Genomic DNA, 57,671 nt, shown 5'->3' on the forward strand with positions numbered 1-57,671 from the left:
TTTTTTCACCCAAATTTGTATGCAAATAGCATAACATTTCTTTCTTAATGGGTGACCAAAATTACTCTACCACTACAACAACCATTCTAAATTTTATGAAAACACTAATAGATTGAAGCAAAATAGGAACTCAGCTATGGTTTGTTTATTAATAAAAACAAATAAAAACGAGTTAATCAGCTGGCTCGTTAGGTAATTCAATGAATACTGCCATCGATGAAGTCACAAATAATTACCAAGACTGGAGCTTAGACAAATTATCGTATGTTGATGGGTTACTAACACTGAACCTTAAAACTTATATAAAAGACGATGATCCCGTAAGGTTTATGGTTGTGTTTACAAATACCGTTTTATTTGAAACTTATGATGAAAGTACCCATTTTCATGACTATCATCAAAACCGTGATTCGGGCGTAATCGGCGTGTATTCTGATTCAAGCTTATTGGAGTATGCGCAAACTAAAACGAATACTTTCAGTTTAAACAACAGTAAGCTGTTTCATTATTCAGTAATGACTACAAATGAAATCATTCATGTTTTAACAAATATTGAGCCTCAGGTGATAAACGTTACCTAACAAAACGCGCTGAGGTGGGCGACTAGTAAAATTTGGCTATTAATTGTGGGAAGCTGAAAATAGTAAGTAAGATTTTAAAAACTTTATAACAAGGAACGTATATGAATTTATCTGAAGGCAAAACTGTAATTGAGTTTGAAATATCAGAAACAGGCCACCAAATTGTTGAAGCTAAAATTAACGGTAAATTATTACGTTTTATTTTAGATACTGGCGCTGGAACATCTGTTTTAAACAGAGGATGCCTAAGTGAGCTAGGCATTGAAGAGACACTAAACATTGAGAATGCAGCAGGCTTGGGCACTTCGGATCACGCTATGGGAGATATAGAAGTTGATTCAATTGAGTTTGGTAGTGCCTTGCTTGAAAGTCCAGGCTTTGTGTCACTTAATCTTGACCATGTTCAGGTAGCGGGTGGTGAAAAGGGAGTACATGGCTTGTTAGGCTCTCCTTTTTTTACTCAATACCAAGCAGTTATCGATTTTTCAAAAAATAGGTTAGAGCTTTTTAATAAAAAAAATTAAATAACTAACCTAAACTTGTTCTTTAGCCGGTTTTAGCTATCGCACCATATTTATGGGCTTAATTATGGCATGGTGCGACAGCTGTTATTGTTTACAATTTGTATTTCAAAGCTACTTTTCTAGTTCTTTTCTAATAATTCTTTTCTTATAATTTCAGCCCCAGCGCTCAAGGCATTTAGTTTACCTCTGGCTATATGGTGAGGTAGTGGAGCCATGCCGCAGTTTGTACACGGGTAGAGTTTGTCGGCATCTACGAATTGCAGTGCTTTACGCAGCGTATTAGCTACTTCTTCTGGTGTTTCGATAGTATGATTTGCTACATCAATTGCGCCTACCATTACTTTTTTACCGCGAATGAGTTCTAGTAAATCCATTGGTACATGCGAGTTATGGCACTCTAGTGAGATAATATCGATATTAGATTGCTGAAGCTTAGGGAATGCTTCTTCGTACTGTCGCCATTCGCTTCCTAGTGTTTTTTTCCAATCTGTATTTGCTTTAATGCCGTAGCCATAGCAAATATGCACTGCGGTTTCGCATTTAAGCCCTTCAATTGCTCGCTCTAAACAGGCAATTCCCCAGTCGTTCACTTCATCAAAAAATACGTTAAACGCGGGCTCATCAAATTGAATAATATCAACGCCTGCGGCTTCTAATTCTTTTGCTTCTTGATTAAGAATGATGGCAAATTCCCACGCTAGTTTTTCGCGGCTTTTATAATGGTCATCGTAAAGCGTGTCAATCATTGTCATTGGGCCTGGCAATGCCCATTTAATAGGTTGTTTGGTTTGCTTGCGTAAAAATTTAGCGTCTTCAACAAACACAGACTTTTGACGGCTAACAGGGCCCACAACGGTGGGTACGCTTGCGTCGTATCGGTCACGAATTTTTACTGTTTTACGTTTTTCAAAGTCAACGCCATTTAGGTGCTCTATAAATGTAGTTACAAAATGCTGCCTTGTTTGCTCACCATCGCTAACAATATCAATACCTGCTTGTTGTTGGTCGAATAATGACAAGCGTAGGGCGTCGTGTTTGCCCTGGGTTAATTCATCACCTTGTAATTTCCAAGGTGACCAAAGTGTTTCTGGCTCTGCAAGCCATAAAGGCTTAGGTAAACTGCCAGCGGTAGATGTAGGTAGTAATTTTTTCATAATAAATAATGCCGTATATTTTAGTTAATTATTAAACGTATCGTTAAGCGCGTTATTACTGGATGTTACTATTAGTTGTTATGACAGATAGCGAGTAGAGAATTGCTCAAGAACCGTTTGATACGGCTTGATAAAATGCTCTTGTGCAAACTTGCCTTGCTCATTTGCTAACTTGCCGCGCTCTTCTCGGTCATACACAATTTGCGTTAGTGAATGATCCAAGTTTTTTAAGTTTGGTTTATATGATTTACCCGCTGTTGCGTTGGCATTATAAATCTCTGGTCTGTAGATTTTTTGAAACGTTTCCATCGTACTAATGGTGCTTATAAGCTCAAGATTGCTGTAATCATTAAGTAAATCACCAAAGAAGAACAATGCTAAAGGCGCGGCGCTATTTTGTGGCATAAAATAACGTACCTGTAAGCCCATTTTTTTGAAGTATTGCTCTGTTAAAGATGATTCATTTGGTTCGTATTCTACGCCAAGTACCGGGTGTTGGTTTTCGGTGCGGTTGTAGGTTTTGTTATCTGACACACTTAGGCATATAACCGGTGGTTTTTTAAAGTGTTGTTTGTATGTATCCGAATTTACGAATGACTGAAATAGCTTGCCATGTAAAACCCCAAAGTCATCTGGAATGCTAAATTGAGACTTACCTTTATTATACTCTTGTAGAAGTACGCTAAAGTCGTAGTCGCGCACATACGATGAAAAGTTGTTTCCTACAATACCTTCAATGCGTTTATTTGTTTTATGATCAACAATATTTGTTTTTAATATTTCGATTGATGGGAAGCTTTCGCCGCCATCTTCAATACCTATCTCAACAGAGATAATTTCAAGCTCAACAGCATAACGCTCACCTTTGGTGTTATCCCAATGGGCTAGGGCATTAAAACGGTTGTTAATCATGTTTAAGGCGTTACGTAAGTTTGCTTTGCGGTATTCACCTCTGGCTAAATTAGCAAAGTTGGTTGTGATACGCGTGTTAGTTGATGGATGATAATTTTCGTCGAGTGAAACGCTCTTAATATTAAATGTAAAATCTTTTTTCATCGTGTTTATATCCAATTTTATAATTTAAACCTGATTGATGCTCTGCGCTCTATTAGCCTTGCAACTTACTTAGCTGGCTTAGCTGGTTTAGGTATTCAGCGGCTTTAAGTTGTTAAATAGTGTTTAGCGCTAAGGAATGAGTAATTTATACGTTGATTGGTATATGAAGAAAAACGGTTTAATTTCACATAAAACATGAGTCATATTCATTACACATTATTGTTAGATGCGATTACGTAGTAATTGGCGAAAAAAAGGCATAAATCGATAAAAATAAAGGATGGATGTTTAGCCGTTTAGACTTCCTTGTCGTTGATGTGTACTTTATTCATGTTGAACATGAGGAATATTCAAATAGTTTTTTTTGTAGCTATATCAGTATATTAGTTAAGTTTTTAGTATGTTGCGTCGCTGTTTATAATAAATGTCGTCACGGGTAAGTTCCATCTAGCTATATAAGTAGATACCTTAGCTAATCTAATCTCAAAAGATAAACCGACTTTTCTGAGTACGTATATAAATGCCTGTAAATTAATAAAAGGCTATAAATCATATTAATGGCAATGCCAGTGCGTTAACTAAGTTATACTCGTTTTTCATCACCTCACCTATTGAGTATTCGTGGATATCAAAGGCACTTGTATTGCATCAACTATTGATGAGCATGGCCCAGTTTATGTATATCAAACAAAAAAGAATCTTATTCTCAGCTTTGACGGAAAAATTTATCAAAGCTGTATTAAATTAAATAATATTAACGGGTTAAGCTTAGCTTATACGCAAGCTATGATGGCTGCGCTTTTTTTTATTCCGCACTTAAAAACCGCGATGATAATGGGACTTGGGGCGGGCTCTATAGCAAAAAGTCTTTATCATGCGTTTCCTGCACTGACTATACATACCGTTGAATACCGCAAAGCCGTTGCTGATATGGCTATAAAATATTTTGAAGTCCCTGTGTCAGAACGTTTGTTTATTCATATTGATGATGCGGCAAACTACATGAAAAAAACGCAGATAAAAACGGACGTTATTTTTTCTGATTTATATAGCTCAGAAGGGATGGAATCAGATCAGGTGCAATCATCCTACTTACGCGATTGTAAAAATGCGCTTACTTTTGATGGTGTTTTAGTACTTAATATTTGCCATACCAAAATTGGGCAGAGGGAAGCGTTCGATCAACTACTTGAGAAAGAATTTGCAGGAAAGATTCTTAGTTTTATTATTGAAGGCGGTAATAAAATTGTTTTTGCTTTTAACAATACAATACCTGCACTTAGTGAAGACGAATTACTTGCTAAGGCTCACGCGTTACAAAAATTAATAAACGTACCAATGACGCGCTATGCCGGGCTTTTATTTAATTAAAATGGTTAGTTTGATTTACTGGTAAATGACGCGTTTGAATCCATCCATCTATCTGTTGTTCATTTAAACTTGGTTAAACTAATCATACTCTGAATAAAAATAATAAAGTACGTACCCGTACGGAAACACTCATACATGGATTACTGTAAAAATATAATCGCTAAATTTATAAGCGCGATGCAAAAGCGACCTGGATTGTTGGCTGTGTTGGCATTTTTGTCGGGCGTTGCTAGCTTTGCACTTGTAGATAGAAAAGAGTCTTTTTCGCAAGTTATTGCGATATTTTTGCTTATTAGTTGGTTGTGGCTAATTATTGATAATTGGTTACGTGACAAAGTAGAAGAAAAGTTTGGTGTGGCTGTATCTCCTAATGTAATGCGTTTTGCTCTGCAAATGGTGCAACAAGAAAGTCTATTTTTTGCTTTGCCGTTTTTTTTAGCGGTTACGCAGTGGGATCATCCTCAAGCATTTTTTACCTCCCTCATTGTGTTATGTGCGGTTATATCGGTTATAGACCCCTTTTATTACAAAAAACTTGCTAGAAACCGTACGTTATTTAGTGTGTTTCATAACTTTGCTTTATTCGTTGTTTTACTCGTTACATTACCTATTTTGTTAAACCTTACAACAAGCCAAAGTTTAGCCGCAGCCCTTGTAACGGCTGTAGTGGTTACTCTACCGAGTTTAAACAATTTAATGCCTAATGCACGCTGGTGGCGTTTTCCTATTCTTGTATTGATTTTATGTGCTTTGAGCACTGCTGTGTGGCAATTAAGGAGCTATGTGCCTCCTGCTGCGCTGCGATTAACCGATATTACGTTAGCTCATGAAGTTGATTTACAGCATAAAAAGCCAGTAGGGAGTATTAAACAGTTAGACTCTTATACACTGCACCATCAAGGTTTATATAGTTGGACTGCTGTTAAAGCACCAAGAGGCTTAAATGAAAAAATATTTCATGTGTGGCTTCATAATAAAAAAGAAGTTGATCGGATCACGTTAAATATAAACGGCGGGAGAGAGCTAGGTTATAGAGCGTGGACACACAAAGTAAACTTTCCTAAAGACTCTGTTGGTAAGTGGCAAGTAAAAGTAGTCACCGAATCAGGTCAGTTAATAGGTTTAACGAAATTTACTGTTACACCTTAATTAACTTAGTCGGCTGTATTTTAAACACATAGCTGATATAGTTTTTGCATTCCAAACTAATGGACATAGTTTATGAGTATTGCTTTTGAGATTTTTATTTGGCTAATTGTTGAAACTGGTTTGAGTTTTTTATTTTACTCGACCGGTTGGCTGCTATTAAAAGTGGTAACGTTGGGGCAGTATAAAAGCGAGTTTAAGGATTTTGCATCTTATAAAGCGAGTAAAGCTAGAAGAGTCGACTTAATCTTCTTACTCGGTTTTTGTTTTTATGTTGCACTCATTGCCGTTATGGCTTATTTAAATCACTAAACTGGCCAACAAATTAGGTTAATAATTTTAAGAATAATAAGCAGCTTAATGAGTTATTGCTGCTTATAGTTTTCCCCTTTACCGCACTTTTTTACACTTCCTACTTATACTTTTCCTGTTTTTGCAATAGGGAACACCTCACCGTGAGTACTATAACTATCATCTGAACTATTAAATTAAGTACCTGCTAGAGCATTGCTCGGTGCGTATATAGCTTTGGTTTGTTGGTTGAAATCCGAGCTAATTGCAACTTGTAGTTTATGGGTAATACTTAGTAAATACTTCAAATCTAATAAATAAAACAATAAATGTGCATCCATTTATTGCGCTAATACGTTTTATAACAATACTATGCGCCACTTTTTACCATTTATGATGGTTTTGGACTTAATAAATGACTCACTATTTAAAATATGTATTTGTTATTACGACTCTAGCGGGAGTAAATACAGCTTACGCACAAGCAAAAACACAAGAGCACTATCAAGAGCTTGAAGTGGGCGTAGGCGGAAATATTAAGCATACCAATACTGACGTAAATTATAAAAATAAAGAGTTTGATTTACATATTCACCCATTATGGGAAAGCCGATATGTAACCGAAGGTCGAGATAACCTTGCTGGTAATGGTATTGCATCAATTGCTACTGAGTTTAATTATAAAAACTTTGCGGTGATCCCTTGGGCGGCAAAAGGTATTAGTAGTGATTATTCAGAGCTTAATTTAAATGCTATTTATACCGCTCACTTATCTGAGCGGATAGAGATGTATGTAGGTTATAACTATATTAAAGCTCGTGAAGAAGGCATTGATGCTCACGATAATGAGCTAAGCCTCGACTTTGCGTATTTTTATGCAGACGATATTCAATTATTAAGTAGTGTTTATCATTCATTTGATGCCAGCGGTACATTTTTGGAGATGGCAGTAAAAAAAGATTTTTATATTAACGATTTACTATCAGTAGATATTCAATCGGGCGTGGGGTTTAATGCGGGGTATGTTAATGATGGGCACAACGGAATTAACAACGTAAAGTTTACTGCAAACTTGTCGTATCAGCTTTTTAATCAGTTAGCCTTATACACATATACAAGCTATAGCATTGCAGTTAATAAAGATGAAAAACGCTTTGTAGGTGACGAGACACTTCGAAATATATTTTGGGGTGGTGTAGGGCTAAGTTATCAATACTAGGGCGTGTTTGCTTTTCGAGGGTGAGTTTACAGCTTTTAAATTATTCGTATGTTTTGAATCAATAAACCATGCGTATGTGTAATACACAATAACTAAAAAATGTTAGTGTTTAGCTATCGTTTAAACACAGTTGAGAATTACATATGAAGTTTTTAGTATTTTTAGGCACAGTACGCGATAGTACACCACCAAAGCCAGCTCGCTTAGGTTTAAGGGTTTCTAGGGCTTGTATAGAATGCTTAACAGAGCATTTTGGCGATCATGAGTTTGAGCTAATTGATGCGTTGGATTTTCCTAGCGAAAACGTATTTAAACCACATTTTGCATACGCTAATAGTAATGCACCTACAGAGCTCACTCTATTAGCTGATAAAATTAAAGCCGCAGATGGTTATATAATGATTAGCCCTGAGTACAATCACAGCATGAGTCCAGCCCTCGCTGACTTACTTAATCATTTTGGTAGCTCACTATTTTCGTATAAACCAAGTGCAATAGTAACTTACTCAGCAGGACAGTGGGGGGGCGTAAGAGCGGCCATTAGCATGCGTACTTTTTTATCTGAACTTGGCTGTTTGCCGGTATCGGCTATGATCCACGTGCCAAAAGCGCAAGATGTGTTTAGTGAGGATGGCAAACCTGTTGCAGGAGAGAGTCAATCATCGTGGTTTAATTATTTCTCACGTACGTTTGGCCAACTAATATGGTGGGCGCAGGCTGCTAAAGAACATACCGAGGTGGTTGACCCACAAAGTTTGCTAAAAAGCTTTAAAACAGATCCTTCTCAGCGCAATGCACCTTAATACCCGCTAACTAATTGTTTGGATTGATTATAGAAACATGGCTGCATATAGTGGTATCATTAACGCTACATATTTTTAATAATGCATAATACCAATTCGCAATAATAGTTAATCAATTTAAGGGATTAAATCGCTAACTGCATTAAAAATTTTTGATATAGAACAACTCAATAACGAAATTTTGCTTTGTTATCGACACGATTTTCTTGTCTCAAAATAGATTACTTAATTATGCGAATTGGTGTAAGAAACAAGGAAATTGTGTCTTGAAATATCTAGCCTTACTAAGTGTGCTAACGCTTAGTGCATGTAGTTCTGTTCCCCATAAAATTGAAATGAGCCAAAGTACGGCTGCAAATATGAACCTTATCGCTTTAACTGAGCAAAGTGCACCAAAGGGGGTTGCTGGCACTTACCAGTTTCATATTAAAGCGGCGGGAGTTCAGGGGAGTTGGTTGTATTTAAATACAGAAACTGATTATCGTGACAGGCGTTCAATTACGGTATCAATACAGCCTAATGTGGTAGCAGAGCTTCAAAGTAAATACGGGCAACCAGCAGACACCTTTTTTATTGATAAAACAATAGAAGTAACAGGCGAAGCTAAACGAGTAACTATCGATTTTATGAGCCGTGGTAGAGCTACTAATAAATATTATTATCAAACGCACATAGCTGTGTCATCACTTAAGCAGCTTCGTGTTATTGAAAGTTAGCAAAAAGCAATGCACTGTATTTATATACAGTGCATTGTAAAAGCTTACTTTGAGCTTTAACGTTTACACTTAAATTTACTGCTATGGCGCTACTTTAGCGCTGTTTTATTCCACGATTTCAAAACTCTTATTTAACCTATTGTAATCTCATTACATAAAACTAATAATTGGTTAGTTTTATAAGTTTGAGTACCTGTATTGAAAGCCAAAGAAATCCGCAATTTTTATATCAACGAAGAGCAATCTGTTTATTTGCTTTCGCACCGCGATGCTAAAAAACACCGCCAGTGGCTTAATATTTGTATTAAGCAGTTAACACTGCTGGGCTACAAAAACGTTGAAATGATTGGTTCAGGAGCTTTTGGTTTTGTATTTGCAGGTGATGACGATAACGGCTTACCTTGGGTATTTAAGTTTTCGCGTATTACGCTTGCCCAAAGTGTACGTGACCGCCTAGAAGACGAAGCGTATATGCTTTCGCAAATTAATAACCCGTTAGTGCCTACCTTTTATGCGTTTGAGCGAATTAAAAAACAAGGGATTTTAATGATGGCTCGCGCCATTGGAGAGGATCTGGAAAAAGTATCGCTTAAAACAGGGCGCTTTAGTGCCGCGCAAATAATGGCGCTAGCTGTTAGGTTACGTAATGTATTAATTGATTTACGCAGCCACAAAAATGGCGTTAGCCCACAACCTATAGTGCATGGCGATATAAAACCTTCAAACCTTGTTTGGGATGCAAACACTGACGCGCTTTCGTTAGTGGATTGGGGCAGCTCTGTGTATGCACAGCTCGATAGTGATGGTAACCCTGTTGCGAGTAACTTTATGGATTTAATGTCGGGCGATTTAAGCACAACGAATGCGCGTATGGGCGATGTGTACTTTATTGGTGAAGCGCAAATGTCGGGGGAGCAATCATCCCCACGATTTGACGAGCAAGGTGTAGCCGCTACGTTGTATGCGCTAGCGTCGGCGCAGTCGTGTCGCTTTGGTGCACAAGCTATACCTGCAAGCAGCTTAGGGCTTCCAAAAGAGCTGGCTAAAGTAATTGATGGTATGCTCTCTAAAAGTAAGGCACAACGTGATGGTGCTGGTGATTACTTTATGCGTAACATTACAACTATGGCGAAAGCGTATTTACCTGAGTTTGCTAAAAAACAAAAAAAAGAAGATATCCCTTTTTGGTATGGTAGCGATGAGCAGCCAGATACGGTTGTGTATAGCTCACGAAAACAATTTTTACGCCAGGCTGATCATAATCAACAATTACTAGATATAAACGACGCGCAACTTGACCGTTATTATAAAGAGTTTTTGTTTGATACAGGCGATAACGAAAAAGCATTTTTAGCATCTATAAGCCGATTAGCAAAGTATCCTGTAGTAGGCGGGCTTAGTTTTCATTGGAGAGATGAGTCGTTATTTGTTGAATCGTCTTTAATTATGCATGACGAATCATTGGGTGATGCGTTTAGTGATGCGATTAATAATACGGTTATGCTTGCGCAAGCGATTAATCAAAAAGGGCTATTTAAGTGCTGTTTGTTTGATGCCCGTAAAACTATTCAACTAGAGCGAGATGGCACGGGGGCATTTAAGTTTGATAGCCTACCAGAGCTTGAATACGAAGTAGTAAGTATGAAAGCAAATGACATAACCCGCCCGCATTCATACTTTGAAGACGGTAAAGACCCTGACGAGCAACTACAGCTACCTAAAAAAGTTATTAAGTGCGTATTTGAGCTTAACCAAATTCATCATACGGGGTGTATTATTTTTGAAGCACTGCCTGATAGAATGAAAATTCACCATTACTACCGATTACTCGATTCGACCAAAGAAGTTGAGTTTAAACGCCTTCTTAATAAACTCATGCAATACGCGGTAAATATTACTGACGTTGGTGTTGCGGGCTTTATGAAACTCCCTTATAAAAACACCCGTGAGTTTAGTTTATGTGAGCAGCAAGAAGAGCATTACTTTCCTAAAAATCCTAAGCTTGTATCTTTATAGAAAAAGCACTTAACTAAAGAGTATTAAATAAGAAGACAAAGATAAAAAAGAGCACAAATTGGTTTAACTTGTACTCTTTGCCACTTAATTATTTAGGTAAGTATTACTAATTATTAAACACCTTACTAAAGGGCGATGTTGGTGATAGCTCAAATTGATGAGTTAGCTTTTGCGTTTTATTAGTCGCTGTTATTTGATAATGCTGCTTGTGCTCATTGTTAATAAATAGCTTAACGTTAAAGTTAACTTTGGTTAATTTACTGGGCAAAGAGTAGCGCCCAGTAATGGTTACTTGGTCTATATTGTCGCTTTTATGTGTATGCGACGCTTCTGGGTTTAGTAAAAGTCCGTCAATAGTAAATTTATACTGATGATCTGCTAAATAAACGTTCTTTTTAACTCGCTTACTTATTTGTTTTTTGTGAGCATTAAACTCAACTATTGATACTTTGCCATCCTTATCTTCATCAACCCCTTTAAAAGCCGACATAGGGATTGAAAGCACAATAAACACGTTATTATCAACAAAATTCAGCGTACCGTGATCTGCAACCATTAAATGCGCGTTTGCTAAATTTGGCATAATCAACAAACCCAAAGTAGTCATACTCAGTAGACCTCTTTTTATATAAGGCATAGCTTACTCCTAACTAAACTTCGCCTTTAACACAGCGTTGAAAAAACGGGTAAGTGTCTGTTGCGTAGTAGTGGTATATCCCATCAGGAAACTCAGGCGTTACACCAACGCGGCCATTACATTCATCTAAATCACCAGAGCCTGCTACGTATTCCCAATCTTGTGCAAATGTACCTAATGGGTATATATCGGTAGAAGGGCGGTTTGCGCTTACGGTTGTTATGTGTTGGTAGCTACCGGTCATTGCGGTTAGGGCTGAAGTTGCATCACTTGAGTCTGAATAGCCGTAACGTGCATATATAGGAAAGCCATCTGCTGCCCAGCCTATTAGAGTCATAGTGGTGCTATTGCCACCTCGCATTGCTACAAAGCCTTCTGGCATACCATGATAGTGATATGTGCCATCGGGTTGTACATGTGCATTGTTGTCGTCTGTTCCAAAACTAAACGTGTCTTGGCTTAAGGCTTCTATATTCCAGTTGCCGCTGTTGTCGCCTAAATCGCAATCGGTGCCAGAATCATCACAACTTCCGCCTGTGCCTGCGTCTATTTTAATGCCATTAAGTACAACGCCTATCATTCCACGAGGACCACCAAGCATAGTTGCTTGTGTTGTTTCTATAGGCTCAAGTGTGTAGCTTTCATTTACTGATTGTTCAGAAATAGTATTTGGGTTATCAGCATTAGGGAATGTACCTACTTCGTGATCGGGTATGCCATTAGCTGCTAAGTCGCGTGTAGTTCCTGTGCATGACCAATCTGCAGCGCTGGTGGCTTGTACTGACTCTGACTCGTTATATTCACTGTAGCTATATTCACAAAGTACACTTTGGGTTGAACTGCTGGTACCTGTGCCATTATCTGTGGTGGTTTGTGATGAGCTTTCTGTAGTTTCTGAGCTATCAGCTATGCCTTCTCCACCTCCACATGCAACTAACGATGAAACAATTAAAGCAAGAGAAGTGAGCTTTAAAGCATTTATCCTATTTCGATTTTTATTATTAAGTGCGTATTGTTTCATTGCTGCCTACCTGATCAATTAAGTTACTCAAACAATAATCAGCAATTGTGCAAATAGTGTGTAAACAATGATGACAAATTAGCAATTATGTAAATAGGCGGAGTATTAAAGCTAAGTTGAGATTTAACTTTATGAGATTGTGTTTTATTTTAAAATTTCAAAAAGTTAAACTAATGCCAAAATAGCTAACATAAAAGGCTACCTTAATGGCTAAAACAAAACCTGTAGTGACGTTACAAAGTCACGGTATTTACTCTAAGTGGGATAGTGAAAGTAAAGCGTTGCCACAAATAGAGCAATTTACAACAAATGTAATAGCTGAGGTAGATATTGAGTTTGGCTTAATCGTAAATATCAAAAAAGGTAAAGGCGAAAAGCTTCATTATTGTATTTACCATCCTGATATTCCAGGTAGTAACGGTGATGTGATGGATCCTTTTGAAGGCGATGTATACGTTAAAAACAGTGATTGGAACTTTTATTTAGGCGATACGCTTTGGCTGCCAATAGAAAATAAATTGGGTGATTGGCGAATGACGATTGAATTAAATGGAAAAATCATTGCTGATAAAACTTTTAATGTGGCATTAGAGGCAGAGCGCACCGAAACAGATTTTTGGAAAAACCGAGGGTACTAATTGTTATTTATTGGCTATGTAAGGCGGATATAATTGAAGTTAATGAGAAAATAGTCGAAGAGCTATTTATAAACAGCTCTTCAACCTTAAATTAGTAAGTTTTTAGTTACCCCAAGGGTTACTAGAATTAGAACGCTGCTTACGATCGCGAGCACGTTGCTTAGATTCTTTTTTCTCTACAATACGTTTAGCATCAACAAAACTAAGTTCACACGGCTCACCCGGTTTATGATCAGCTGGGATCACACGATCTCGTGGTGGTAGTTCGTATTGAACATCATCAGGCTTAGGTAAGTTTTTAAGGCGGTAAAGGTAAAAGTTATCTACTTTTTCTTGTGCCCATTGTGTTTTACGTAAAAATTTAACCGCAGACTTAACATCAGGATTATTTTTAAAGCAGTTAAGTTGTAAATAAGCGTGCAGGAGTTCCCACCCGTATTGTTCAACCAGCTCTTCAACCACTTGTTCTAATTTTACGCCTTGCAGTGGGTTATTACTGAAAAGTTCTTGGTTGCTCATAGGTGTTGCCTCATTATTAAAATACAAATTGCATTATAAGTTTTATCTATAAGTTTTGATACTCTAAAATCTACACATACAATGAATTGAAAGATAAAATTTACACGTGTTTAAATAATCGGTAATATTAAAAAGCTTTATAAAATACGGCAAGATGCCAATTTATAGTATTAAAGATTAAGGAATATTACGAAATGGGACTTTTTAATAAGATCAAAACTCAAGCAAGCACTATTGGCTCAAATATTAGTGACTCTACATCAAAACTAAGTAGTGATATTGCTACTTCAGCAAAAGAAAACGCAAAACTTTCAGCGATTCGTTCAGAAATCACTTCAATCGAAGGTCAGCTTAATATTGGTTACAAAGATATTGGTAAAAAATATGTTGAGAACCTTTTAGCTAACCAAGGTGAAAATGTTGAAGTTGCTTTACAAGAGCCTTTATCAAGAATAGAACCTCTTTTAGAGAAAAAGATTGAGCTTGAAGATGAAGCCATTGAAATCGAAAAGAAAATAAAAGATCAAATTATAATTCAAGAAAAAGCAATTTTTCAAAAAGAATATGATCAAGAAAAAGAGAAGTTAGAAAAAGCAGTAAAACTTGATGTTTTATCTAAAGAAGAAATGGAAGAAAAGTTAGCTAAAGCACGTTTAAAACTAGATAACTTTGACAACATTCGCAAGCTTAAAAAGCAAGAAGAAATGGGTTTGATTACTAAAACAGAATTAGCTGAAAAATTAGCTGCATTCGGTGCCTAGTTAAACGTTTAAGCCACATATTACTATGTGGCTTATTATTTAATTAACTTTGGCAATTAACTACAACACGACCACGAATTTTACCTTCCATAAGTTGCTCTGCGTTATCGATTACGTGTTCGAGTGATATTTCTGTCGAAATTTTATCTAAATAATCAGCGCTTACTAATTTAGCTAAACGATCCCATGCTTCAATTCTGTCGGCTTTAGGGCGCATTACGCTATCAATTCCTATAAGAGATACACCACGTAATATAAAGGGTGCCACCGATGCTGGTAAATCCATACCTTGTGCAAGTCCGCAGGCGGTTACTACGCCACCATATTTTAATGATGCACAAATATTGGCAAGTGTATGGCTACCTACTGAATCTATTGCCGCTGCAAATCGCTCTTTTTGCAAAGGCTTACCCGGGTTTGAAAGCTCATTTCGGTCAATTATTTGTGAAGCGCCTAACTCTTTTAAATACTCACTTTGATCTAATCGACCCGTTGCCGCTGTTACGTTAAACCCAAGTTGATTTAGTAAATAAATAGCAAAGCTGCCTACGCCACCATTAGCACCAGTTACCAGTATTTCGCCAGATTCAGGCGTAATACCTTGTTTTTGAAGTGCTATAACACTTAGCATAGCGGTATAACCCGCAGTGCCTATTTGCATTGCTTGTTTTGGTGAAATACCTGAAGGCAAGGGGATTAACCAATCGCTATTAAGTGCCGCTTTTTGAGCAAGCCCGCCCCAATGTTTTTCACCTACACCAAAGCCATTTAATATTACGTTATCACCGCTTTTAAATTCATCGCTGGTGGAATTTGTAACCGTACCCACTAAATCAATACCTGGCACCATAGGAAAACTACGTACAACGGGGCCTTTGCCAGTAATTGCTAAACCATCTTTATAGTTAAGTGTGCTGTATAGCACGTCGATAGATACGTTTTCGTTTGGTAAATCACTATTTTCGATAGTTGATAATGAAGCGCTATAGTTATTATCTTCTTTATTAATAACAATGGCTTTAATTGGGTTACTCATGGGATATCCTTTTAGACCGATCGTCTTTTAATTGGTAAATAAAAACGCATTAGGTTAATAATGCGCGTAAAAACATTTCTGTATACAAAGTAAGTGGAGTATTTGATTTTGTGAGCTTGGCGCGCATAACAGCACCTTCCCAACCAATCCAAAAGTACTCACTCATCAATTTTGTATTTACATGGCTTGCAATAGTGCCTTGTTGCTTAGCTTGGTTTAAGCAAACCTCTACATAGTTTTGCCAAGCTGTGTAGCTTTGCATTAATCTGGTTTTAAACTCTTCACTTAAATGGTTAAGCTCTTGATTTAAGTTACCGACTAAACAGCCACGTTTGTAATCGTATTTTTTCATCCCTTTAATTGCGCTTTGAGTAAAATTAACGATTCGCTCAAGTGGGGGGACATCTTCTTGCTGTAGGTAATGGGTAAGCTTGGCAATAAAATAACTGTCGTATGCATCAACTAACGCAATACCGTAGGCTTCTTTACTTTTAAAGTAATGATAAAAAGAGCCTTTAGGTACAGCCGCTTTTTTTAAAATAGTATCGAGCCCCGTGGCGCTAAAACCAAATTCAGTTAGGGTTTCTAGGCCCGTGCGAATAAGTAACGCTTTTGTATCGGCGTTTTCTCTGGCTATTTTAGGTGGGCGACCACGGCGTATTGGTGTTGATGTATTTTTGTTCATGAACCTATATTAGACCGATCGACTTTAAATAATCAAGTATAAATTTAAATTGTTTAAAAATAGTTCAAATTTAGGGGCGGGCTACTAATTTAAGATTAATGAAATAAAAGTGTCACGATTACATTTTTGTTTGGAACTTAGTCAATATTATTCGGTCACAATTAAAGCACACAAGTGCTTTTTAGCGATTATTAAATCGCCAATTTGTTATTACGAACCGGTCAAATTAAATGTTGTATGACCACTTACTTTTTTAAATGTTAATTCATTTTTGCATCAGCAGCTTAGTTAAAGTCAAACAATTTAATTGCTTTTACAATTTGAATTTTACATTTTTATTAACTATTCATTAAATGTAGATTTCACTAATGCTACACAATATATAAATAAAAAGGTGAGGATATTACCGATGAAGAGACAGAAAAGAGATCGTTTAGAAAGAGCTCATTCTCAAGGTTTTAAAGCAGGTTTAGCAGGTCGCTCAAAAGAGCTATGCCCTTATCAACAAGTAGATCCAAAATCAGAGTGGTTAGGAGGTTGGCGTGAAGCGATTGAAAACCGCAACATGTACAAAACCTAAAATCAATAATCGAATTTAAGCAAAAAGGCCTCCACGTTGGAGGCCTTTTTGTACGCATTTAAAAATTAAAACGCGCTAGTGTCTTGGAACAAGCCCACTTTTAAATCTTTTGCTTCGTAGATTACCCGGCCATCTACTTCTACAGTACCATCGGCAACGCCCATAAACAATTTACGTTTAATTACGCGTTTCATTACAAGACGGTAAGTTACTTTTTTATTAGTTGGTAAAATTTGGCCAGTAAATTTAACTTCACCCACACCTAGCGCACGACCAAGACCAGGGCCACCAGACCAACCTAAGTAAAAGCCAACTAGTTGCCACATAGCATCTAATCCTAAACAACCTGGCATTACTGGGTCGCCTTTAAAATGGCAATCGAAAAACCACAGGCTAGGGTCAATATCAAGCTCAGCAACAATTTCGCCTTTACCATGAATTCCGCCATCAGCAGTAATAGAGGTAATGCGGTCCATCATTAACATGTTGTCACTTGGTAAACGGCAGTTGCCTTCACCAAACATTTCACCTTGACCACACAGGATCAAATCTTCTTTTGTATAGCTATTTTTAGGTTCCATAACACTTATCTTCGCTTAGAAATTGCCAAGTACTTTAGCGTACACTTGTACGCTAAACAACTCGGAGCAGTTAAAAAATCAAAATATTGCACATAAAATCACCAATCAATCAGTGCGATTGGTTTTTGCACTATAAAACCGCGCAATTACAATCAGAAATCATTATAATTAGCGCTGTCTTATAACCAGTCTAAAGGAAGTTTATGATCCTTTTTGTTAACTCACTAACTGTGATTGATTTTTCTTACTTATGTAACAAACGCGGCGCCGTTGGCGAGAGCTGGATTGTTGATTTAACTTTGCACGGTAAACTTAACGAAGAGTCTATGGTTTTAGACTTTGGTTTAGTTAAAAAGCAAATTAAAGGCATTATAGATGAGTGTATTGATCACCGTTTAGCAATTCCTACAGGGCTTAATGGCACTGTATCTGAATTTGACGAGCATAAAACACTCGATTGCACATTTGGTGAAAATAACCACTTAGCTATGAGTGCTCCTCATCAAGCTTATTGCATGATTAACGCAGACGAAGTAACGGTTGAATCGGTTACTGAATTTTTAATTGCGACTATTTTACCGAAGCTACCAGATAACATTGAAAAAATTGAGCTGTCACTTAAGCCTGAGCACAGCCAAAGCTTTTACTATCATTACAGCCATGGCCTTAAAAAGCATGACGGTAATTGCCAACGTATTATTCATGGGCATCGTTCTCAAATTGGTATTAGCCTAGATGGCATCTCTATGCCGCGCTTGCAAAAAGAATGGTCTCAAAAGTGGGAAGATATTTACTTAGCCACCAGCGAAGATCAAATTAACGCACCTGATTTAAAACACATAACAGCCAAAGCGGGTGATGTATGTTTTGCTTACACGTCGGCACAAGGCTATTTTGAAATGGCGATTAGCGAATCCCGTTGCGACATTTTACCAGTAGACACCACTGTTGAATGTATTGCTGAACATGTAGCTGGCCAAATTAAAGCCCAATATCCAGAAAAAGCAGTGAAAGTGACTGCTTATGAAGGTGTTGGAAAAGGATCGATTAGCTATGTTTAAAACACTTTTAGCAACAGCGCTTGTTGCCTCTGCTAGCTTTAGTGCTATGGCGCTTGAGTTAAAAGGGCATTTAACACAAGGCGGTTTAGTTACTGGAAAGCTAGAAAACGCTAAATCAGTAAGCTTAGATGGTAAAAGCTTAAAACTTTCGCCAAATGGTGACTTTGTATTTGGTTTTGGGCGTGACGCTGAAACGACTCATACTTTAAAATGGGTAGATAACACGGGTAAATCGCATTCACAGCCGCTAGCCATAACTAAGCGTGAATATGAAATTGATAAAATTACCGGCGTGGCTAAGAAGTATGTTTCACCGGCAAAAGAAGTCAGTGCACGTATAAGCCGCGAAGCAGTTGCTGTTCGTAAAGCGAGAGAAGTTGACTCTGATTTACTGTACTTTTTAGACCCTGTGTTAAAGCCTGCAGAAGGGCGTATATCGGGTGTTTATGGTAGTCAGCGCTATTTTAATGGTGAGCCTCGTCGTCCGCACTTTGGCTTAGACATTGCTAATAAAACAGGTTCTCCTGTTTACGCGCCAATTAGTGGTACCGTGGTATTTTCTGAACCTGATTTATACTACTCAGGTGGTACATTAATTATTGATCATGGCCATGGTATTACCTCAACTTACATTCATTTAAGTAAGCTTGATGTAAAAGTGGGTGACAAAATTAAGCAAGGTAACAAAGTGGCTGAAATTGGTGCAACAGGGCGTGTAACGGGTCCTCACCTAGATTGGCGTTTTAACTGGAAAGGCGAACGCCTTGATCCTGCATTACTAATGCAAGATACATTAGCAAACAAAAAGTAGAGATTATGACTGAAGTAAATCGCGATGCAATAATTGCTCAGCGTATTGAAGACTCAACCACATCGGTAACTAAAACTGTGTTTCCAGGGCGCACCAATCATCACAATACTTTATTTGGTGGTGATGCACTGGCGTGGATGGATGAAGTGGCATTTATAGCTGCTACTCGTTTTTGTCGTAAACCTTTGGTTACCATATCTTCCGATAGAGTTGATTTTAAAGAAGCGATACCAGCAGGTACTTTTGCAGAGTTAATTGCTAAAGTAGTCCATGTAGGTAACACCAGCTTAAAAGTTGATGTAGATATACTATTAGAAACTATGCACAGAGATGATAAGCACTCTGCCATTAGTGGTAGCTTTACGTTTGTTGCAGTCGATGATAACCACAGACCAACACCGGTAGTATGCGATAAAATGATTTATGGTTTTGAGTAATTTAGAGCTTTAAAGACATTAGGGCGTGTTGAACTTTGGTGGGTGAATTTGCAGCAGTATGTTTGGTTTTTAGGCAAAGCAGAGCTTATGTAGTGTGGTTATTCCCCATAAATAGGCGATAACGCAGCATAAAGACCAAACATGCACTGCCCTTTGGGTTCTTTCTAGGGACGATTAACTCTTTGTTGCTCAGTTTTTACTTAGCCCACTAGGTTACAAACCTCGCGCCGCGATTAAATCCCCCCTAGATTGAACAAATTTCAATCCACAAAGATCAACACGCCCTAGAGTAAAGCTATATAAGCACCTTAATTGGTGCTTATATAAAACACAATAAAGAACACATCATACTAATATTTATTAAATGTAATCTCAACAGCTCAGTTAATATTTACTAATAAAGTAATCAAAATAGAGGAGCAATTGATAGGGATAAGAGTTGTTAGAAGCAAAAAAAGGCATGTTTTAAACATACCTTTTTAGTTACATTTAGCTTTTAATTAAATTTACGAATACTTACATACATACTACTTAAAGCACCATCGCTGCAATCCAGCCAAATATCAGCAGCGGAATGTTAAAGTGAATAAATGTTGGGATAACAGAGTCTCTAATATGGTCGTGCTGACCATCGGCATTTAAACCTGAGGTTGGGCCAAGCGTTGAGTCTGAAGCAGGGGAGCCTGCATCACCTAAAGCGCCCGCAGTACCAACAAGTGCAGCGGTAGCCATAACAGAAAAGCCAAGGTCTAAACATAGAGGTACAAACAAAGTTGCAATAATAGGCACTGTTGAAAACGAACTACCAATTCCCATTGTAATTAATAACCCGACTAACAAAATAACACCGGCGGCCAAAGGTTTATTACCATCAAAAAGTGCGGCTGAGCTGTGTACTAAGCTCGCTACGTCGCCAGTAGCCTGCATAACCGATGCAAAGCCTTGTGCCGATATCATAATAAAACCAATCATGGCCATCATCGCAACGCCTTTACTAAATACGTCGCCGTTTTCTTCCCACTTAACTACACCAAATACACTAAATATCATTACACCTACTAAACCGCCTAAAATCATTGAGCCACTTAGGTTTTGTGCAACAAGTGAGGCAAGTACCGCACATAGCCCTACGATCATTACTTTTTTAGGGTTTTCTACCTCAGCCGATTTACTCTGAGTTGTTAATGGGAGCTCTGTGTATTCGCGGCGTTTTTTGTAGGTAATAAATACCGCAATAAGTAATCCAATAAACATACCTAATGCAGGAATTATCATCGCCATAGGGACTTGTGTATTTACAATGTCTAGGCCGTTATCAACTAGATTTTTATGTAAAATAGAATACAAGTAAATACCACCAAAACCATAAGGCAACACCATATAAGAGGTTGCTAATCCAAATGTTAAAATACACGCTATAGCACGCCTGTCTAGTCTTAACTGATTAAAAACAACGAGTAACGGTGGGATTAAAATAGGAATAAACGCTATGTGTACAGGGACTAAGTTTTGCGAAGAAATCGCACAACCTAAAATAATTAATAAAATGAAATAACTTAAAAATGTTTCATTCCCGCTGCCTTTAGCATTTACTTTAGCAAGTAACTTATCAGCGAGAATGCGTGTTAAACCCGACTTAGAAATAGCAACGGCAAATGCACCGAGCATGGCATAACTTAGTGCAATTTCAGCTCCGGCAGAAAGGCCAGAATTAAATGCATCAACACTTTCTTTTATACCCAAGCCTGCTGTTAAACCAGCAACTAAAGCACTTATGATCATGGCAACAATGACGTTAACGCGAGCCAGAGATAGCCCGAGCATTAAAATAACGCCTATAACAACAGCATTCATAGTATTCTCTATTTGGAAATTTTAATTAATTTTATCAGATCTTTAGCCTGAGTTTTACGCTCTTTCGTAAAAGGTTTTTTACTATAGCGTACTTGGTTAAATAACTGACTAAATGTGTTTATAGATTGTGCAGAACGAGGAAGTTGATCAGCAAAAAAATGTAACTGCTGACTTGGTGTTAAATTATCGGGTGTATTTATTTTTTGTTTTTTCGCCCATGCTTTTACTTCATAAAATTCTTTAACCATAGGCGCTAATTTAGTCGGGCGTTTTGGTAAGTTTAAATAAACAAAATAACCTACAAAACAAAAACCAGCTGTTAGTAAAACCATTAATGGTACAAGCCAAATGTTTTTACTACCAAAAATTGATTTTAAAAAATCATTTTGTTTTTCTTCGTCAAAACCAAGTACCCAGCTAGACCATTGATAATCGAGATTTTCAAGTTCCAACCTTAACCAATTAATAGCGGGGAAATTACTTAAACTCACTAAACCAAAATCAAGATTACTTTTAAATTCGTCATTCAGCTCTTCGTTTTGCGAAAGCGAGCCATTTAAACGCTCCGGTGCGACAACAGCGGTTGCATCAAAAATAACCCAACCTTCGTTTTGTAAATATACTTCTACCCACGCATGCGCATCGTACTGGCGAACTGTTAGCGTATTATTATCTTGGTTTAATTCACCGCCTAAATAACCACTTACTAATCGAGCGGGTATACCTGCGGTTCTAAAAATGTACGCAGCAGCGCTTGCATAATGACCACAAAAACCTCGTTTATTATCAAATAAAAATTGGTCAATTGTATTATCGCCGCTCATAGGTGTAGGAGTTAGCGTGTAAGTAAATCCCGTACCTGCAAAGTATTGTAATAAGCTATTGTAAAAATCGCGGTCAGAGTGTGTTTTTTGCTTTAATTTTTTAGCAAGTGATGATGTTTTTATATTCTTTTTATGGGTTAGGTATTTGTAGCGTTTTTCTTCAAATTCGCCAAGCGGTAAAGTTGCAAAGTTAAAGCTATTTACATCGTATTGTAAGTTTTTAGCTTGTCGGTTTTTTTTTCGCAATAAACCTAGCGAATTACCTTCAACATTTTGTGAGTTACTACTGGAATAGGCTAAACCATAAAGCCACTTTTGTGTAGCAGGCTCTGTAATAACTGAGTAGCTTGCAATAAGTTGCTCATCATTTTTGCTCTGCGTATTTGCTTTTAAATTATTATATTTTAAAAAGTCAGACGTAAGCCACGCATTGCCATTAAATTCATCATGGACGATTGCTCGCCAATAATAAGGCGCTACAGGTTTTTCTTCGTTAAATTTAGCTCTAAACACAAGTTCATCTGAGTTTGAAAGCTTTGCAATATCGAAAGGATCGACTTGTTCAGAAAGCCCTGTTTTTGCAAGCTTAGGCCCGGGAAGCTGCCAAAAGGCGGGCATTTTTGGTAAAAAAAGCAGTAAAAAGACAGCTAAAGGAAGCGCTAAAAGTAGTAATTTACCACTTTGCTTAGAGGCTATTTTTAAATTATGTTTGGATTCGAGTAAGCCAAGTACTGCAAAGTTTAATATGTATAAACCACTTACAGTTAAAGTCGTTAAAATGCTTTGGTTAAATAAATACACCGATGAGAGTGAAAAAAACGTAAGCGTTGTAATTACATGATAGTGTTTTTTGGTTTTAGCCTGCAGCAGCTTAAATAAACTAGCAAGTAGCAGCATGGCCACAAATAAAATAACCGTATCCGACATACCTACGGTGTAGAGCATTAAACCAAGTGAAACACCTGCGAGTATGTTTGCCAGCCAAGCATTTGGCTTTGGTTTATTACTCAGCGTTATGTAAAAGTTCCATGCACAAATGAGTGTAAGTACACCAACAAAAACAAGCGGTAAATGTGGTACAAAAAATACAATTAAACATGAATATATAAAAGACAGTGAATAATTTATTACTTTTTCGTTTTTAATTATATCCATTACTCACCACCATTAAATGAGCACAATAACGCTAAACACTGCTGCTTATGTTGCTGTCCGGTATTTGTATTTATTGTTTTACTCGGTAGTTTTAACATAAAAGGGGTATTTTTTTCGGTTGCTTCACACACTAAAAAGCATAACTGGCTTAAACGTTGTTCTGTATCCCCATTCATTAACGTAAAATCGAAGAGCGCATTCGCTGTTTTAAAGTCTACAAACTCTTTTACTAACAACTGCTGTGTTTTTGCGTAATGCTTCCACGACACTCTTTGCAAGCCCATCTCTGGTAAATGTGGGATTAACGACTCAAACTCTTCGCTACCAGATTGTGTAGAAATACCTTTATCGGCTTGCTCATCAAGCATAGAAACATGCGCATCACTGCGTACTTGTTCAAGCGACGGGTATACAAAAACAACTGTTTGTAATTGAATGTAGCTCCAAACAGTTATTAAGCCAAAGGGGTAGTTACTCGCTATTTTAATACGTTGCACTGAGTACTTACCGCGTGAGCTGTAGGGTAAGTTGAGTGTAAGTAACTGAGGTTTACTATCAACTTCGTCGGTATGTTTGTGAGTTTGCTCACTACCTTGATATGTTAAATTAATAGATTGGGTAACAGAAGGGCTTTGTAATTCAAATACAATACTCGGTTTTTGGGGTGCGTAGCTGTTAAATGCATCTTTAAATTTAACCGTTAAGCCTTTAGCGTTACTGTAGCCCATTAATACAGCAATAATCATCACCACAAACATAAGATAAGACATTATTAAAATTAAGTTATTTTGATAATTAATGCCCATTACAAAGTTTAAAATAGCCACAATTACAAAGTACCAACCTAGGGACGATGGCAATACATAAATTGTTCTGTGTTCAAGTGTAATTGAGTTTTTTAAATGCTTATTTTTTAATAACTTATTAAATACACTTCGCTTAAATGACTTAAATAAAGAAGGGCGCTTAGCTGTTTTTTTTGGCATAAAAGTTTATACCGGAACTAAAACGTTTTTTAAAATATCGTTTACTTGCGCTTCACCTGACTCATTATGCAAACCTAAACGATGCTGACACACACTTGCAAATACGGCTTGAACATCCTCTGGCATTACAAAATCACGACCATCAATAAAGGCCCACGACCTAGCCGCTTTAGCAAGAGCCATACTGGCACGCGGTGATAACGAAGATGCAAAAGCGTTGCTTGTGCGTGTGTAATTAACAAGCTCTATAATGTAATCAATAACCGGGCTACTTAAAGTAATTTGGCTTATCTGGGTTTGAATTGCCGCTAACTCTTGTTGGTTAATACGCTTAGGTAACTGACTGTAATCTCGTTTTTGCATATTCAAAATTAAGCGTTTTTCGGCTTCTTTAGGTGGAAAACCTAAGCTAATACGCATTAAAAAACGGTCTAATTGCGACTCAGGTAACGGGTAAGTACCTGATTGGTAGAGCGGGTTTTGTGTTGCAATCACAAAAAATGGATTTGGCAGCGTATATTTTTTTCCATCAACTGTTACTTGTTGCTCTTCCATTGCTTCAAGCAACGCACTTTGTGTTTTAGGCCCTGCGCGGTTTATTTCATCAGCTAAAACAACTTGGCTAAAAATAGGGCCTTTATGAAACGTAAAACTGTGCTCGGTAGAGTTAAATACATTAGTACCCAGAATATCAGCAGGCAGAAGATCACTGGTAAATTGAATACGCTGATACGATAAACCTAACACAGCTGACAATGCATGAGAAAGAGTGGTTTTTCCCATACCAGGCAAATCTTCAATGAGTAAATGCCCTTCGCTAAATAAGCATGTAAGTGCCAGTTTTATTTGCTGTTGTTTACCAAATATAACAGTCGAAAGATCTTCTATAATCGCAGTAACAGTACTATGCATGCTAACCTTATTATTATTCTATTATTTCAAGACGCTTCATTACAGTGTCGACTTTTTTTGTGTTAAAGGGTTTTGCAATAAAGCCTTTAGCACCCATTTCCCACGTGTTTTGTACGTTTTCGAGACTATTGTGGCCCGAACACATAACAACATGAGTGTGTGGGTAAGCACTATTAATGTATTCCAATATCTCTTCACCGTTAGAGTCAGGTAAATCGACATCTACAAATATTACGCCCGGCGGTTTATTGTCCATAATAGGTTTAGCAGAGCTAAAATCAGCGCTTTCTAATATATCTTCAAACCCTAAGTCAGTTAAAATTTGGTTTAGATAATCACGAATTTCCTTAACGTCATCAATAATGAGGATGGGCTCTAGCGGGCGAACAAATTCCATATGTAGGTTACTTCTATTTTGAATACATCTAAGTGCTTTAATACTAAGCTAACCCCATCATAAGCTCAAGAACGTTACTTAAAAAACACTAATAAATAAACTGTTTATAGGTTTTCCCAACAGCCTATTTTAAAGGATTACCTGCTTTCATATCTTCTACTAACTTATATATACATTAGTTGTATTGAACAATAATGACGCATCTACAATAAATCCCTTAATCCAACACCTTATTTCCTCAAAGTTTGATGTAACAAATTTGCTACTTAACTTATTGATTCAAAAATATTTACATATAAATTCGATTTTTTGTAAACGTTTTGTAATAAAAAATCGTTGACCTTCCAAATTCATTCTGTGATTATGCTCAGTAGATGGGCTTATGCTCACAAGTGTAATTTCATTAACTATTTAATGTTTTGCTCAGATAGCCTCATCTATACACACTGAATTAATACCAATTTCATTAAATGAATATGTAATTTAATAAAGTTGGCATCACACACCACACTAAATAAAGAGCTTATTATGTTGAATAATAAAAAGACTAAATTTGCAATTTCTCTCATAGCGGCAGCTATGGCTACATCGGCTCCAGCACAGGCTGATATTTCTGAATATTTAGATCGCGTTGACGTAGACTTTTTACTAATGCAAAACTTTCAGTCAATTCAAGCTAAAGACGGCGCATTTCGCCCAGAAGATGAAGAACAAGAATCAGGATTTGGCCGTATTAGAGCTAATCTAATGCTTAAATTTCATATTAACGAGTTCATCACTGCCGATATAGATATTGCAGAAGAGCCTAATGACTTTGGTGGCGAAGATCGTGACTTTTCATTTCACAACGATTTTGCAGGTGTTGAATTTGACTTACTAGGTCTATATGGCACACCAAAAGAAAACGCAAATTTAACACTGCGTTTGGGTAATATTGGTGGCTCATCATTTCAATTTAAAGGTTTTCAAGACGGCGCAGATAACCAAAATAATGCACTTATTGGTAATGGTATTACCGATTACGCAACCGCCGAAAACGGCGCACAGCTAAGTTACAGCGAAACTTTCGATAGTGGTGTAGTACGTGCTTATAATGTTACAGGTCACATTACGACTTCTAGTTTCGGTGAAGCCTTTCAAGAAGACAGAGGTTATAACTACCGACTTCAAGGTACTCTAGAATTTGAAGGTGGCTTTAAAGCAGGCTTAAACTTATTAAAAGCGAATCAAGGCGACCAGTTACGTTTTGAAAATGGCGTAGCCAGTCTTGATGGTGTAACCACAACAAACTATCGCTTTGGCGATGGTGAAAACTATAACTTCTCAGCGTCACCTTCAAACGAGCGTGACACTCACGTTGGCGCAATGCCAGGGCTTGAGCAATCAATCATCCAGCTTAATTTAGCTTATCAACCATCTGACGAAACAAGCCTAATCTTTATGGTTGGTAAATCATCTGATGATTACACATTTGCAGATGCCGCTGGTAATGCAGTTGCCGGTATTACCTACTTTGGTACAAACGGCATAGCTGATGAAAATGGCACTACTTTTGATTCAAACAGTGTAATAGAAGGCGACTCATCGGTTGAGTACTTCGTGTTTGAAGCACAACAATATCTAATCCCTAAAAAGTTATATGTAGCGGCTCGTTATGCAGAAGCCGAAAACACTTCCGACTTAATTGAACAAACAGACAACACAGTAGAGCGTATTCAAGTAGCCGCAGGTTACTGGTTTAACGATAAAACGCTTTTAAAAGTTGAGTATGTTAACCAAGAAGAAGGTGTTAATTCGGGCGGCCAAATCGGTAAAGGATTTGACGGCTTCACTTCTGAGATCTCTGTTAAATTTTAAGTCATTATCCAACTAGTCTAACTATTTGTACAAAGAACCTAAAAAGGGACTTTGCGGGCAGTTTTATGTTTTAAAACTGCCATAAATAGAATTGGCAATAGATTAAAATTTAATAGCACTTGTTAAAACATAACGTGTATGGGGAATACCCGATGAAAAATAAATTAATTATGCTCGCGTGTGGCTTCATAAGCATGGGCGCTGCGGCAAAAGAAACAATTACAATAGCGACTGTTAACAACGGTGACATGATCACCATGAAAGAATTAAGCAATGACTTTACCAGCCAAAACCCTGATATAGATCTAAAATGGGTCACCCTAGAGGAAAATATTCTTCGCCAACGTGTCACTACCGATGTAGCAACAAAAGGCGGCCAATACGATGTTATGACCATAGGTACTTATGAAGTACCAATTTGGGGCAAACAAAATTGGTTAAAAGAGTTAAATAATTTAGGTGAAAATTACGATTTAGACGATTTAATCCCAGCAATCCGAAGCGGTTTAACGATTAACGACAAACTTTATGCTGCCCCATTTTATGGCGAAAGCTCAATGGTTATGTACCGCACCGATTTAATGGATAAAGCGGGGCTGACAATGCCTAAAGCCCCAACATGGGACTTTATACGCAAAGCTGCTAAAGCGATGACAGATAAAAAAGAAGGTGTTTACGGCCTTTGTTTACGTGGTAAAGCAGGTTGGGGCGAAAACGTTGCGCTTATTACATCAATGGCTAATTCGTTTGGTGCTCGTTGGTTTGATGAGAATTGGAAGCCACAGTTTAATACTCCAGAGTGGGAAAATACCCTTCAGTATTATGTCGATGTAATGAAAGAGTCAGGACCTGCTGGTTCATCTGCAAACGGGTTTAACGAAAACCTTGCACTATTCCAAACAGGAAAATGTGGTATTTGGATTGATGCAACCGTTGCAGGCGCATTTGTTACTAATAAAAAAGACTCAGAAGTTGCCGATAAAGTAGGGTTTGCACTTGCGCCAGATAATGGTCTAGGTAAACGCGGTAACTGGTTATGGTCTTGGACTTTAGCCGTACCGGCAAGCAGCAAAAAACCAGATGCCGCAATGAAATTTATTAGCTGGGCGACATCAAAAGAATACACTCAACTTGTAGCTGACAAAAAAGGTTGGGCAAAAGTACCGCCAGGTACACGTAAATCACTTTACAGTAATCAAAAGTACATGGACGCAGCACCGTTTGCGCAAATTACCTTAGATTCTATCCAATCTGCAGATCCTAAAAATCCAACCGTTAAACCGGTGCCTTATGTAGGTATTCAGTTTGTTGCTATTCCTGAGTTTCAAGGAATTGGTACAGCTGTTGGGCAACAATTCTCAGCAGCATTAACTGGCCAAATGACCGTTAAGCAAGCGCTTAGTACGTCTCAGCACCTCGTTGAGCGAAAAATGCGTAAAGCTCGCTATCCTAAATAGCATGTAATGGGCGGGTAAGTACTCAAACTTACCCAATATTTTATGTCAATTCTATTTACTTGTTAGTTATAAACGCTATCAAGGGTTTCTGATTTTCACTTGATAGTTAACAAGTAAATAGAATTGGCTTTTTTAAGGTCACCTTTATGGCAACAACTAACTCGCGCACGCTTGCTCGGTTTATGCTTCTTCCAAGTGTAATTTTATTACTTGCTTGGATGATAGTTCCGCTGTGTATGACACTGTATTTTTCTTTTATTGATTACAACTTACTCGTTCCAGGGGATAAAGAGTTTGTAGGCTTTTTAAACTATGAATTTTTCCTAACTGATCCGGCTTTTTTTGAATCATTTTTTAACACGCTCTACCTAGTAACTGGGGTTTTACTTATCACTATTTGTGGTGGTATTGGCTTAGCTATTTTACTAGACCAAGCAATATGGGGACGAAACTACGTTCGCATTATGGTACTAGCCCCATTTTTTGTAATGCCAACTGTGTCGGCATTGGTATGGAAAAACATGCTAATGAACCCAGTTAATGGCTTATTTGCACACTTTGCTATTTGGCTTGGCTTTGAACCTATCGACTTTTTTGCTCAAATGCCGCTATTTTCAATCATCATAATTGTGTCTTGGCAGTGGTTACCGTTTGCAGCTTTAATACTGCTAACAGCAATACAATCACTCGACCGTGAACAATTAGAAGCGGCTGATTTGGACGGAGCTGGCCCATTTAGTAAGTTCTTTTACATCGTTTTACCGCACTTATCGCGCGCTGTAACTGCGGTTATATTAATCGAAACTATATTTTTACTGTCAATTTTTGCTGAAATATTAGTTACAACCAGCGGTGGTCCTGGTTATTCGTCAACCAATATAACGTACTTAATTTATACGCAATCGCTACTTCAGTTTGATGTAGGCGGCGGTTCGGCAGGGGGCATAGTTGCAGTTATTATTGCAAATATAGTCGCTATATTTTTAATGCGCTTAATTGGCAAAAACTTGGAGGGTTAATTATGACTATAAAAGATAGCCGTCGTTCCAAACTAATTTATACCATTGCTGCATGGACAATAAGCGGCATGATTTTCTTTCCAATTTTATGGACGTTAATCACCAGTTTTAAAACCGAAGCCGAAGCAATTTCAGCAAGCCCAAGCTTATATGCGTTTGATTGGACGCTCGAAAATTACCGCGATGTACTGTCGCGCTCGCCATACTTTAACCATTTTTGGAACTCTGTAGTTATATCGTTAGGTTCAAGTTTACTGGGGTTATTAATTGCGGTACCTGCTGCGTGGTCTATGGCTTTTGTACAAACTAAAAAAACAAAGCATTTATTAATGTGGATGCTTTCAACCAAAATGTTACCGCCAGTAGGCGTACTTATTCCGATTTATTTATTGTTTCGTGACTTTGCGTTACTCGATACAAAATTAGGTTTAGTGATTGTAATGACACTCATTAACTTACCAATAATGGTATGGATGCTTTACACCTACTTTAGAGAAATACCAAACGAAATACTTGAAGCTTCACGTATGGATGGCGCAACAATTGGTGAAGAAATATTTCATGTTTTATTGCCAATAGCCTTACCGGGTATAGCCTCAACGCTATTGTTAAATGTTATTTTGTCGTGGAACGAAGCATTTTGGACACTTATTTTAACCGCTGCAAATGCTGCACCTTTAACGGCATTTATTGCCAGTTACTCAAGCCCTGAGGGGTTATTTTACGCTAAGTTATCGGCAGCATCTGCCATGGCCATTGTGCCCATTTTAATACTTGGTTGGTTTAGTCAAAAACAATTAGTGCGTGGATTAAGTTTCGGCGCAGTAAAATAGGAGAATACACATGGGCAGCATCACACTAAAACAAGTCACTAAAAACTTTGATGAAGTTAACGTAATTAAACCGCTCGACTTAGAAATTAAAGACGGTGAGTTTATCGTTTTTGTTGGTCCATCGGGCTGTGGTAAATCTACATTACTTCGTATGATCGCAGGTCTTGAAGATACCACCAGTGGTAATATAGAAATTGATGGCATTGACGCTACAAAAACACCGCCTGCAAAAAGAGGCTTAGCAATGGTGTTTCAATCCTATGCGTTATATCCGCATATGACAGTGCGTAACAATATTGCTTTTCCTTTAAAAAGAGCCAAGGTTAGCCCTGCAGAAATTGAAAGTAAAATTGCTAACGCCGCTAAAATTCTAAATTTAACTGATTATTTAGACCGAAAGCCTGGGCAATTGTCGGGCGGTCAGCGCCAGCGTGTAGCGATAGGGCGCGCAATTGTACGTCAGCCTTCGGCATTTTTATTTGACGAACCACTTTCAAATCTTGATGCGTCACTACGTGTAAATATGCGTTTAGAAATATCTGAATTACATAAAAGTTTAGCTACAACAATGATTTATGTTACACACGATCAGGTTGAAGCCATGACAATGGCAGATAGAATCGCGGTATTTAATGCCGGTATTATTGAACAAGTAGGCACACCTTTAGAGCTTTATAAAAACCCTGTAAACAAATTTGTAGCTGGTTTTATAGGTTCGCCAAAAATGAATTTTATAGATGCTCCACAAAATGAAGATGCGAATGTTAGCTGTATTGGTATACGACCAGAGCATTTAACACTCTCTACTGAGCAAGGTACTTGGGCTGGAACTGTAGGTGTAATTGAGCATTTAGGATCGGAGAGCTTTTTACATATAAATATTGAAGGCAAAGGTACCGTAACAGTAAAAGCGGATGGTGATTGCCCATTAAAATATGGCGACAGTATTTACCTAAGCGCACCGGCAGATAAAGTATTAAAGTTTGATAATAACGGTTTAACTATTCGCTAAAGCCAATTTTTAATTACCTTAAATAGCACCTTTATAAGGGTGCTATTAACTAAATTCTAATTACATAATCCTATGAAACCTAGGTATTTTTTATTAAGGGATGGTATATTTACAATTATAAATAACAAAAACGTTATTGATAAATAGATATTCCAAAATTAATAAAATAATTTATATAGCAGCACATATAATTAAAATTATGTAATGAAAATAAGGATTTAGTTTTCCTTCTATTTTAAGAGGTTTACGTGGTAAAGCTATCAAATACAGAAATTAGAAAGCTAGATGATGCAGCCAGAGCAGGGTGGTTATATTATGTTGGCGGTAACACACAAGATGAAATTGCTAAAAAGCTAAATATATCTCGTCAATCTGCACAAAGAATGGTCGCATTATCTGTGAGCCAAGGTCTAATTAAAGTTAGACTTGACCACCCGATTGCTAAATGTATGGACTTGGCCGAAAAATTAAAAAGCCGTTTTGGGTTAGATTCGTGTGAAGTTGTACCGAGCGATCCGTCTGAACCATCGTCTACGCTTGGTTTGGCTCAAGCTGGCGCGGCTGAAATAGAACGTCATTTAAAATCAGAACAACCCAAAGTACTTGCTATGGGAACCGGTCGAGTTTTACGTTCATGTGTAGATGAGCTAAGAACTGTTGATTGTCCGCAACATAAAATTGTAGCAATGCTAGGTAATATGGCTTTGGATGGATCGGCTTCACCTTATGATGTTGTAGTAAGAATGGCCGAACACACCAATGCAAAACATTACCCAATGCCATTGCCAGTTTTACCAAGAAGTATTGAAGAAAAAGAACAGTTACATGCACAACAAAATATTACCGGTAATTTAAAACTCGCTAAAGATGCCGATGTAACATTAGTGGGTATTGGTAGCTTAGGTGAAAAGTCGCCATTACATATAGATGGTTTTATTGATGCGCAAGAACTTAAAGAGTTACAAGATCTTGGTGCCGTTGGTGAAATGATTAGTTGGGTGTTTGATAAAAACGGTAAGCTTTTAGATTGCACAGTTAATCAGCGTGTAGCAAGTACGCCATTAAAAACAAATGCTAACAAACAGATTTATGCGATAGCTGCTGGTGAAGAAAAAGTGTTGGCCATTTTGGGCGCAGTAAGGTCAAACATGATCAGCGGATTAATTACTAACGAATATACAGCTGAGCGTTTATTAAGTATTGATTAAACAAATTGATAAATAAAGTATCTGTATTAGTAATACCTGTTATTGCAATAAAGCCACTTAATGTCCGATACCGTCTAGTATTGGACATAGTAAGGGCGCATTTAAGCGCTCTTTCTATATATGCATTAACTACCTATAATTTATATTATGTTAAATAGCATAAATAAATACATAACCAAGTTACTCACCTTCATTAATTAACGTATAAACGCGATATTTTGACTATTTAATAAGCATTAACCTACTTATCTTAATAGTTAGTGCCTTACCCATTTACGGTATTAGGTTCTTGAACATATAAAAATACCGCTTGGTTATTAATATAATCAAGCGGTATTACAATGATTGCCTATTCGCCACTTTACCCAATCAAACTTAAAGTATTGAAACAAATAGCTTTTTAATAAACCTAGTAATTCACTAGAATGTTTTATTATTCATAAATTCACTAATAAGCTCAGACACTTTATCTGGATGTTCATCAATAACCCAATGAGCGGCTTTATCTATCCAAATCAATGATGAATTTGGAATTGCTTCTTCTAACATTGGCGCATACTTTGGCTTTTGAAACTTGTCTTCTTTACCCCATATTATGAGTGTTTCATGAGGTAAGCTTTTAAGATCGCCTGTAATAGCTTCGGTATATTCTTTATTGAGCCTGCGCATGTTACTAAATAAAGCGGCTTTTCCTTTTTCATTACTCCATGGTGCTAAGTATATTTTCATCAACTCTTCAGTCATTACGCTCGAGTCGTAAACACCTTTGGGCATGAAATCTCTTAATGTATCCACAAATTCAGCTACAGTTGTTTTTTCTTCTACACCTGGTTCTAGCAAAGGTTCAAATTCTGGTATTGGCCAAGAGTCAAAACATACACTATCAATTAAAACCAACCCGTTTACTTTATCCGGATGATTTACAGCCATTAATTGAGCAACACCACCACCAATATCATGTGCAGCAATATTAACTTTAGAAATACCGAGTTCTTCCAAAAACTTACACATTATTCTACATTGCGCATTTATAGATACATCGGTGTTAATTGGCATATCAGATTCACCAAAGTTTAGTAAATCAGGCGCTATTACTCGATATTTTGATGCAAGTTTTGGCATCACATTTCGCCATAAAAATTTATTGGTTGGTATTCCGTGTATCAATAATAAAGGTGTTCCTTGTCCCATTTCTTGATAAGCAATTTGATGACCTTCTACTGTAACGTACTGTGTCTTGTTCATAATTTTGCCTCTTTAACTTTAAAAATTATAATATTTAGTAAACTATAAAATTAGAATATAGCCTTATAAAGCAAATTCCGTCCCAATATGAGTATTTATTAGTTATTAAAAAATCTTAATGTTTTAAAAGTTAAACCCCTGTGATACGTGGGCTCTAGGCTAAATAAATTTACTGACTTTATAATATTGCAGTGTTTAATAATTGTGATTATCAAACCGCTTTAAGAAGTGTGAAACGATGACTCGTATACATGCAACAATTACAAAAGCGTAGTTTGTAATACTTTGAAGGAATAATTTGAAATAATTATTCTTATTAAAGAACTTTTACAAATTTAAATACATTAAAGGTTCATATACGCAAAAGCACTAATAAATATTAGTGCTTTCAAAAATTATAATTTAACTTTTTAGTAAGCTATAAATAAAAAATAGTTAACCGCCCTACTGTTTCTATTTATCATTCCAAAAAATATCTAATATTTTCTATTAATACACTTTGCTTAACTGGCTTCAATAACAGGCCGTTAAACCCAAGCTTCACATACTTGTTATCACTATTTTCGTTTTCACTAAATGTATGAGCGATAATTTTTGTTGCTGATGCGTCAGCATGCTTTCTTATTTTTAGCATTGCGTCGGTGCCTGTAAATTGCGGCATTACTATATCCATTAAAATAATATCGTAAATATTTTGAGAAACCATAAGTAGCGCCTCTATAGCACTTGATGCGAAATCTATTAAAATATTTTCTTCGTTAAGCATTTTTCTAATTACTATTTCTATTAGCAAGTCATCATCTACTAAAAGCAGTCGTTTAGTTTTATTTATTGGCGTTACTTTAAACTCGATAACTTCAGCCATATTTTCAATAGTGTTTTTCATGTTTTACCTCATTACTGTTCCAGTAATATACGCTAATTTATAACGATTTATCTTTTAAAATGCGTGTTATTTGATTTATTAATACACCTTGTTTTACTGGTTTTAATAGCATGTCATCAAAGCCCTGGTTAACGTATTTTGAATCTGTATCGGGTGTCGATGTATGCGCAATTATTTTAGTTTTCAAATTGTCACTGTGTTTTTTAATTTTTAACATAGCGTCAGTTCCCGACAATTCTGGCATTACTATGTCCATTAAAATAATGTCGTAACTGTTTTGCGATACCATCAACATCGCTTCTATTGCACTGCGCGCGTAATCTATTTTAATATTCTCATTTTTTAGCATCGCTCTAATTACAATCTCAACAAGAGGATCGTCATCAACCAGTAATAGCGTGTTTTGGTGTTTGTTAGTTACTAAACTCGCTTTTACTAAACTCGCTTTTACTAAATCATTATTTGTTAATGAGCTACTTGGTACTCCTTGCTCGTTGCCTTTACCTTGTTTGGTTGCTATGTTTACCAACATAGAAAGTGATATCGTTGATTTATTCGCGTTACTACTTATAGTTATCGCTTTACCACCTAACATCTTAAATATTGAAATAAAAAACTTTAACTCTAATGACACGTCTTTATCATCTATAAAGCGCGTTATATCATCACCCGATATACTTTTAAGCTCAGTTATAAAGTTACTACTGTCGATCAAATTACTTAATGAAAAATCGAGGTGTAAGTAATTACGTTTACTTTCATTTTTAATCTGAGCGTTAATTGAAAGCGTTGTATTATTCGATGAATCCAAAACCTCAGTCACTAACTGAATAACCAATTGAGAAATTAACTTTTCATCGCTTGCGACCGTTAATTCAGGCGTAATATTATTTTTAAGAACGATTCTTTTATTTTCAGCCTCTTTAGCTAAAATCGATATATTATTATTGATCATTTGATTTAGGTTTACGTTTTTGGCCTGAAGCTTTAACTTACCTATTTCCGATTTATTTATATTTACGAGTTGTTGAATTACACTTTCGAGCTGGTCGCATGCATCAGAAATATTCCCCACATTGTTTTTAAATTCGTTAAAGCTTATTGGATCTTTAGATATTTCAACTAATGACTTTAAAGATGATAAAGGCGTTTTTAACTGACGACTAAGCCTTGTAACAAATTTTTCTTTTAATTGATTTGTCTGTTTTGATTTTTCGAGAACATCAGCGAGTAAACATTCTTTTTGATGTGCCTCTGTATCATCTCTAAAGTAGCAAACAAAGCCATTAAAATCTGTATGTCTTTGTAATACAGTTATCCACTTCCCGTCTGTAAAACCTATATCTATTAATTGGTTACGGTCATCATCAAGCTTATGATGTTCATGGTAGTGATTTATAATATTATGCTGCTGCGCAATACTTATCAGCTGGCTATACGATAGCTGACTGTTTTGTTTATTCACCTGTGCAAATAAAAGATTAAAAGCATTATTGGTAATCACAGGAAGTTCGTGGCTATTAAAAATAGCAAACCCATGCGGCAGTGCATCCAGAGAACTTGAAAAAAGCGCTTCTCTATTGAGTATTAACTGATTTTTTTGTTTTATTTCACTGTGTAAACGCCTTGGCAAACGTAAAAAATAATACACAAACGCGAATACACAAAAAGAGATTAACCCTAATCTAATTAAACTGTATTTAGTTATTTGTGGTCGTACTATTTTATTCATTGGTTGCACATGCAAGCGCCAAGTAGGTGGAAAACGACTGCTTAAAGCGCTAATACTACTTTTAATTATACTCGGGTTTACTTCTCCTTGTTTTCCTAAAGTAAACTGTGGTGTTGCTATAAAAACGTTATAATTTTCAGTGTTTAATTTTCCAATAACGGCTTTTAAAAACTTACTTAAATCAAATGCTGTAAGTGTATAAATAGAGCCTTTTTTTATTTTTATTTCAGAAATTAAGAAGGCCGTATCAGCAACCGTAAATACTTCTACTGCTTGTTTATTTGCTCTTTTATTAAATTTTTCTAACCAGTTTGTAAACCCGTACGCGGCTAAATCAAAATTATTTTTTGACCAAAGTGCAAGCTGGTTATACTCAGAATCAAACACAACATACCCTTTGTAAGTTAAATTTTGTGAAACCTGACTCTGCACTAAATTGTTAAGCTGCTCTTTTGTATAGTTATTTTGGCTTTGCAAAAAGCCTGCAATAACTAAATCTTTTTGAGATATATACAATCCTTGATTATCAAATCGCTCTAATGCATTAAATAACGTTTTACGTAATTGCTGGGTTTGTTGATTGTAGTTACTTTGCAGCTCCTTTTTTTCAATAGTATAAAGAAGTAATGCAGTGAATGAGCATAATACTAATGCAATTAAAAATGCGACGGGCGCTAAACTAAATACATGAATATACTTTTCACCATAATTTTTTTTCTCAGGCTTAGTACTTTGATTACTTACTGAATCTGAATTTTTATTTAACTGTGTCTGCAATAATTGAGCAAATGAAATAAACTGATCTTTTTGTGAACCTATTAATGTTTTAGGTGCTAAATCGGCCATCAGCACTACGCCAATTAATTTATTAGTGACACTATAAATTGGATATTGTGCATAAAAACGAATTAATTTGTGCGTGTTGTTTGATACATCATCAAAAAAGGTATCTTCAAATAAATATAGTTTTTCTTGTGTGCAGCGTTGTTGATAGCTTAATAACTCATTTTCGACGCTTTCTTTATCGTTGCAGGTTATTAACTGCTCTGAATAAACCTCTCTAAAATCGATAAATTTAACAATTGGAACATCATAAAACTGTTTTAGTAGTGTTAGCGTTTCTTTAATTTCTGTTGATATTTCATCAGTTTGTGTATCTTCTAAATTAGCATGTGAAGTAAATATATTTGAGGCGTTCATTGACGTTCTCCTTCCCCTTTTGGGGGAGTATGTATCCACGTTGTACTGTTTTGGCTGCTATGTACTGGCAGTAAAACTTTAAATGGTGGTGTTAAGCTACTAAGTGCAGGTTCGCCTGTGGTGATATTAATTACTTGTTCTGCATTAACTAAATTAAGTGATGTTTTGCAATATGTAATGCCTGGCTCAATCCCTATTAAGCTCAGTGTTTCACTAATAATAAGGTTATTTACTAAATCAATACCGGCGAGCTCAAATGTAGTTTGTAAAATAGTGAAGACGAGTGTCTCTACAATGTTTTCATCTTCTTCTAAGCGTGTCCCTTCTGGGCAGCATATAGTGCCAAGCTCTATATCAAAGTTTGTTCCTATAAGAACGAACTTAAGCGCTTTAAGTGCATCTTTTAAGAGGGATTCTACTTCGGGTAAATATAAATCAAGTATGTCGCCTTGCGATTCGTACCCTGCTTGGCATGTGTCACATGATAGCGCCAACTCTCGACCGTCGGCTCCTACAAGTGGACGACCCAAAGCGGTCAAGCCAACTAAACAACTGCTGTCGGCCGGTTGCTTATCTATTTCAAAGCTTTCACAAGGTGAGCCTGTTACTACTTTTTGCGATACATAACGAGATAGAATTTGTTCACTATTAGCTGGGCATTGTTGTGGCGTACTTCTTAATAACTGACCAATAACGGTATTACCTAACTGCCCTATTGCATAATTTGGACCTTGCTGTAGTGCATTTATATAACTTACATTACCGGTATTATTTAGTTTACTCACACCTTGGCTGTCTGTTGCTTCATCGCTTAAGCCCTTTAAACACGGATTACCTTGGCAATTTGGAGCATCGTAATAAACAGCTTCTCGTGAGGTAAACCTATCATCTCGTATGCCAATTAGCGCTCTGTATGTGCTGTTTGCCCCCCGGTCTGTATAAAATATGAGTGGTGCTTGGTGCTCATCAAAACTTACTGCAATACCGAGTGGTGTATTATTAGCATCAACGACAGTAATTTGATTATCTACTTTAGTTTGATGGCGCTTAATAAGGGCATCCCTTACTAAAATCACCCCACCAATTGAGCCAATAATTAAAATTGTAATAATTAATATAAGCTCAATAGTAAGTATGTACCCTTGTTGATAATGCTTTTTCATATCAGGCTCCTATAACACTTCTACAAGCATTTTAAGTACGTTCATTACTTGTAATGCTGCGGGAAAAAACACCAATACCAAAAACATCGGAAAACAAATTAAGATAATGGGAAAGGTTGTGTGCATCGCTTTTTTGTTTACCTTTTTAGCGAGTAAAATGTTCTTTTTTAGAGCTAGGCCTTCAAGTTGAGCCTCTACTGCTTGGATAAGTGGCGTACCAAGTTTTGACCCTATTAACATTAAGTTGGCGAGCTTTTTAATTCCTAATACGCCGGTTCTTTCAAAAAGTGAATTAAATGCAAATTCACGATCTTTACCTGCGCTAAGCTCGAATAAAAATAACTTTAGCTCTTTGTATAATGGGTGTTTTTGACTTAATCCATGATCAACCGCCAGTGCAAATGAGCGCTCTAGTGAAAATCCAGCGCGCATGTAAACCAGTAACACCCGTAAAAAAAACTCTAAGCTGTTATTAATAGTGGTTTTGCGTTGATTTTTACGTAATAAAAACCAGCATTCGGGTGCAAAAAAACACATAAAACACAGTAACAATTTAATCGATTGGCTCAGCTCATAGCCTGTTAGCTCTATAACCGTAAATGCACTAAAAGTAGCAGCCACTTTGAAGCAGTACAGGCTTATTAATATTTTATTAATTTGAATCCCTGCTTGTCTTAGTTGACGTTTAGAGATGATGATTAGCGGATACCAATTAATGTTTTTAGTATCGGGTTTATCTAATTCAACTTTAAGAGATTGCCTATGAATATGGATAAATGACCCCATACTTACTAAAAGTCCGATAAGTAAAAGTATATCAATCATAATGTTACCCTTAAGCTAAGGCGTAGCCATAAAAAACCAAATAGCTGACAAAGAAGCGCAACCGTTATAAATGCAATACCATTAGGGTCGTTTAATAATGGTTCAAACCAGGTTGGATCGGTATAGCTAAATAAAGGAATTAGTGCGTAAGGTAAAAAACCACTAAATACAGCAGCGTATTTAGTGCCCGAAAGCTTAGCTTTTAGCTGTTGGCGGTCGAGGGTCCGAAGCGACATCATGTTGCATACGCTTTTTAGCATGTCGGTTAAATCACACTGGCTTTGTGTATGTGTAATGATGCTATGAGCAAACAATCTTACGGTTTCGCAGTTGTATCTTTCAATTAAAGGGGCAAACGACGTTTCGGCATCACTACCCATGCTCATGCGTTGTATTAGTAAGGTGCTTTGTTTTTTTATATATGGGTCTGCATGTTCATCAGCAAACTGCATTGATTGCTGTAGCGATAGCCCAGTGCTTAAACACGATTGTACGGTTTCAATAAATTCTAAAAAATGATGCTCAAATTTTGCTAATTTATAATGAGCCAAGTCAATCACAGTTATAAAACAGGTTACAAAAACCACGATTGAAATAATAAACGCGCTGGTTGATGCCTCTGGATAATATAATTTAGCTAAAAACCATGAGCTACTAGAGAGCGAGCACGCCATGCTTATAAACCAGGCGTTACTTATGTTTAAGCCTAGCACTCGTAGTGACAGAGTAAGTACGTCTTTTTCTTCTAAAATATCTACTTTTTTAGTGCCTTGGCTGCTTTTATTTTTAGCATACAAAGAAACCAACACACTAGTTGCAAGTACAAAGGTTATAACCGCCGCTATAGCTAATAAATAATCAAGTTTAGTCATTGTTAGCCTCCGGGTTATTGTGCAGTAATGCTTTTAATTCTTTTGCATTTGCGCCTTGGCCTTTCATAAACTCAATAACACTTGAGTTATCTATTAACTCACTTTGTACAGGCTCTGCTTCGTTAATACTATAAAGCGGGCTAAAATGTGCGCCGCCATTAACACGCTTAATTTCACCAATACTTTTTAGAGTTCGGGTGCCATTAGTTGAGCGAGAAACATGCACAATAAGTTGAATACTCGACGCGATTAGCGAACTTGTATGGGTATCGCTCAGTTGTGCATTGTGTAACTGCACTAAGGTAGATAAACGAATAACGGCATCATTTGCGCTGTTAGCATGTATGGTCGTCATCGAACCTTGGTGACCACAGTTCATTGCTTGGAGCATATCGATTACCTCGCCTGAGCGTACCTCTCCAACAAGTATTCTATCTGCGCGCATTCTAAGGGCTGCTTTTACTAAATCTCTTAGGCTAACTGCACCTTTACCATCGCTGTTTGTGTCGTGGGCTTCTAATTGCACAACGTGGTTGTGATGCAAATTAAGTTCTGCGCTTTCTTCAATGGTTACAACACGTTCATTCGGATTAATTGAGTTGGCAAGTACGTTTAATAATGACGTTTTACCAGCCCCGGCATTGCCACATACTAAAATATTAACGCCTGTTTTAACTGCACTTTTTAAAAATGATAGGATGTTTTTATCTAAAAAATGGTTATTAACTAAAAAGTCATCGTTTATTTTTTTATGGTTAAACTTACGAATAGACACAATAGCTGCGCTGGTACACGCAGGCGGTACAATAATATGAACACGGCTACCATCTTTTAGTTTGCCATCAACAATTGGCATAAGCGCATTCACTTGTCGGCCACAACCATCAAGTAAGCGATCAACAAATCGGCGTAAATGGCGTTCGTCATCAAACTTACTGGCTGTGCAAAGTAGTTTGCCTTGTTTATCAATCCAAATATCTTGCGTGTCGTTTATTAAAATATCACTCACCTGATCGTCCAGCATAAACTGTGCAATAGGACCCAGACCCTGAATTTCATCAAATACAGCCTGAACAACCTGCTCTTGTTGGTGTTGATTAAATGAAGATTGATTAAATTGTGGAATTTCACTGCACAAAGCAGAGATTTTTTCGAGAACATTACTTGATAAAAGCGCGGTTGGTTCTTGTTCGTACTCTTCGATAACGGCATCGTGCAATAGCTTTTTAAGCTCTTCAAAGGTACTTAAACTGGTTTGAACTTCTTCATGTTTGCTTGATAAATTAAACATAAAAACTCACTTAGCTACATATACAGCTTCATTTTTAACGCCTTTAACCACTTCGATTGTGCGACTGGTTTGTAAGCGTGAAAAGTTTTGCAAACGACCTTGTTCAATGTCATAAGCGCTATGCACAATAATTGAAACTTTGTCGGCGTTATCTATACCCGCCAACGAATAAACATCTTTTGGAAGTACCGCAAGGACTAACGAAACACCGCCCGCAGCGGAGTTAGACTCTTTAGCTAAATTATCCATTACGCCACTTTTAGCGGCTTGCGATTTAGGACCTTTTGAAACACCAATAAGCTGTACATCACGGGCAACTGTTCTTACTAAGCGATTAGTTTTAGCGACTATGTCGAGTCGGTCACCTTTGTGTATGCGCGAAAGCGGAATATCTAAGGTGTTTAGTTTTAAAGTATATAAAACACGCCCTGCCGGAATGGCTTCTGATAAGTTTTGGCTTTTCGCTCTAATAAAATCGGTGTCGAACAAGGGTTGTTCAACCATTTTGTTAGTTGCTAATTTTTGACCAATTAATGCACGCGGATTTTGAACGCTCAGTGCAATATTTGAATAGTTACTTGGATCTATACTTTTTTGTTCTACATCGTGAACGGTTACTGTTTGACCGGCCGACATATTTTTGTTTACTACCCAAGCTGTTACGTTATTTTCATCGTTTACCTGTCTAATGCCCAAAGCCGAAGCTAACATGCCAGAGGTGATGAGTAATGTGAGAGCCGCAGTGGTTGCGCCTTTGTTACTTTTACTTTTCATAATATTCCTCCAGAGTAACTTTCACTGCCACACTTTTGTGGCAGTGAGCCTTAAGCTTGGTATTCAAACCTGGTTGCCTTATATTGGGTACCTTGCGTTAGTTACCTTGCGAACCGCCTGCTGCTGTACGTGTTGCAGCATCGCCGCTTGGTGTTGCATTAACAAGTGCGGCACTTTCACTAAAGTCTGATGCAACAAAAGTGAATGAACTGCCATCGCCTGCGTACACATCAACTGAATCCACAAACCCAGAGCCAGACACTTCAGCAGTGCCTTCGGCGTTAATCATGCCGTCAAATACATAGCTTTGGTCAAGTGAGCCAATTGCTTCAGCTACATCTTCAAGTTCGCTGGTTACCGAGTCACGTAATGTAGATAAACCAATTACAAGTGCTGCTACCATTGAAGTAGAAAGAATGATTAGCTCTGACGTTAGTACAAAACCTTTTTGCTTTTTGCTATTTAAGTTATGTTTAATAGTTTTCATAATCGTAGCCTTTAAATTAGAAGAGCTTATGCTCACTTTACATATTGCGAGGACCATGCCAGCTATAAATAACCATTAAATACAGTTAGTTATGTTTTTAATGGTTATTGTTTATTAGATGTTTTCATTTTTGATTTGCAAAATGCAAATCAATATTAAAAATATTTTAGATAAATAATGCTAGGTTTACGTTATTGAAAGTATTATTAAAACTGGTGGATAGTGTAAGGGGGAAATATTAAAAGCAATCTTGTGAGGTTATGTATAAAACGTAGGATGAGCGTAAGCTTTACTCCTATTTTTGATAAATAATAAAGTGGTTTTGGCTCCTTATACCAACCTGCATAAATCTTTGATCAATTTAACGAATTAAATTGCACTATAACGTCGTTAAAAATTTTTTATTTAGAACAACTAGATACAAAAATTTTTGCCTAGTTCTAGCGTAATTTTCTTAATGTTAAATAGACCCCATATATAAGCAGATTGGTATTAATAATGCCAAATTGTAGACATAAAAAAAGGCCCGAAGGCCTTAAGAATAACAATTACCTAAAACGGAGAGTTTACCGCGCCTAGCAAGTGCTTTTTTATGCGTGGGTTCTGCACGTAAAACTTGCTCATAGTAGCCACAGGCCAATAAATTATTGCTGTTAGCTTCTTCAATTAACCCTTTATGGTAAAAATAGGCGGTACTATTTAAACCAAACTTAACCGAAAGCTCTAAGTAGTTTGAAGCTATAACGTAGTTGCCCTGGGCATAATGTATAGAGGCCATTTGCAGGTATGGTGAAGCATGTGTACCAAAAACATCAACGCCGTATTGAGCAATACTTTTTGCTTTAGCTAAATTACCTTGCTCTATTGCTAACGTAACCCCTAAAGTAATTGCGTTTAACGGCGGGTTAGCTTTATTAAGCAGAGTGTTTATAACCTGTTGAGACTGATTAGCACGGCCACTTTTATAAAGTACATATGCCGATATTGAAAGTATTGCCGTGTTATCGGGGTGTTCAAGCATTAACTGATTCACCTCATGCACTAGGTTCAAACAGTTACTTGCATTAATACCTTCGCACTTTAATGGTTGGGCGTTTAATTGGTATTTTTTAACTATGTCACCCAACGCGTTGTAAGGATTTACTGTTGGCTTGTAATCAATATGAGCGCAACCCGATAAAGTAAGAAGTAAAATAATATAAAATATTTTCATAGCCCTTGCTCCTGTATATAGCTAAGTACCTGGGTGTCTATATTTGCCTGCTCCCACGAACGTAATGTATTAATTGGCTCACGCACCAGGTTTGGAGTTACAACAATTATAAGCTCGCGGTTGTTTTCACTTTTGCTGGTTGTTTCGCTTAACTTTCCTAGCATGCTATTGCCGTTGCCATCAGGTACAAAGTCGTGGCTTGCATTGTTATCAGTGCTAATTAAGCCACCAATAATAAGAGGTTGTCCGTCTTTTAAACGCGTTGATGTTTGCATGCTGCGTGTATTAAATGCACTGCTGTTTAAACTGCTGCCTGTACTTTGTGCAATTTCGGCGGTTAACGTGGTATCGGGTAATGAAATTACTGGGTTTAGATCAAGTGTTATTCTGTCTTTGTCGTCAACCATGGCGCGTACATTTAATTCAACTCCAAATGATTTAAATTCTGTACCGCTAAACACCGACCCACTACTACCTTGCTGCCCGCTTGTAATTCCAGATGGGCTATAACTTGTAGGTACAGGTACTTCACCACCGACTTTAAATACGGCACTTTCGCCGGCTAAAACCGTGATTGTAGGGCGAGAAAGCGTTCGAGAAATACCTTCTTGTTCAAGTAATGAAAACAACATATCAATGGCAAACTGTGAGGTAGAAAGCTGTAAGTTATTAGTTAATTGACCGCCAATTAATTGCAGCGCATTTTCTATTGTTGCAGAGCCAGATTCACGATTAGTCATACCGTCACGGCCAAATAAACCCGCTTCTTTTTCATATCCATTAGAGAGCACGCTAATATCTGGGCGCCATTGCTTTAACCTACGTTGATTTACTTCGTATAGCTGCACCGATACACGCACTTGCGGTAAATCTTCAACTTCAATACTCGACAAAACTTTACCGCCAGCCACTGACAGCAACGTTGCTCTTGCAATATTAGAACTCACATTACTTAAATTTAATCCTGAGGTAGCATCATTTATTAAACCGCCTGACTCGTTGGCAAGTACTTCAATACCTGAACTTTTATCCTGCGTTGCGCCGCCCATTAAATTATTAGGATCAAGAGGAGAACCCTGAGTTTGTAATGCTTGCTCTGGTTCGAATAATTTATTAATTGTATTTAATAAGCGCACTAGCTCTATCTGGTTTTTTACAGAGCCGGAAAGTAAAAACACATCGTTGTCGTCATTTGATAACTCATCAACCGAGATGCGTTTAATGGTCACTTTATCTGCGCCCATTGATTTTATTACTTCGCTAATACGTTCTTCTTTAGGCTTGGGTGCTTGAGTTACTTTTATTAAATTAATAATAGCGACTTTACTCGAGTTTTGAGAGCTGCCGCCGTTTGCGTTACCCAAGCCTTGCAAGCGTTGAGCAAGTGAATTAAACATACCTTGGTTAGGATTTGAGGTGATAACGGGTTGTGATGCTTGTGAGCTACTGGCATAAAGGTAGTTTTTTGCAGCTTCATAAGCGGCATGACGATAATTTATAGTAGGTACTTCACCACGTAATACAACAGCATGGCGATCAGGCGCTATGGTTAGCTGTACGTCAGGATGGATGTCGTTTAAGGCATTTTCTAGTACGCTGTAGTCTTCGGTTACGCCAAGTAAAAATGTTTCAGAGCTTTTATCGTCGTACCACACCATCATAGATGTACGGCCCAACTTTTTAGCTAAAATTAGTAGCTCACGGCCATTTACCACGTTCACATCAAGTGTTGTTTCGTGGCCAAGTGCAATACGAGAAATATCACGGGTAAACACAAAGCGAGTATGCGTCCATTTAACTAAGTGCGATACTTTTTGTACCCGCTCACCATTTGCATTTTCTATATAATCTAAATGACTTTCACTGCCCATAGCGGTAAAAGATATTAGTAATAGTATAAAAATAAATTTTAACATAAGCCTTTCCCTCAATTTGCTTACTGTATAGGTAGCAAGTATGAGACCAAGGGTTTTTGTATTTATAATCAGTGGATTAAGATGTATAAACGTGTTTTTTATTATTTTGATTCGCAAATTGCAAATCAACAATTCATGAAGAGGTTAACAAAGAAATAAGAGCAGAGGTGTGTGGCGCAAAGCGAGTGAAAGTACGCTTTACGCTAGTCTTAATTAATGCAAAGCGGCTGTAAACGGGATGCTTTCACAGATTTTAGCTTCAGCTATAAGCAGCTCTTCTAGACGAACATCAACTTCTTCTTTTTCAAAGTATTCGTAAGCGAGTTCTACAAATAGGTTTTTATGTTTTTCTTCTGACTTAGCAATAGCAACATAAAAATCTTTTTCTTTACCCTCAGGAAGTGCTTGTGCAACTAAAGAAAAACGCTCGTGGCCACGTGCTTCAATTACACCGCCAACCAGTAATCGGTCCATTAAAAAACCATCACGACCATGTCTAAACAGTGCACGTATTTGTTTTATGTACGGGTCTTTTTTGTCGTCACCTAAGTTTACATCTCGCTCTAAAAGCAATTTAAGTACTTGTTTAAAGTGTATTAATTCTTCTAGCGCTAAGTCGGTCATAGCTTTTACTAATTTACGTTTGTCTGGATAATGCGAAAGCATAGACATAGCCATACCCGATGCTTTTTTTTCTGCAGCGGCGTGATCTTGTAAAAAAGTATTAAAGTCAGCAAGGACAACTTCGGTCCATTCAAATGGGGTGTGGTATTTTAATTCAAACATTTTCTGTACAACTTAAATAATAATGCGGGGATTTTAACGTATTTGATTTAAAAAATCTTGTAAGGCAGTAATTTATCTATCCGTCCTTTAGCCGTAGATTCAACTTTTAACGGGTGTTTAATATCGTTCCACGCGGTAACTTTGCCGCCCATATTCATTTTTTCAAAATCAGTTTTATCACTTTTTAACGCTAAAAAATTGCATAGCTTTTTATAGCTATCAGGCTTTGCTATATCAATGGATAAAAAATCGTTGTCACGGTTATTAAAGTACGTTTGAGCATCATTAAAATGTTTTTTATAACAGTCTGCTAAGTAACTATCGTCGCTAATATTATTAAGCGAAAGCTCACTAAACGTATTTAAATAACAACGTTTTATATGAATATTAAAGCCCCCGTCGCCGCGCGTTAAATTAGTGTGCATACGCGTTAAAAGCTGTTTTATTGATACAAGCCATGCACCAAGTTCGCGCTCTAAATAAATAAACTTAGAGTCTGGGTAATGAATATCAAGCGCTTTAAAGTCATTAAATATGGGAGTGTCGGCAATCGCGTTAGCATTTTCAAAACAAGCATTAGTATACGCGGTATGCGCCGTTGTAATACCAAGCTCTAAAAATGCGTGGCACACACTAGTAGTGCCGGTACGTGGTAAACCTATTATAAATATTTTGCTCATTAACTTTTCTTTAATTATCCGCGTGTCACTAGCAATACAAAGGCGCTAACAATAATCACTAAAAATGTAGTAATGGTACCAATTTGGCGATATTTCAGGCTTTTTTCTACTATGCCTAAATTTTGAAACACACGGCCTATTAATAACGCACCACCTAATATATGACAGTAATGGCTAGCAAGCCCTTGGTACTCTGCCAAAAAAAGTAAAATTAAAGCAATTGGAACGTACTCCATAAAGTTAGCGTGGGCACGCACAGCACGTTGTAGCGTTGCGTTACCATTATCACCAAGTGATATCTGCTCCGCGCGGCGCACTTTTATTACGTTAAAGCTCAAATAAATGTAAAAGAATGCAAGTAATGCAGCATAAGTTGAAATGATCACGGCGTTTTCCTGTTATTTTTATCGCATAAGCATGCGCTTTATTATTGTGGGCGTGATAATAACATATAAATTTGAGCAGCATTATCAGAAGTTTAATAAATGCCTATGCTAAGCTAAGGGTATTAAGTTAGTAGAAAATCACATAAGGATTTTATGTTTGTACCTCGCAAAGTAGCCGACAGTTACCGTGAAATGATTAACAGTATTGGCTTTTACCCTTCTATGCTTTCAGTGGGCTTTTTAGTATTTGCCATTATAACTATGTCGGTTGAATATTTAGCCCCTATTGAGCAGCTGAAATCGTTTATATCGGTTGTACTTGTTGATAGCGCCGAAAACGCGCGTACTATTTTAAGCACTTTAGCGGGGAGTATTATTTCGCTTACTGTGTTTAGTTTTTCGATGGTAATGGTGGTTTTAAATTCGGCCAGTGCGAGTTTATCGCCCCGCGTAGTGCCTGGGCTTATTACGCGTAAATCACACCAAATGGTTTTGGGATTTTATTTAGGCAGCATAATTTACTCAATTATTATGCTTATAAATATTAATAAACTTGAAGGTGGCAGTACGGCTATTCCTTCAATTGGTGTACTGTTTGCACTTATTTTTGGCTTGATTTCATTAGGTTTATTTGTATTTTTTATACATTCAATCTCTCGCGCCATTCAGGTTGATAACGTATTAAATGGCTTGTTTAGCCAAACTAAAAACGAAATTAAAACAATAATACAAAGACAGCAAGAGAACCCAGTTGAAGACTTTCCAGACTTTAGCAAGTGGCATTCGGTTAGCAGTAAAACGGAAGGGTATTATAAAGGCGTACATACCGATAAGCTGTGTGCCATTTTGGCAGAGCAAGATATAAAGGTGTATATCTCTGTTAACCAAGGCTATTTTACAGTTAAAGGTTACCCGTTTTTAAAATGTAATAAAGATATAGCAAACGATGAAGAGCTGATTAATAAAATTCTCGACTGCTTTATTTTTTATATAGAAGAGTACATTAGCGATCATTACCGTTATGGGTTAACGCAAATATCAGAAATTGCAGTTAAGGCAATGAGCCCGGGTATCAACGATCCAGGTACTGCGGTTAAATCAATTGATATGCTGAGTATTTTACTTATTCAACGACTTTCAATTAACGATATTAACTACTCGTTTAAGCACAGTGATAATGCCCCATTGTTATACCTTCATGAAACAAGCTTTGATGAGTTATTACACGACAACTTTACACCGCTGCGTAATTACGCCAAAGGCGATGCATACGTAATGACAAACGTGCTTGAGGCATTTAAAAATATTTTGTTTGTTGCCCATAAAGATACCGATGCACGCAACAGTTTATTTAATTATTTAAATGCAATTGTTGATGACATAAATGAACATGTAACTAATGAATACGACAGACGCGAAGTGACTAATATGCTCAACTCAATAGCGCGTATTAGCCAAGATCAAGGTGAGAAGTTGGTGGCACGTTTTGAGCACCACTAGGGCGTGTTGAATTATTTGGATTGAAATTTGTTCAATCTAGGGGCGATTAAATCGCGGCGCGAGGTTTGTAACCTAGTGGGCTAAGTAAAAACCGAGCAACATAGAGTTAATCGTCCCTAGTAAGAACCTATATTTTAATCTATGTAGTACACAGCATAGCTTGAGGCTGTTACTTTAATCTCTCCAGCATGGTAGGCATCAGGTACATAGTTACTTGGTGCGCTATCAGCCATCATTACTTTTTCTGCGCGCATATAAGGCTGCGACAGCACATTGAGTGGACTCAGTGATGCGCTGTATAATCCTTTTAAATCAACGCCATAATCTTCACTAAACTCTTTTGCTGCATCCCGTGCGTCTTTAATTGCTAACTTTTGCGCTTTTTTATGCAGCTCGTTGTAGTTGCTTGCTAAAAATTGCGTTTGATTAATTTCGTTAATACCGTTGTTAACTAAGCTTTGTAGTAACTCAGGGTATTTATTTATATCGCTAAGTTTTACAGTTAGCGTGCGAGATACTTTAAAGCCTTTAAATTCTTGATTACCGGTAGTGCGGTTGTATTGGCTATCACGGTTTATTGAGATTTGCCCGGCGTTTATATCTTCCTCTTTAACACCAATTTCTTTTACGAGCTTAATTGCTTTGGCGATGGTTAAGTCGGTTTTATTTTTAGCAGCAATTAAGTCTTTATCAACTTCGGTAATACCTACACTAAGCTGTACGTAATCTGGCATTGTGGTAAGAGTAGCTTCGCCTTTAACATAAATATGAGGAGCATCGGGAGTCGCTGCCGCGAGTGCATCAAAACTAAGTACGTTTAAAGCCAGTGCACTACCTAAAACAAGAGTCAGTGTTTTCATTAAGTCGATCCTTTAATTATGTAAATGCTAGTAAACACCGTACGTGGTTAATTAAATATGAACAAGCACAAAAAAACAGGCCATTGCCTGTTTTTTGTTAAGCGTTGTAATTAATGCTATTACACCATTTACTTTTAATTACGTATAAACGTTATTAAACACTACAACGTTTATAGTTACGGTATTTTGGTAACCAGTAATTTTTGTCGATTGCTGCCCATAACGCATCATCAGTAATCTCAAGAGCAACGCCCTCTTCGATTGCTTTTTTAGCAATGGCAAATGCAATACGCTTACTTAGCGTTTCAATTTCAGTTAGGGCTGGTAATAAACTACCTTTACCTGTGTTTGCACGCGGCGACGACTCTGCAAGCATTTCGCTAGACACACTTAACATAGCATCTGTAATGCGTGTTGCTTTAGCGGCAATAACCCCTAAACCAATACCAGGAAAAATATAGCTATTGTTACATTGTGGGATTGGGAAAATTTCACCGTTGTGTTCAACCGGATCAAACGGGCTACCTGTTGCAACAAGTGCCTTGCCATCTGTCCATTTAATAACATCAGCAGGATGCGCTTCTACCTGCTTAGATGGATTACTCAATGGGAAAATAATTGGCTGTTCACAACCTGCGTGCATTGCACGAATAGCTTGCTCAGTAAATAAACCAGGTTGGCCTGAAACACCAATTAAAATGTCTGGTTGTGCACAGTTCATAACATCAAGAAGTGATGCGTATTCACCGCTGTAAGTCCAATCACTTAACGAGCCTTGCGGTTGTGCAAGTGCTTGTTGGAAATCGCGTAAGCCTTCCATACCCTCTGAAAGCAGGCCAAAACGGTCAACCATAAATACTTGGCTACGCGCTTGAGCTTCTGTAATACCTTCAAAAACCATTTGGCTAATAATTTGCTCAGCAATACCACAACCAGCAGAGCCTGCACCCACAAAAACTACTTTTTGTTGGCTTAGGGTTGAATTTTTAACGCGACACGCAGCAAGTAAAGAACCGACCGTTACAGCCGCAGTACCTTGAATGTCATCGTTAAAGCTACAAATTTCATTGCGGTAGCGCTTAAGTAACGGCATTGCATTTGGCTGTGCAAAATCTTCAAACTGAAGTAATACATTTGGCCAGCGACGTTTAACCGCTTTAATGAATAAATCTAAAAACTCATCGTATTCGTCTTGAGCAATACGCTTATGGCGTGCACCCATGTACATAGGGTCGTTTAAAAGCTTTTCGTTATTAGTACCCACATCAAGCATTACAGGCAATGTGTATGCTGGGCTTATACCACCACACGCAGTGTAAAGTGACAATTTACCAATTGGGATACCCATGCCACCAATACCCTGATCGCCTAGGCCTAAAATACGCTCGCCATCGGTTACAACAATAACTTTTACTTTACCTTTGGTAGCGTTGCGTAAAATGTCGTCAATTTGGTAGCGATCTTCATACGAAATAAATAAGCCACGTGCGCTGCGATAAATGTCTGAGAATTTTTCACAAGCGTCGCCAACTGTAGGCGTGTAAATGATTGGCATCATTTCTTCAAGATGATCCCGCACTAAACGGTAGTAAAGTGTTTCGTTGTTATCTTGAATCGCACGTAAGTAAATATGCTTATTAAGGTTGTCGGTAAAGCTAGAATACTGCTGATAACAACGCTCAACTTGCTCTTCTATTGTTTCAAAGCGAGGAGGAAGTAAACCAGCAAGATTGAAATTTTCGCGTTCTTTTTTACTAAAGGCGCTGCCTTTATTTAATAGCGGTGTTTCAATTAGGCCAGGGCCAGAATGATGAATATATAAGTAGTTAGGATCAGTATTAGTTGTCATATTTCCAGGCTTTAACGGAGTCTTAAGTTATGATCTGTCATTATCAGTGTTAAAGGTTTAATTGCAACGACAATTAAGCTAGTCAGACCATTGAGAGAAAATACATGCGGGCTTCACTGCTCGCATGCATATTATACATAATTTAAAATTGTATAGTGGCGTTATTATCAGTTAAATCAGATAACGCAACACCTTCACGGCGCGGATCGGCACCACCATATAAGGTATTATTTTTAACTTCAACTGCGTGTAAGCCTGAGTTTAAATCTATAATACGTACATTGTGGCCGCGTTTAGTAAGCGCAGGCGCAATGGCTTCAATGGCTGTGCCTTTTTCAAGGCTGGTGTAATCGTTACGATTTGTTGTACGCGGTAAGTTAATAGCGTCTTGCGCTGATAAATTCCAATCAATAACACCCACAACAACTTGTGCAACGTAATCAATGATACGACTACCGCCAGGTGAGCCTACAATTAAACGTAAGCTGCCATCTTTATTAAATACCATTACCGGTGACATAGAGCTACGCGGGCGTTTACCAGCCTCTACACGGTTTGCTACAAGCTTGCCGTTTATACGTGGCGATAACGAAAAGTCAGTTAGTTGGTTATTTAAAATAAAGCCATTAACCATAACCGTAGAGCCAAACGCCATTTCAATTGAACTGGTCATCGAAACGGCATTACCTTTACTATCTACAATAGAGACATGCGAAGTAGAAGGTAACTCGTATGAATCATCCATTGCATAACTTAAGTACCCTACTGGATTACCGGCTACGGCTTTTTGGTCTGTTTCGGTAATTAATTTAGCGCGTGAGGCAATGTAATCTTTGTTTAAAAGCTCTTGTGTAGGTACTTGAGTGAAATCGGGATCGCCCATGTACATATCGCGATCGGCAAATGCAATACGCGAAGCTTGGCTAAAGTAATGAATCGCTTTTTCGCCATTTGGTTTAAGTGCGCTCATATCTTTATGCTCAAGTAGGCCAAGCATTTGTAGTACTGCTACACCGCCACTACTTGGTGGCGCCATAGAACACACGTTATAAGCACGGTATTGTATACATACCGCATCGCGTTCTTTACTTTTGTAATCTGCTAAATCTTGCACACTTAATTTACCAGGGGCAATCTTAGAGTGCTGTACAGCATTAACCATTTGTTTAGCGTTTTCGCCTTTGTAAAATGCATCAATGCCCTGCTTTGCAATGTCTTTGTATAAATCAGCAAGTGGTTGATTCTTTTTAACGCTACCCGCTTCGATTAATTTACCATTTGGGTAAAAGTATTCGTTAATAATCGGCATGCTCAGCACGCCTGGGTTTAACTGGCGTGCTAATAAGCCATGTAAGCGCGGCGAAATTACAAAGCCTTGCTCTGCAAGTTCAATAGCCGGTTTAAAAAGCGCTTCCCACGGCAATGTACCGTATTGTTTATGCGCGCTTGCAAAGGCATGTAAAATACCAGGCACACCAACAGAGCGTCCGCCTACTACAGCTTCAATCCATTTAACGGCTTTACCGTGCTTATCTAAAAACAGCGTTTCGTCTGCATTTGCAGGTGCTGTTTCGCGGCCATCAAAACTAGTCAGCTTATTGTTTGCTTTGTTGTAGTACATCATAAATGTACCACCGCCAATACCTGACGATTGCGGTTCAACTAAAGTAAGCACTAGTTGAGTAGCAATGGCAGCATCTACGGCACTGCCGCCTTGGGCTAAAATTTGTTGACCGGCTCTTGAGGCATATGGATTTGCCGCAGCAACCATGTATTTATCACCTTGCACTACTTTTTTATGGATTAATCCAGTAGCGGCTTCAGGTTCGCGAGTTTCAATTTGAGTTGCTTGCTGTGCAAATGAAGGCAGTGATACTGCGCACAGTCCAATGGCAAATAATGAGTTAAGTTTAAAATGCATAAAAATACTAAAAACACTTAATTACGTAGTTGTATTTGGCATCTTAAAGTTAAACGGGCACAATATGCAAAAATTTTGACTAAAAAAATATAATAAAATGCTTAATTTACCTATTCAACCTCGTTATATATTACCGCCTATTATTTTGCTGCTATTTAGTACCATTTTTGCTGCATTTGATTTAAATAATTTACTTGAATTTAACCGAAGCCTAATTGATGAAGGCGAATTGTGGCGAATTTTTTCTAGCCAATTTGTTCATGCTAATTGGGTTCATTTGGGACTAAATGCCAGTGGTGTTTTATTAATATGGCTTTTACATGGCGAATACACATCCCCTACTCGCTACGCTTTTAATACAATTGCGCTAGCACTGTGGTGTGGACTCGGTGTTTACTGGTTTTGCCCAAACATACATATTTACACCGGATTAAGTGCTCTACTGCATGGTGTAATTATATGGGGCGCAGTTAAAGATATAACCGTAGGGCTAAAGTCGGGTTATTTATTATTTATAGGCGTATGGATTAAAATAGCGTTTGAGCAATTTAGCGGCCCTAATGCTGATATAGGAAAGCTTATTAACTCCACTGTGGCTATTGATGCACATTTAATTGGTGTAATTGGCGGGACTCTGCTTGCCATACCACTGGTTATAGAGCTCTTTAAAAAGAACTTTAAAAATAAAAAATAAAGTTAGATTTTGTTCAACCCAATAAAAACGCCGCATTAGTTAACTAAACTAATGCGGCGTTTTTGTTTTTATACTTTAAGAATTAAAGATTAAAGCGTTTCTTTAAATAACTTATGAATACGTCGGTATTCGTCTAACCAGCTTGAAGGCTGTACAAAGCCATGTGGTTCAACAGGAAATATAGCTGTTTCAAAGTTTTGCTTTTCAAGCTCTATTAAGCGCTGTACTAAACGCACTGAATCTTGAAAAAACACGTTATCGTCAACCATGGGTGCATTAATGAGTAAACGTTTGTTTAAACCCTCAGCGTAATAAATTGGCGAGCTACGCTCATATGCAATCGGGTCAACATCAGGATGGTTTAATATATTAGCCGTATAACCTGTGTTGTAATGTGCCCAGTCGGTAACAGGTCGTAGTGCCGCACCCGATTGAAATAACTCAGGCGCGGTAAACAATGCCATAAAGGTCATAAAGCCGCCGTATGAGCCACCATAAGTACCTACTGCTTTGGTATCAACGTTGGCATTTTGCGCCATCCATTTAACGCCATCGGCTAAATCTTGTGTTTCAGGTGTGCCCATTTGACGATAAATCGCGGTGCGCCAATCACGGCCGTAACCTTTAGATGCGCGGTAATCCATATCCATTACTATGTAACCTTCATCAGCGAGCAATGAATGGAACATAAATTCACGAAAATAAACCGAAAACCCCATATGTGAATTCTGTAAGTAACCCGCGCCGTGATTAAAAATAACCGCTTTGCGGTTTTTACCTACTTCACCTTCTACGTAATCAGCTGGGTAGTACACTTTTGCGTATATAGGTTGATCAGTATGGCTCGATGGCACAGCAACAATTTTAGGTGCAGTTAGCTTTTTAGCTAAAAACTCATCCGACACAGTATGGGTTAATCGTGTTGCTTTTGTATTGGCTTGAGCATCAGCTACATAAAGCTCATTAGGCATGGTAATTGTAGAGTGCTTAAGGAGTAACTTGGTTTCATCAGGGCTTAACGTGTAATCAGTCATGCCATTTAAGTCAGTAACTTGCTCACTCTTACCTGTTTGTGGATTAACGCGGTAAATTTCGTACAGACCTGGATGCTCGACATTCGCTTTGTAATAAATTGCGCTGTTGTCACTTGTAAGCGTTAAGTTAGAAACCTCAAATTGGCCTTGTGTTAGCGCGGTTGCTTTGCCGTTAATTGGTTTTTTATAAAGCTGGCTATAACCTGACTCTTCCGATAGGTAATAAAGCGTGTTTGAGTTATGTAACCACCCAAAGTCGTTAAATGCGTAAGCAATCCATGCGTCGTCATGTAGGCGATGTTGCGACACAAGTTTGTTGTTTTTAAAATCTACATTTGCAAGCCAGCGGTCTTTATTGTCCCATGCTTCTAGCATGACAGCCACTTGCGAGCCGTCATCGTTCCATACTATTGGGCTTTGCTCAAAACCCCAGTCCATAATAAGGTTAATGCCACGAGGCGCCTTTTTAGACTTATATGTTTTACCATCACGTGCATAATTTTCTTTTTTAACTGCGGCTAAAACATCTTCGTCAAAGCCCGGTAAGGTATTAAAGCTAAGTGATGTTTGCTCTTTGTTAGTTAAATTGATGTAGACAAGCTTTGAGGTTTCTTCTTTAGCGTCGGCTACACGGCGGCGTGCTTTTTTAGGTTCTATAGTGGCGTCATTTGTAATGTAGTTAGGCATAATATCGCCATCACCACGCCAGTCTGTTTGCTTTTGTACAACGACTAACAGCGCATCACCATTTGGCGAAAGCTGAGCCTCTGCAACTTTATTACCGTCACCTAAGTAGTAAGCCGTGTTAGCAATTGAATCGTTTTGTTCATTAATTTGCTCACTGCGTGCTTGCTTATCTTTTTTATTTTTTTGTTGAAGCGCCACAAATTTAATCAATTTATGCTGCTCTTTAGCAATATACGTGCTTGGCTCTTCAATACCTTTTGGCTCATCAGCAAGTTTTAAGTTAGCAAGCTCGCTCGTTAAGCCTGTTTTTAAATCAACTTTAAAAAATACATTGCCTTGGCGGTAAACTAAATCGCCATTATTTAAAAATTGTGGCTTTGACTCGCCCGCTGATGTAGCTGTAATTTGTTTAAGTTCGCCGGTTTTTAGGTTTTTAACAAATACATTGCCTTTAAATGTGTAGGCCGCCATTGTTTTATTTTTAGAATAAACGGCTTTGTTTGAACCCACAG

Annotated in this window: 54 protein-coding genes (1 of these 54 running past the window's edge); 23 read left to right on the top strand and 31 right to left on the bottom strand. The window is 37.5% G+C overall.

What is annotated here, in order from left to right:
* Positions 1-200: 200 nt before the first annotated feature.
* Both I6E72_RS14170 and I6E72_RS14175 read left to right on the top strand, forming a co-directional pair.
* Positions 201-581, top strand: a complete 381-nt coding sequence (locus I6E72_RS14170; RefSeq protein WP_197112774.1) for a hypothetical protein — start codon at positions 201-203, stop codon at positions 579-581.
* A 101-nt stretch (positions 582-682) separates the two neighbouring features.
* On the top strand, positions 683-1,105 hold the full coding sequence (locus tag I6E72_RS14175) for a retropepsin-like aspartic protease (RefSeq protein ID WP_197112776.1): 423 nt from the start codon (positions 683-685) through the stop codon (positions 1,103-1,105).
* A gap of 119 nt (positions 1,106-1,224) precedes the next feature.
* On the opposite strand, the gene I6E72_RS14180 is transcribed toward I6E72_RS14175, so the two are convergent.
* The gene (locus I6E72_RS14180) at positions 1,225-2,259 is read right to left on the bottom strand and encodes a methionine synthase (protein ID WP_149605254.1); all 1,035 of its coding nucleotides are present in this window, start codon (positions 2,257-2,259) and stop codon (positions 1,225-1,227) included.
* Between the two features lie 78 nt (positions 2,260-2,337).
* Complete coding sequence (locus tag I6E72_RS14185) at positions 2,338-3,315, bottom strand: DUF1852 domain-containing protein (RefSeq protein ID WP_197112778.1); 978 nt, start codon at positions 3,313-3,315, stop codon at positions 2,338-2,340.
* Positions 3,316-3,936: 621 nt separating this feature from the next.
* Here I6E72_RS14185 and I6E72_RS14190 point away from each other — a divergent pair.
* The 7 genes from I6E72_RS14190 (at position 3,937) to I6E72_RS14220 (ending at position 10,877) form a co-directional block, all read left to right on the top strand.
* Positions 3,937-4,686, top strand: a complete 750-nt coding sequence (locus I6E72_RS14190; RefSeq protein WP_197112780.1) for an ATP-binding protein — start codon at positions 3,937-3,939, stop codon at positions 4,684-4,686.
* A 135-nt stretch (positions 4,687-4,821) separates the two neighbouring features.
* On the top strand, positions 4,822-5,835 hold the full coding sequence (locus I6E72_RS14195) for a DUF5924 family protein (RefSeq protein WP_197112782.1): 1,014 nt from the start codon (positions 4,822-4,824) through the stop codon (positions 5,833-5,835).
* 72 nt (positions 5,836-5,907) lie between these two features.
* Positions 5,908-6,144 (top strand): hypothetical protein, encoded by a 237-nt coding sequence (locus I6E72_RS14200; RefSeq protein WP_154903149.1) that lies wholly within the window; start codon positions 5,908-5,910, stop codon positions 6,142-6,144.
* Positions 6,145-6,538: 394 nt separating this feature from the next.
* Complete coding sequence (locus I6E72_RS14205) at positions 6,539-7,342, top strand: hypothetical protein (protein ID WP_197112784.1); 804 nt, start codon at positions 6,539-6,541, stop codon at positions 7,340-7,342.
* A gap of 143 nt (positions 7,343-7,485) precedes the next feature.
* On the top strand, positions 7,486-8,145 hold the full coding sequence (locus I6E72_RS14210; protein ID WP_007582767.1) for an NADPH-dependent FMN reductase: 660 nt from the start codon (positions 7,486-7,488) through the stop codon (positions 8,143-8,145).
* Between the two features lie 266 nt (positions 8,146-8,411).
* Positions 8,412-8,861: a hypothetical protein gene (locus I6E72_RS14215; RefSeq protein ID WP_121955372.1), complete on the top strand. Its 450-nt coding sequence runs from the start codon at positions 8,412-8,414 to the stop codon at positions 8,859-8,861.
* Between the two features lie 198 nt (positions 8,862-9,059).
* A complete protein-coding gene (locus I6E72_RS14220) occupies positions 9,060-10,877 on the top strand; it encodes a protein kinase domain-containing protein (protein ID WP_197112786.1) in 1,818 nt (605 codons plus the stop codon).
* A gap of 106 nt (positions 10,878-10,983) precedes the next feature.
* Here the strand turns inward: I6E72_RS14220 and I6E72_RS14225 are convergent, their stop codons facing one another.
* The gene (locus I6E72_RS14225) at positions 10,984-11,514 is read right to left on the bottom strand and encodes a hypothetical protein (protein ID WP_197112788.1); all 531 of its coding nucleotides are present in this window, start codon (positions 11,512-11,514) and stop codon (positions 10,984-10,986) included.
* A 13-nt stretch (positions 11,515-11,527) separates the two neighbouring features.
* Positions 11,528-12,535, bottom strand: a complete 1,008-nt coding sequence (locus I6E72_RS14230; protein WP_024593629.1) for a YHYH protein — start codon at positions 12,533-12,535, stop codon at positions 11,528-11,530.
* Between the two features lie 206 nt (positions 12,536-12,741).
* Between I6E72_RS14230 and I6E72_RS14235 the strand changes: the two genes are divergently transcribed.
* Positions 12,742-13,173, top strand: coding sequence for a DUF3859 domain-containing protein (locus I6E72_RS14235; protein ID WP_007582762.1), 432 nt, complete (start codon positions 12,742-12,744; stop codon positions 13,171-13,173).
* Between the two features lie 102 nt (positions 13,174-13,275).
* Here the strand turns inward: I6E72_RS14235 and I6E72_RS14240 are convergent, their stop codons facing one another.
* On the bottom strand, positions 13,276-13,692 hold the full coding sequence (locus tag I6E72_RS14240; RefSeq protein ID WP_007582761.1) for a VF530 family DNA-binding protein: 417 nt from the start codon (positions 13,690-13,692) through the stop codon (positions 13,276-13,278).
* Positions 13,693-13,886: 194 nt separating this feature from the next.
* Here I6E72_RS14240 and I6E72_RS14245 point away from each other — a divergent pair, with 194 nt between their 5' ends.
* Positions 13,887-14,453, top strand: a complete 567-nt coding sequence (locus tag I6E72_RS14245) for a hypothetical protein (protein WP_024593630.1) — start codon at positions 13,887-13,889, stop codon at positions 14,451-14,453.
* A 43-nt stretch (positions 14,454-14,496) separates the two neighbouring features.
* Here I6E72_RS14245 and acuI read toward each other — a convergent pair whose 3' ends face one another.
* A complete protein-coding gene (gene acuI, locus I6E72_RS14250) occupies positions 14,497-15,489 on the bottom strand; it encodes an acrylyl-CoA reductase (NADPH) (protein WP_197112790.1) in 993 nt (330 codons plus the stop codon).
* A 49-nt stretch (positions 15,490-15,538) separates the two neighbouring features.
* On the bottom strand, positions 15,539-16,174 hold the full coding sequence (gene acuR / locus I6E72_RS14255) for an acrylate utilization transcriptional regulator AcuR (protein WP_197112792.1): 636 nt from the start codon (positions 16,172-16,174) through the stop codon (positions 15,539-15,541).
* A 409-nt stretch (positions 16,175-16,583) separates the two neighbouring features.
* Between acuR and rmf the strand changes: the two genes are divergently transcribed.
* A complete protein-coding gene (gene rmf / locus I6E72_RS14260) occupies positions 16,584-16,754 on the top strand; it encodes a ribosome modulation factor (protein WP_002960897.1) in 171 nt (56 codons plus the stop codon).
* Positions 16,755-16,819: 65 nt separating this feature from the next.
* Here the strand turns inward: rmf and fabA are convergent, their stop codons facing one another.
* Complete coding sequence (fabA, locus tag I6E72_RS14265; protein WP_007582756.1) at positions 16,820-17,335, bottom strand: bifunctional 3-hydroxydecanoyl-ACP dehydratase/trans-2-decenoyl-ACP isomerase; 516 nt, start codon at positions 17,333-17,335, stop codon at positions 16,820-16,822.
* Between the two features lie 203 nt (positions 17,336-17,538).
* Between fabA and I6E72_RS14270 the strand changes: the two genes are divergently transcribed.
* The 3 genes from I6E72_RS14270 to I6E72_RS14280 are packed head-to-tail and all read left to right on the top strand — an operon-like array spanning position 17,539 to position 19,644.
* A complete protein-coding gene (locus tag I6E72_RS14270; RefSeq protein WP_007582754.1) occupies positions 17,539-18,396 on the top strand; it encodes a 6-carboxytetrahydropterin synthase in 858 nt (285 codons plus the stop codon).
* Positions 18,389-19,207 (top strand): M23 family metallopeptidase, encoded by an 819-nt coding sequence (locus I6E72_RS14275; RefSeq protein WP_024606894.1) that lies wholly within the window; start codon positions 18,389-18,391, stop codon positions 19,205-19,207. Before I6E72_RS14270 ends, I6E72_RS14275 begins: the two co-directional genes overlap by 8 nt.
* A 5-nt stretch (positions 19,208-19,212) precedes the next feature.
* Entirely contained in the window at positions 19,213-19,644 is a 432-nt protein-coding gene (locus tag I6E72_RS14280; RefSeq protein WP_024606895.1) for an acyl-CoA thioesterase, read from the top strand.
* A gap of 531 nt (positions 19,645-20,175) precedes the next feature.
* On the opposite strand, the gene I6E72_RS14285 is transcribed toward I6E72_RS14280, so the two are convergent.
* The 5 genes from I6E72_RS14285 to I6E72_RS14305 are packed head-to-tail and all read right to left on the bottom strand — an operon-like array spanning position 20,176 to position 25,772.
* Positions 20,176-21,498 (bottom strand): Na+/H+ antiporter family protein, encoded by a 1,323-nt coding sequence (locus I6E72_RS14285; protein ID WP_197112794.1) that lies wholly within the window; start codon positions 21,496-21,498, stop codon positions 20,176-20,178.
* Positions 21,499-21,506: 8 nt separating this feature from the next.
* On the bottom strand, positions 21,507-23,477 hold the full coding sequence (locus I6E72_RS14290; RefSeq protein WP_197112796.1) for a transglutaminase family protein: 1,971 nt from the start codon (positions 23,475-23,477) through the stop codon (positions 21,507-21,509).
* Positions 23,477-24,463 (bottom strand): DUF58 domain-containing protein, encoded by a 987-nt coding sequence (locus I6E72_RS14295; RefSeq protein ID WP_197112797.1) that lies wholly within the window; start codon positions 24,461-24,463, stop codon positions 23,477-23,479. The genes I6E72_RS14290 and I6E72_RS14295 overlap by 1 nt, the downstream gene beginning before the upstream one ends.
* A gap of 6 nt (positions 24,464-24,469) precedes the next feature.
* Complete coding sequence (locus I6E72_RS14300; protein ID WP_165721882.1) at positions 24,470-25,375, bottom strand: AAA family ATPase; 906 nt, start codon at positions 25,373-25,375, stop codon at positions 24,470-24,472.
* A 13-nt stretch (positions 25,376-25,388) separates the two neighbouring features.
* Positions 25,389-25,772, bottom strand: a complete 384-nt coding sequence (locus I6E72_RS14305; RefSeq protein ID WP_096793086.1) for a response regulator — start codon at positions 25,770-25,772, stop codon at positions 25,389-25,391.
* Between the two features lie 528 nt (positions 25,773-26,300).
* On the opposite strand from I6E72_RS14305, the gene I6E72_RS14310 reads away from it, so the two are divergent.
* The 6 genes from I6E72_RS14310 to I6E72_RS14335 all read left to right on the top strand — a co-directional run bounded on the left by I6E72_RS14310 (position 26,301) and on the right by I6E72_RS14335 (position 33,158).
* The gene (locus I6E72_RS14310) at positions 26,301-27,629 is read left to right on the top strand and encodes a hypothetical protein (protein ID WP_197112798.1); all 1,329 of its coding nucleotides are present in this window, start codon (positions 26,301-26,303) and stop codon (positions 27,627-27,629) included.
* 152 nt (positions 27,630-27,781) lie between these two features.
* On the top strand, positions 27,782-29,086 hold the full coding sequence (locus I6E72_RS14315) for an ABC transporter substrate-binding protein (RefSeq protein ID WP_197112799.1): 1,305 nt from the start codon (positions 27,782-27,784) through the stop codon (positions 29,084-29,086).
* A 146-nt stretch (positions 29,087-29,232) separates the two neighbouring features.
* A complete protein-coding gene (locus I6E72_RS14320; RefSeq protein ID WP_002960879.1) occupies positions 29,233-30,105 on the top strand; it encodes a carbohydrate ABC transporter permease in 873 nt (290 codons plus the stop codon).
* 2 nt (positions 30,106-30,107) lie between these two features.
* Entirely contained in the window at positions 30,108-30,938 is an 831-nt protein-coding gene (locus I6E72_RS14325) for a carbohydrate ABC transporter permease (RefSeq protein ID WP_002960878.1), read from the top strand.
* A gap of 10 nt (positions 30,939-30,948) precedes the next feature.
* Positions 30,949-31,950 carry an ABC transporter ATP-binding protein gene (locus I6E72_RS14330; RefSeq protein WP_165726033.1) on the top strand — a complete coding sequence of 334 codons (1,002 nt, stop codon included), beginning with the start codon at positions 30,949-30,951 and terminating at the stop codon, positions 31,948-31,950.
* A 248-nt stretch (positions 31,951-32,198) separates the two neighbouring features.
* Complete coding sequence (locus tag I6E72_RS14335) at positions 32,199-33,158, top strand: sugar-binding transcriptional regulator (protein WP_197112800.1); 960 nt, start codon at positions 32,199-32,201, stop codon at positions 33,156-33,158.
* Between the two features lie 420 nt (positions 33,159-33,578).
* On the opposite strand, the gene I6E72_RS14340 is transcribed toward I6E72_RS14335, so the two are convergent.
* The 14 genes from I6E72_RS14340 to I6E72_RS14405 form a co-directional block, all read right to left on the bottom strand.
* Positions 33,579-34,403 (bottom strand): alpha/beta fold hydrolase, encoded by an 825-nt coding sequence (locus tag I6E72_RS14340; RefSeq protein WP_197112801.1) that lies wholly within the window; start codon positions 34,401-34,403, stop codon positions 33,579-33,581.
* A gap of 460 nt (positions 34,404-34,863) precedes the next feature.
* Entirely contained in the window at positions 34,864-35,289 is a 426-nt protein-coding gene (locus I6E72_RS14345; protein WP_010552799.1) for a response regulator, read from the bottom strand.
* A 37-nt stretch (positions 35,290-35,326) separates the two neighbouring features.
* Positions 35,327-38,221, bottom strand: coding sequence for an ATP-binding response regulator (locus I6E72_RS14350; protein ID WP_197112802.1), 2,895 nt, complete (start codon positions 38,219-38,221; stop codon positions 35,327-35,329).
* Positions 38,218-39,384, bottom strand: coding sequence for a hypothetical protein (locus I6E72_RS14355; RefSeq protein WP_197112803.1), 1,167 nt, complete (start codon positions 39,382-39,384; stop codon positions 38,218-38,220). Before I6E72_RS14355 ends, I6E72_RS14350 begins: the two co-directional genes overlap by 4 nt.
* A gap of 9 nt (positions 39,385-39,393) precedes the next feature.
* Positions 39,394-40,209 (bottom strand): type II secretion system F family protein, encoded by an 816-nt coding sequence (locus tag I6E72_RS14360; RefSeq protein ID WP_007586675.1) that lies wholly within the window; start codon positions 40,207-40,209, stop codon positions 39,394-39,396.
* The gene (locus I6E72_RS14365) at positions 40,206-41,081 is read right to left on the bottom strand and encodes a type II secretion system F family protein (RefSeq protein WP_024589373.1); all 876 of its coding nucleotides are present in this window, start codon (positions 41,079-41,081) and stop codon (positions 40,206-40,208) included. The genes I6E72_RS14360 and I6E72_RS14365 overlap by 4 nt, the downstream gene beginning before the upstream one ends.
* Positions 41,074-42,372 (bottom strand): CpaF family protein, encoded by a 1,299-nt coding sequence (locus tag I6E72_RS14370; protein ID WP_039487860.1) that lies wholly within the window; start codon positions 42,370-42,372, stop codon positions 41,074-41,076. Before I6E72_RS14370 ends, I6E72_RS14365 begins: the two co-directional genes overlap by 8 nt.
* 6 nt (positions 42,373-42,378) lie before the next feature.
* The gene (locus I6E72_RS14375; protein ID WP_182733528.1) at positions 42,379-43,146 is read right to left on the bottom strand and encodes a hypothetical protein; all 768 of its coding nucleotides are present in this window, start codon (positions 43,144-43,146) and stop codon (positions 42,379-42,381) included.
* Between the two features lie 97 nt (positions 43,147-43,243).
* The gene (locus tag I6E72_RS14380; protein ID WP_010552792.1) at positions 43,244-43,633 is read right to left on the bottom strand and encodes a hypothetical protein; all 390 of its coding nucleotides are present in this window, start codon (positions 43,631-43,633) and stop codon (positions 43,244-43,246) included.
* Positions 43,634-44,168: 535 nt separating this feature from the next.
* Entirely contained in the window at positions 44,169-44,846 is a 678-nt protein-coding gene (locus I6E72_RS14385; protein WP_197103537.1) for a tetratricopeptide repeat protein, read from the bottom strand.
* Positions 44,843-46,762 (bottom strand): pilus assembly protein N-terminal domain-containing protein, encoded by a 1,920-nt coding sequence (locus tag I6E72_RS14390; RefSeq protein WP_024609061.1) that lies wholly within the window; start codon positions 46,760-46,762, stop codon positions 44,843-44,845. The genes I6E72_RS14385 and I6E72_RS14390 overlap by 4 nt, the downstream gene beginning before the upstream one ends.
* A gap of 213 nt (positions 46,763-46,975) precedes the next feature.
* The gene (locus I6E72_RS14395; protein ID WP_007586685.1) at positions 46,976-47,548 is read right to left on the bottom strand and encodes a tRNA-(ms[2]io[6]A)-hydroxylase; all 573 of its coding nucleotides are present in this window, start codon (positions 47,546-47,548) and stop codon (positions 46,976-46,978) included.
* 47 nt (positions 47,549-47,595) lie between these two features.
* A complete protein-coding gene (locus I6E72_RS14400) occupies positions 47,596-48,228 on the bottom strand; it encodes a sulfotransferase (RefSeq protein WP_165726049.1) in 633 nt (210 codons plus the stop codon).
* A gap of 14 nt (positions 48,229-48,242) precedes the next feature.
* Positions 48,243-48,614 carry an MAPEG family protein gene (locus I6E72_RS14405; RefSeq protein ID WP_007586689.1) on the bottom strand — a complete coding sequence of 124 codons (372 nt, stop codon included), beginning with the start codon at positions 48,612-48,614 and terminating at the stop codon, positions 48,243-48,245.
* Positions 48,615-48,767: 153 nt separating this feature from the next.
* Here I6E72_RS14405 and I6E72_RS14410 point away from each other — a divergent pair, with 153 nt between their 5' ends.
* Positions 48,768-50,114 (top strand): DUF2254 domain-containing protein, encoded by a 1,347-nt coding sequence (locus tag I6E72_RS14410; RefSeq protein ID WP_197112805.1) that lies wholly within the window; start codon positions 48,768-48,770, stop codon positions 50,112-50,114.
* Between the two features lie 134 nt (positions 50,115-50,248).
* On the opposite strand, the gene I6E72_RS14415 is transcribed toward I6E72_RS14410, so the two are convergent.
* The 3 genes from I6E72_RS14415 to ggt form a co-directional block, all read right to left on the bottom strand.
* Positions 50,249-50,974, bottom strand: coding sequence for an SIMPL domain-containing protein (locus I6E72_RS14415; RefSeq protein WP_197112807.1), 726 nt, complete (start codon positions 50,972-50,974; stop codon positions 50,249-50,251).
* Between the two features lie 154 nt (positions 50,975-51,128).
* A complete protein-coding gene (locus I6E72_RS14420; protein WP_024589383.1) occupies positions 51,129-52,823 on the bottom strand; it encodes an NAD-dependent malic enzyme in 1,695 nt (564 codons plus the stop codon).
* Between the two features lie 142 nt (positions 52,824-52,965).
* On the bottom strand, positions 52,966-54,744 hold the full coding sequence (gene ggt / locus I6E72_RS14425; RefSeq protein WP_197112809.1) for a gamma-glutamyltransferase: 1,779 nt from the start codon (positions 54,742-54,744) through the stop codon (positions 52,966-52,968).
* Positions 54,745-54,841: 97 nt separating this feature from the next.
* On the opposite strand from ggt, the gene rrtA reads away from it, so the two are divergent.
* Positions 54,842-55,438, top strand: a complete 597-nt coding sequence (gene rrtA, locus I6E72_RS14430; RefSeq protein WP_197112811.1) for a rhombosortase — start codon at positions 54,842-54,844, stop codon at positions 55,436-55,438.
* An 89-nt stretch (positions 55,439-55,527) separates the two neighbouring features.
* On the opposite strand, the gene I6E72_RS14435 is transcribed toward rrtA, so the two are convergent.
* Positions 55,528-57,671, bottom strand: the 3' portion of a protein-coding gene (locus tag I6E72_RS14435; RefSeq protein WP_197112813.1) for a S9 family peptidase. It continues 361 nt past the right edge of the window; the window shows 2,144 of its 2,505 coding nt (coding positions 362-2,505); its start codon lies off the right edge, out of view; its stop codon occupies positions 55,528-55,530.

It is taken from the genome of Pseudoalteromonas sp. NSLLW24 (genome assembly GCF_015864725.1).
Lineage (GTDB): Bacteria > Pseudomonadota > Gammaproteobacteria > Enterobacterales > Alteromonadaceae > Pseudoalteromonas > Pseudoalteromonas arctica.

What these genes read in the sequence shown, in the direction of transcription:
- I6E72_RS14275 (WP_024606894.1), top strand. Translation starts at nt 18,389, where the DNA reads ATGTTTAAAACACTTTTAGCAACAGCGCTTGTTGCCTCTGCTAGCTTT.
- rrtA (WP_197112811.1), top strand. Translation starts at nt 54,842, where the DNA reads ATGCTTAATTTACCTATTCAACCTCGTTATATATTACCGCCTATTATT.
- I6E72_RS14200 (WP_154903149.1), top strand. Translation starts at nt 5,908, where the DNA reads ATGAGTATTGCTTTTGAGATTTTTATTTGGCTAATTGTTGAAACTGGT.
- I6E72_RS14345 (WP_010552799.1), bottom strand. Translation starts at nt 35,289, where the DNA reads ATGAAAAACACTATTGAAAATATGGCTGAAGTTATCGAGTTTAAAGTA.
- I6E72_RS14325 (WP_002960878.1), top strand. Translation starts at nt 30,108, where the DNA reads ATGACTATAAAAGATAGCCGTCGTTCCAAACTAATTTATACCATTGCT.
- I6E72_RS14370 (WP_039487860.1), bottom strand. Translation starts at nt 42,372, where the DNA reads ATGTTTAATTTATCAAGCAAACATGAAGAAGTTCAAACCAGTTTAAGT.
- I6E72_RS14225 (WP_197112788.1), bottom strand. Translation starts at nt 11,514, where the DNA reads ATGCCTTATATAAAAAGAGGTCTACTGAGTATGACTACTTTGGGTTTG.
- I6E72_RS14245 (WP_024593630.1), top strand. Translation starts at nt 13,887, where the DNA reads ATGGGACTTTTTAATAAGATCAAAACTCAAGCAAGCACTATTGGCTCA.
- I6E72_RS14400 (WP_165726049.1), bottom strand. Translation starts at nt 48,228, where the DNA reads ATGAGCAAAATATTTATAATAGGTTTACCACGTACCGGCACTACTAGT.
- acuI (WP_197112790.1), bottom strand. Translation starts at nt 15,489, where the DNA reads ATGAGTAACCCAATTAAAGCCATTGTTATTAATAAAGAAGATAATAAC.
- I6E72_RS14180 (WP_149605254.1), bottom strand. Translation starts at nt 2,259, where the DNA reads ATGAAAAAATTACTACCTACATCTACCGCTGGCAGTTTACCTAAGCCT.
- I6E72_RS14360 (WP_007586675.1), bottom strand. Translation starts at nt 40,209, where the DNA reads ATGATTGATATACTTTTACTTATCGGACTTTTAGTAAGTATGGGGTCA.
- ggt (WP_197112809.1), bottom strand. Translation starts at nt 54,744, where the DNA reads ATGCATTTTAAACTTAACTCATTATTTGCCATTGGACTGTGCGCAGTA.
- I6E72_RS14305 (WP_096793086.1), bottom strand. Translation starts at nt 25,772, where the DNA reads ATGGAATTTGTTCGCCCGCTAGAGCCCATCCTCATTATTGATGACGTT.
- rmf (WP_002960897.1), top strand. Translation starts at nt 16,584, where the DNA reads ATGAAGAGACAGAAAAGAGATCGTTTAGAAAGAGCTCATTCTCAAGGT.
- I6E72_RS14235 (WP_007582762.1), top strand. Translation starts at nt 12,742, where the DNA reads ATGGCTAAAACAAAACCTGTAGTGACGTTACAAAGTCACGGTATTTAC.
- I6E72_RS14290 (WP_197112796.1), bottom strand. Translation starts at nt 23,477, where the DNA reads ATGGATATAATTAAAAACGAAAAAGTAATAAATTATTCACTGTCTTTT.
- I6E72_RS14410 (WP_197112805.1), top strand. Translation starts at nt 48,768, where the DNA reads ATGTTTGTACCTCGCAAAGTAGCCGACAGTTACCGTGAAATGATTAAC.
- I6E72_RS14240 (WP_007582761.1), bottom strand. Translation starts at nt 13,692, where the DNA reads ATGAGCAACCAAGAACTTTTCAGTAATAACCCACTGCAAGGCGTAAAA.
- I6E72_RS14390 (WP_024609061.1), bottom strand. Translation starts at nt 46,762, where the DNA reads ATGTTAAAATTTATTTTTATACTATTACTAATATCTTTTACCGCTATG.
- I6E72_RS14270 (WP_007582754.1), top strand. Translation starts at nt 17,539, where the DNA reads ATGATCCTTTTTGTTAACTCACTAACTGTGATTGATTTTTCTTACTTA.
- I6E72_RS14230 (WP_024593629.1), bottom strand. Translation starts at nt 12,535, where the DNA reads ATGAAACAATACGCACTTAATAATAAAAATCGAAATAGGATAAATGCT.
- I6E72_RS14415 (WP_197112807.1), bottom strand. Translation starts at nt 50,974, where the DNA reads ATGAAAACACTGACTCTTGTTTTAGGTAGTGCACTGGCTTTAAACGTA.
- I6E72_RS14300 (WP_165721882.1), bottom strand. Translation starts at nt 25,375, where the DNA reads ATGCATAGTACTGTTACTGCGATTATAGAAGATCTTTCGACTGTTATA.
- I6E72_RS14295 (WP_197112797.1), bottom strand. Translation starts at nt 24,463, where the DNA reads ATGCCAAAAAAAACAGCTAAGCGCCCTTCTTTATTTAAGTCATTTAAG.
- I6E72_RS14280 (WP_024606895.1), top strand. Translation starts at nt 19,213, where the DNA reads ATGACTGAAGTAAATCGCGATGCAATAATTGCTCAGCGTATTGAAGAC.
- I6E72_RS14175 (WP_197112776.1), top strand. Translation starts at nt 683, where the DNA reads ATGAATTTATCTGAAGGCAAAACTGTAATTGAGTTTGAAATATCAGAA.
- I6E72_RS14205 (WP_197112784.1), top strand. Translation starts at nt 6,539, where the DNA reads ATGACTCACTATTTAAAATATGTATTTGTTATTACGACTCTAGCGGGA.
- I6E72_RS14375 (WP_182733528.1), bottom strand. Translation starts at nt 43,146, where the DNA reads ATGAAAAGTAAAAGTAACAAAGGCGCAACCACTGCGGCTCTCACATTA.
- I6E72_RS14350 (WP_197112802.1), bottom strand. Translation starts at nt 38,221, where the DNA reads ATGAACGCCTCAAATATATTTACTTCACATGCTAATTTAGAAGATACA.
- I6E72_RS14315 (WP_197112799.1), top strand. Translation starts at nt 27,782, where the DNA reads ATGAAAAATAAATTAATTATGCTCGCGTGTGGCTTCATAAGCATGGGC.
- fabA (WP_007582756.1), bottom strand. Translation starts at nt 17,335, where the DNA reads ATGGAACCTAAAAATAGCTATACAAAAGAAGATTTGATCCTGTGTGGT.
- I6E72_RS14170 (WP_197112774.1), top strand. Translation starts at nt 201, where the DNA reads ATGAATACTGCCATCGATGAAGTCACAAATAATTACCAAGACTGGAGC.
- I6E72_RS14330 (WP_165726033.1), top strand. Translation starts at nt 30,949, where the DNA reads ATGGGCAGCATCACACTAAAACAAGTCACTAAAAACTTTGATGAAGTT.
- I6E72_RS14380 (WP_010552792.1), bottom strand. Translation starts at nt 43,633, where the DNA reads ATGAAAACTATTAAACATAACTTAAATAGCAAAAAGCAAAAAGGTTTT.
- I6E72_RS14355 (WP_197112803.1), bottom strand. Translation starts at nt 39,384, where the DNA reads ATGAAAAAGCATTATCAACAAGGGTACATACTTACTATTGAGCTTATA.
- I6E72_RS14365 (WP_024589373.1), bottom strand. Translation starts at nt 41,081, where the DNA reads ATGACTAAACTTGATTATTTATTAGCTATAGCGGCGGTTATAACCTTT.
- I6E72_RS14285 (WP_197112794.1), bottom strand. Translation starts at nt 21,498, where the DNA reads ATGAATGCTGTTGTTATAGGCGTTATTTTAATGCTCGGGCTATCTCTG.
- I6E72_RS14320 (WP_002960879.1), top strand. Translation starts at nt 29,233, where the DNA reads ATGGCAACAACTAACTCGCGCACGCTTGCTCGGTTTATGCTTCTTCCA.
- I6E72_RS14385 (WP_197103537.1), bottom strand. Translation starts at nt 44,846, where the DNA reads ATGAAAATATTTTATATTATTTTACTTCTTACTTTATCGGGTTGCGCT.
- I6E72_RS14310 (WP_197112798.1), top strand. Translation starts at nt 26,301, where the DNA reads ATGTTGAATAATAAAAAGACTAAATTTGCAATTTCTCTCATAGCGGCA.
- acuR (WP_197112792.1), bottom strand. Translation starts at nt 16,174, where the DNA reads ATGAACAAAAATACATCAACACCAATACGCCGTGGTCGCCCACCTAAA.
- I6E72_RS14340 (WP_197112801.1), bottom strand. Translation starts at nt 34,403, where the DNA reads ATGAACAAGACACAGTACGTTACAGTAGAAGGTCATCAAATTGCTTAT.
- I6E72_RS14185 (WP_197112778.1), bottom strand. Translation starts at nt 3,315, where the DNA reads ATGAAAAAAGATTTTACATTTAATATTAAGAGCGTTTCACTCGACGAA.
- I6E72_RS14195 (WP_197112782.1), top strand. Translation starts at nt 4,822, where the DNA reads ATGGATTACTGTAAAAATATAATCGCTAAATTTATAAGCGCGATGCAA.
- I6E72_RS14395 (WP_007586685.1), bottom strand. Translation starts at nt 47,548, where the DNA reads ATGTTTGAATTAAAATACCACACCCCATTTGAATGGACCGAAGTTGTC.
- I6E72_RS14210 (WP_007582767.1), top strand. Translation starts at nt 7,486, where the DNA reads ATGAAGTTTTTAGTATTTTTAGGCACAGTACGCGATAGTACACCACCA.
- I6E72_RS14420 (WP_024589383.1), bottom strand. Translation starts at nt 52,823, where the DNA reads ATGACAACTAATACTGATCCTAACTACTTATATATTCATCATTCTGGC.